The sequence below is a fragment of the Agrococcus sp. Ld7 genome, assembly GCF_045064095.1.
Taxonomy (GTDB): Bacteria; Actinomycetota; Actinomycetes; order Actinomycetales; family Microbacteriaceae; genus Agrococcus.
Map to the genome: position 1 here is coordinate 55,272 of NZ_JBISGY010000032.1, position 57,671 is coordinate 112,942.

The following is a 57,671-nucleotide window of genomic DNA, read 5'->3' on the forward strand; positions in this document are numbered from 1 at the left end:
CTCGAGATCGGCGTCTCGAGCCCCGAGCCCAAGCAGTCGAAGGGACTCGCCGCGGGCGAGGTCGGCTACCTGATCACCGGCGTCAAGGACGTGCGGCAGTCGAAGGTCGGCGACACCGTCACGACCGCGCGCAATGCCGCGACCGAGCCGCTGCAGGGCTACGCCGACCCGAAGCCCATGGTCTTCTCCGGCATCTACCCGATCGACGGCGGCGACTACCCGGTGCTGCGCGAGGCGCTCGACAAGCTGAAGCTCTCGGATGCGGCGCTCGTCTACGAGCCGGAGACATCCGTCGCCCTGGGCTTCGGCTTCCGCTGCGGATTCCTCGGCCTGCTGCACCTCGAGATCATCACGGAGCGACTGCGGCGCGAGTTCGACCTCGACCTCATCGCCACCGCGCCGAGCGTCGTCTACGAGGTGCAGACCGAGGATCGCACCATGCACACGGTGACGAACCCGAGCGAGTTCCCGGACGGGAAGATCAACTCGATTGTCGAGCCGATGGTGCGCGCCACGATCCTGGCGCCCAAGGATTACGTCGGCGCCATCATGGAGCTGTGCCAGTCGCGCCGCGGCACGCTCGGCGGCATGGAGTACCTCTCGGAGGACCGCGTCGAGCTGCGCTACCGGCTGCCGCTGGGCGAGATCGTCTTCGACTTCTTCGACCAGCTGAAGTCGAAGACGCAGGGCTACGCCTCGCTCGACTACGAGGTCGACGGCGAGGAGGAGGGCGACCTGGTGAAGGTCGACATCTTGCTGCAGGGCGAGCAGGTCGACGCGTTCAGCGCCATCGTGCACCGCGACAAGGCCTACGCCTACGGCGTGCTCATGGCGGGCAAGCTGCGCGAGCTCATCCCGCGGCAGCAGTTCGAGGTCCCGATCCAGGCCGCCGTCGGTGCGCGCATCATCGCCCGCGAGACCATCCGCGCGATCCGCAAGGACGTGCTCGCCAAGTGCTACGGCGGCGACATCACCCGCAAGCGCAAGCTGCTGGAGAAGCAGAAGGAGGGCAAGAAGCGCATGAAGATGGTCGGCCGCGTTGAGGTGCCCCAGGAGGCGTTCATCGCCGCGCTCTCGAGCGGTGAGACGAAGAAGGACGCGAAATGACCATCCCCATCCGCGATCGCGCGACCAACTACGGCTCGGTCGGCGTGACGGCACACTTCGACTTCCACCGCTTCCCGCCCAAGGGCTTCGAGGTCGTGCAGCTGCGCAGCCGCATCGGCCACGGCCGCCCGCGCTACGACGCGGCCGTCGCGGCGCTGCGCACCTGGAAGGTCCAGCGGCTCGCCGGCATCGAGGTCGATGTGGTCGGCACCGAGGCGGGCAGCACCTACCGCCCGGTCGGATTCGAGGGCACGGAGGCGACCCGCGCGGCCAGCACCGAGCCCCAGCAGGACTTCGGTCCCGACGGCGAGCCCTTCCTGCAGCCGGGCGACTCGATCGATCAGCGCGTGCGCTTCATGGGGATCCAGATCCATGCGCCCATGCGCGTGATCGCCGTCGAGGAGGAGGCCTCCAGCCACGGTGTCATCCTCGGCTCCCTGGACGGCCACCCGGAGTCCGGCGAGGAGCGCTTCACGATCGAGATCGCGGACGACGAGACCGTCTTCATGCACTTCCGCGCCATTGTGCGGAATGCGAAGTGGTGGGTGAAGCTCGGCGCTCCGGTCGCGAAGGCGATGCGCAGCAAGTACCACGACCGCTACCTGACGGTGCTGCGGTCCATCGACGTCCGCTGACCGTGGGGCGGCTGCCCGAGGGAGAGACGGCACCGGCCGACGGCACGCTGCCTGCGGGCACCGCCGTCGACGCGCCGTTCGGCGCCTACATCCACGTGCCGTTCTGCTCGGTGCGCTGCGGCTACTGCGACTTCAACACCTACACCGCCGATGAGCTGCGCGGCGCGACGAGGGCCGGCTACCCGTCGGATGTCGCCGCCGAGATCGTGCTCGCCCGACGGGTGCTCCGCGAGCTCGGACCGCTGCGCCCGATGCAGACGGTGTTCTTCGGCGGCGGCACACCGACGCTGCTGCCAGCCGGCGATCTGGTGCACATGCTGCAGGGCGTGACGGATGCTTTCGGTCTCGCAGCCGGTGCGGAGGTCACCACCGAGGCGAACCCCGACTCGATCGACGCGGCCGGCCTGCGGCAGCTGCGCGATGGCGGCGTCACCCGCGTCTCCTTCGGCATGCAGTCGGCGAAGCCCCATGTGCTCGCGGCGCTCGATCGCACGCACGACCCTGAGCGCGTGCCGCTCGTGGTCGACTGGGCACGGGAGGCGGGGCTCGAGGTGAGCCTCGACCTCATCTACGGGGCACCGGGGGAGTCGCTCGACGACTGGCAGGCCTCGCTCGACGCCGCGATCGCGATGCAGCCCGACCACGTCTCGGCCTACGCCCTGATCGTCGAGGACGGGACGGCACTGGCGCGCCGCATCCGCCGCGGCGAGCTCACAACGCCCGACGACGACCTGCAGGCGGCGATGTACGAGGCGGCGGATGCAACGCTCAGCGCGGCCGGCTACGCATGGTACGAGGTCTCCAACTGGGCGCGGGATGCCCGCGTCGCGCGGCACAACCTCGCCTACTGGCGCGGCCACGACTGGTGGGGCTTCGGGCCGGGTGCCCACAGCCACGTCGGCGGCGTGCGCTGGTGGAACGTCAAGCATCCCGCGGCGTACCGCGACCGACTGCTCGCGGGCGCGTCCCCGTCGCTCGCGCGTGAGGTGCTGGACGACGAGACCCGCCGCGTCGAGCGCGTGCTGCTGGAGTCGCGGATCGCGGAGGGCCTGCCGATCGACCTGCTCGAACCGGAGGGACGCGTTGCGGTCGCCGGGCTCGTCGCTGAGGGGCTCGCAGACGGCAGAGCCGCCCTCGCCGGCCGGGTGATCCCGACGCTGCGAGGGCGGCTCCTGGCCGACGCGGTGGTGCGTCGGCTGCTGCCGTGAGGCCGCGCTACTTCACGAGCCGCCAGTTGAACGGGTAGCGGTAGGAGCCGCCGCCGTTCACGCGCATGCCACCGATGATCGAGAAGATCGCCTGCAGCAGGCCCGGGATCCAGTAGAGGGCGCTGATGAACCCGAGCAGGCCGAACGTCGGGATGGCCAGCAGGATGCCCACGAACATGATGCCCACGGCGAGGATCGTCATGAAGATGCCGAAGTTCAGCGCTTCCTTGGACTCCTGGCGCGCGAAGGCGCTGCGGTCCTTATAGATGAGGAAGACGATGAGCGGCCCGATCCAGCCACCGAAGCCGCCGGTGATCACGGTCGACAGTCCCGAGAGGTGCCCCCACATGCCGGCGTTCTTCTCGTCGACGGGCGACATCGGTGCGGCAGCGCTGTACTGCGGCTGACCGGGTGCGCCGTACTGCGGCTGACCGGGCTGCCCCGGTGCGCCGTACTGCTGACCGGGCTGCCCCGGTGCGCCGTACTGCGACGGTCCCGGCTGGCCGGGAGCGCCGTACTGCGATGGACCGGGCTGGTTCTGCTGCGCGTGGGGAGGCTGACCGCCCAGCGGCTGGCCGGCGCCGCCCTGCCCCGGCGCCGCCGACTGCTGCCCTGACTGACCGTAGGTCGGAGCGCTGCTCGCCTGGCCGTAGCTGGGCGCGCCGTCGGACCCCGGCTGCTGGCTCTGCTGCCAGCTCTGGCTGCCCTCGCCAGCGCTGAAGGCGGGCTGCCCGGGAGCCTCCTGCTCGGGAGGCACGGGGGCGGAGGAGAACGACTGCGCGGGCTCACCGACGCCCGGGGCCGCTGGAGCGCTCGGGGTAGCGTGCTGCTCACCGGTGACGGCGAACCCGTCGGCGGACTGGTCTGCGGGATCGGTGCCCTCTGCACGAGGCGTATTCGGATCAGACATTGCGTGCCTTTCTTCGATCGTCGTCGCAAGGCGCCGGAGCGCGCCGCTCCTATCATTGTGCGCCTCTCCGCCTGAGGATCCCATGCCAGAGTTGCAGACGGGTAGGATTGGCAGTCAGGAGCAGAGAGTGCCAAGCGTGGGGCGTCCTATCGCCTGCAGCGGAGAGGAGCGCGGATGGTCTCGGATCGCGGTCTCGACGTGCTGCGCGCGATCGTCCAGGACTACGTCGCCCTGCGCGAGCCGGTCGGCTCGAAGTCGATCGTCGAGCGGCACGCCTTCGGCGTCTCCGCCGCCACCATCCGAAACGACATGGCGCTGCTCGAGGAGGAGGAGCTCATCGCGGCTCCGCACACCTCGTCCGGCCGCATCCCCACCGACAAGGGGTATCGGGTCTTCGTCGACCGGCTGCAGCGCATGCAGCCGCTGTCGCACGCGCAACGGGTGGCCATCACGCGCTTCCTCGCCGACTCCGTCGACCGCGAGGATGTGCTCGACCGCACCGCCCGACTGCTCTCGCAGCTCACGAATCAGGTCGCGCTCGTGCAGGTGCCGCTGCGCCGCCACGCGGTGGTGCGCCGCGTCGAGCTGGTCGCGGTGGTCGAGCATCGGCTGCTGGCTGTCCTGATCCTTGATTCCGGACGCGTCGAGCAGCGCGTCGTCGACGCGCAGCAGCGGATCGACCCGGAGCAGGCGACCGCCCTCGGCCGCGCACTCACCGAGACCGTCGGCGAGCACACGCCCGCCGAGGCGATCCGACGCCTTGCCTCGGTCGCGGCGACCGCCCCCGACGCGCTCAGGCCCGCGACCGGCGCCGTGGCGCAGGCGCTGGGCGAGATGCTGCAGACGGGTGGCGGCGACCGCATCGTGATGGCGGGAGCATCGCACCTCGTGCGCGAGGAGCGTGACTTCCAGGGCACGGTGACGCCCGTGTTCGACGCCATCGAGGAGCAGGTCACACTGCTGCGCCTGTTCGACGAGATGGGCCTCGAGGGTGAGGTCGCGACCCGCATCGGGCGTGAGCTGACGGGCCCGCTGGGGGAGGCCTCCGTGGTCGCCTCCACCTACAGCACGGACGGCATCGAGGGACATATCGGCGTGCTGGGACCGACCCGCATGGACTATGCAGGAAACATGGCCGCGGTGCGCGCTGTTGCGCGCTACCTCACGCGGCTGCTGAGCGAGGACTGAGTGACAGACCACTACGAGACCCTCGGCGTCGCGCGCGACGCCGGCCAGGACGAGATCAAGAAGGCCTACCGCAAGCTCGCTCGTGAGCTGCATCCGGATGTGAATCCGAGCGCGGAGGCCTCGGATCGCTTCAAGGACGTCACGCACGCCTACGACGTGCTGGGCGATGCGCAGTCGCGCGCGGAGTACGACCGCGGGCCCACCGCGGGTGCGGGCTCATTCGGCTTCGGCGACATCTTCGAGCAGTTCTTCGGCGGCGGAGGTCGCACGAGCGGCCCTCGCTCGCGCAAGCAGCCCGGCCAGGACAGCCTGCTGCGCGTCGACCTCGACCTGGCCGACGTGATCTTCGGCGTGCATCGCGAGCTGCGCGTGCAGACCGCGGTGCTCTGCGGTACCTGCGACGGCGCGGCGACAGCTCCCGGCACGAGCCCCGAGCGCTGCCTGCAGTGCGGCGGCTCCGGCCATGTGCAGCGCCAGGTGCGCTCGTTGCTCGGCAACGTCGTCACCAGCCAGCCGTGCGTCGTCTGCCAGGGCTTCGGCAGCGTCATCCCGCAGCCGTGCCACACCTGCGCCGGCCACGGCCGGGTGCGCGCGGAGCGGACCATCCCGGTCGACATCCCCGCAGGCGTCGACACGGGCCTGCGCATCCAGATGCCCGGTCAGGGCGAGGTCGGCGAGGGTGGCGGGCCGGCCGGCACGCTCTACCTCGAGATCAACGTGCGTCACCACGAGGTGTTCAGCCGCGACGGTGATGACCTGCTCGGCACGATCGAGGTGTCCATGCCCGACGCAGCGCTCGGCACGCGCGCGACGCTCGATGGCATCGACGGCTCGATCGACGTCGAGGTGCGCGCCGGCACGCAGTCGGGCGATGTGATCTCGATCGCGGATCGCGGTGTGACGCGGCTGCGGGGCGCGGGTCGCGGCGACCTCAAGCTCGGCGTGCAGGTGCTGACACCGACGAAGACCGACCGCCGCACCGAGGAGCTGCTGCGCGAGCTGCGCGAGCGCACCAAGGCGCCCGGCCCTCAGCTGTCGCAGCACCGTCAGGGGCTCTTCGCCAAGATGCGCGACCGCTTCCGGATCTGATGGCGCACTGCTACTGGCACGACGCGCTGTCGGGCGCGGCGGCAGGCGACCTCGTGACGCTCACGGGCGACGAGGCGCATCACGCGGCCGTCGTGTCGCGGATGCGGCGCGGCGAGCGCGTGCTCGTCAGCGACGGCAGGGGAGTGCTCGCCGAGGGCGTGATCGACCGTGCCGAGCGCGATGGCGTCGACGTGGTGCTGCAGCGCATCGAGCACGTCGACGCGCCGAGCCCGCGGATCGGCCTCGCGCAGGCGCTCGCGAAGGGAGACCGCGCCGAGCTCGCGGTGCAGGCGGCGACCGAGCTCGGCGTCGATGCGCTGGTGCCGTGGCAGGCGCGCCGCAGCGTCGTGCAGTGGAAGGGCGAACGGGGAGAGAAGTCGCTCGAGCGCTGGCGCAAGGTCGTGCGGGAGGCGGGCAAGCAGGCGATCCGGCCGCACCTGCCGCAGGTCGCTCCGGTCGTCGACACCGCCGGGCTCGCGCTGCTCGCCGGCGCGTGGCAGCTGATGGTGCTGGACCCGGCCGCGCCGCGCTCGATCGCCGAGGTCGCGATCGAGCGCGACGTGCTGCTGGTCGTCGGTCCCGAGGGCGGCATCGATCCCGCCGAGCTCGAGACGCTCGACGCCGCCGGCGCGGCCCGCGTGCGCATGGGCGACCACGTGCTGCGCACGTCGACCGCGGGGCCGGCTGGCCTCGCGGCGCTCTCGCTGCGACTCGGCCGCTGGTGAGCGGCACGAAGGTAGGCTGATCGCATGGCCGAGCCGACACTGTTCGAGAAGATCGTCGCACGCGAGATCCCTGCGGAGATCGTGCTCGAGAACGACCGCATCATCGCGTTCACCGACATCAATCCGCAGGCACCGATGCATGTGCTGGTGGTGCCGAAGACCGCCGCGTACCGCGACGTGGTCGAGCTCGCTGCAGGCGACCCCGACCTCCTCGCCGAGATCGTGCAGGCGGCGCGGGCCATAGCGCGGGAGCGCGCCGAGGGCGACTTCCGCCTCGTGTTCAACACCGGCGAGCTCGCCGGACAGACCGTGTTCCACGCGCACGCACACGTGCTCGCAGGAACGCTCGGAGAGGGTTCGCTTGCCTGACGACACGCAGTCGATCGAGATCGACGGCATCGAGATGGTGCGGCTGCTGGGCCCGCAGGATCGGCTGCTGACGCGGCTGGAGCGCGAGCACCCCGATGTGCACGTCGCGGTGCGCGGCAATCTCGTCACGCTCACCGGCCCCGAGCCCGCGGTCGAGGTCGCGACACGGCTCGTGCAGGAGCTCGTCGACCTCGTGCGGCAGGGCACCGACCTCACCGACAGCGAGGTGGGCGTGGGGTCGCGCATCCTGCGGCAGGACTCCACCCGCAGCCTCGCCGACGCGATCGGCGAGGTCATCCTCACCTCCAGGGGCAAGTCGATCCGCGCGAAGACCGAGGGCCAGCGCGACTACGTCGAGGCCATCGACGCGCACACGATCGTGTTCGGCATCGGCCCGGCCTGCACCGGCAAGACCTACCTTGCGATGGCGAAGGCCGTGCAGGCCCTGCACCGCAAGGAGGTCAGCCGCATCATCCTCACGCGTCCCGCTGTGGAGGCGGGCGAGCGGCTGGGCTTCCTGCCCGGCACCCTCACCGACAAGATCGACCCCTACCTGCGGCCCCTGTTCGATGCGCTCAACGAGATGATGGACCCGGAGCTGCTGCCGAAGCTGCTCGCGACGGGTGTCGTCGAGGTCGCACCGCTCGCCTACATGCGCGGCCGCACGCTCAACGACTCGTTCATCGTGCTCGACGAGGCGCAGAACACGAGCCCGGAGCAGATGAAGATGTTCCTCACGCGCCTCGGGTTCGGCTCGAGGATGGTCGTCACGGGGGATGCGACGCAGGTCGACCTGCCGGCCGGCACGTCCGGCCTGCAGGTCGCGAAGCAGGTGCTGCACAGCCTTGACGACATCCACTTCGCGACGCTGACGAGCGCCGACGTGGTTCGGCACACGCTCGTCGGCGCCATCGTGGACGCCTACACCGAGCACGACCAGCGGCAGATGGCGCGCACCGCCCGCGCGACCCAGCAGCATCGCAACCGCGGAAGGCGCAACTGATGTCGATCGACCTGCTGAACGAATCGGGCACCGCGGTCGACGAGGCCCAGCTGCTGCGGCTGGTCGCCTTCGACCTGCAGGAGCTCTTCGTCCACCCGCACGCCGAGGTGTCGATCGCGCTCGTCGACGTCGCGACCATGGAGCAGCTGCACGTGCAGTGGATGGACGAGGCCGGCCCCACCGACGTGCTGTCGTTCCCGATGGATGAGCTGCGACCGGGATCCCCGGGGCGCGCGACGCCCGCGGGACTGCTGGGCGACATCGTGCTGTGCCCGGAGGTCGCGCAGGAGCAGGCGGCCGAAGCCGGCCACGACCTGATGACGGAGCTCCGCCTGCTCACCACGCACGGTCTGCTGCACCTGCTCGGCTTCGACCACGCCGAGCCGGCGGATCGCGACGAGATGTTCGCGCTGCAGGACAAGCTGCTGGCGGCGTTCGAGGCCCGCGACAGCGGCACGCCCGGCCTCGTCGGCTGATGTTCGCGACCGTCCTCTTCCTCGTCGCAGCGCTGCTGGTCGCCTTCGGCGCTTGGCTCGCCGCATGCGACGCCGCGCTCGGCGTCGTCTCCAGGGCCGAGCTGCAGGAGGCCGCCAAGCACGCCCGTCGCAGCAGCGCGATGCGCGCCATCGCCGACGACCTCTCCGCGCACGTGATGACGCTGCAGTTCGGCCGCATCATGTTCGAGACGGTCGCGGCGGTGCTCATTACGCTCGCCGTCGATTCGCTCGTCGTGCAGTGGTGGATCACGCTGCTCATCGCCGGCGGCGCGATGATCGTGATCTCCTTCGTGCTCGTCGGCTCGAGCCCTCGCGCGGTCGGCCGCGCCCACGCTGTGGGGCTGCTGCGCGCATCCGCCGGCTTCATCCGCTTCTGGCGCGTGCTGACCGGCCCGATCGCGTCGCTCGTCGTCACGGTGGGCGACAAGGTCACGCCCGGCCGGCAGCGCGAGACCGCGTTCGGCACCGAGCAGCAGCTGCTGTCGATGGTCGACGCGGCCGCGGAGAGCGCCGTGCTCGAGGATGACGATCGCGAGCTGATCCACTCGATCTTCGAGTTCAACGAGACGCTCGTGCGCGAGGTGATGGTGCCGCGGCCGGACATGATCGTCGTCGAGAGCGACGCGACCGCCAAGGATGCGCTGCGCATGTTCCTCGACAACGGACTCTCGCGCATGCCGGTGGTGGGGGAGTCGACCGACGAGATCGACGGCATCCTCTACCTTCGCGACGTGGTGCGCAGCAACACCTGGCGGCCCGATGCCGACGAGACCGCTGCCGATCTCGCGCGGCCCGCGATCCTTGTGCCGGAGTCGAAGAAGGCCGATGACACGCTCGCGCTCATGCAGGCGGAGCGGATGCACGTGGCGATGGTCGTCGACGAGTACGGCGGCATCGCGGGCCTCGTGACGCTGGAGGACCTCGTGGAGGAGCTCGTGGGCGAGATCCACGACGAGCATGACCGCGGCAGGGCCGAAGCGGTCGACGCCGGAGACGGCACCTGGCACGTCTCCGCTCGACTGCAGATCGATGAGCTCGGCGACCTCTTCGGGCTCGATCTCGACGACGAGGACGTCGACACGGTCGGCGGGCTCGTGCAGAAGGAGCTCGGCCGCATCGCGGAGGTGGGCGACGTCGTGGAGACGGACGGGCTGCACATCGAGGTGCGATCGATCGACGGTCGCGGCCGCAACGCAGGGGAGATGGGCGTGTGGCGCACCTCCGAACCCGACGAGCAGAGAGCACCCGAGGGGGCAGCATGACCGACGACCAGCGCGAGACGACCGGGCGCGAGGAGCGCGGGGCCGATCGCACCGATGCGGAGCCCGCCCAGGCTGAGCCCGCGGAGCCGGTCGACACGGGCCGTGCCGCGCAGATCGCCGCCGCCCACCGCAGCGGCTTCGTCACCTTCGTCGGCCGCCCCAACGCTGGCAAGTCGACGCTCATGAACGCGATCGTGGGCGAGAAGATCGCCATCACCTCGTCGAAGCCGCAGACGACGCGGCACGCGATCCGCGGCGTCGTACACCGCGAGGGCGCGCAGCTCGTGATCGTCGACACCCCCGGCATGCACAAGCCGCGCACGCTGCTCGGCCAGCGCCTCAACTCGGTCGTGAAGACCACGCTCGGCGACGTGGACGTGATCTGCCTGTGCATCCCCGCGAACGAGGCGCTCGGCGTCGGCGATCGCTACATCGACCAGCAGCTCGAAGGCTTCCCGCGCGCGAGGAAGATCGCCGTGGTGACGAAGACCGACCTCGCCTCGAAGGAGGCGGTGGCGAAGCAGCTCCTCGCCGTCTCCGAGCTGCGGGAGTGGGATGCGATCGTGCCGCTCTCCTCGGTCAGGGGGACGCAGCTCGACGTGCTGGTCGAGCAGCTCGTGGCCCTGCTGCCGTACGGCCCGCCGCTGTACGAGGCCGAGACCACCACGGAGGAGTCGCTCAGCGTGCGCATCGCCGAGCTCGTGCGCGAGGCAGCGCTCGAAGGCGTGCGCGACGAGCTGCCGCACTCGATCATGGTGACGATCGACGACATCGTCGCGCGCGAGGATCGCGAGCTCACCGACGTCTACGCGAACCTGTGGGTCGAGCGCGACAGCCAGAAGGGCATCATCATCGGCAAGGGCGGTTCGCGCCTGCGCCAGGTGGGCGCGGATGCCCGCGCCGAGATCGAGCGCGTGCTCGGCACGCAGGTGCACCTCGACCTGCGGGTGAAGGTCGCGAAGGAGTGGCAGGGCGACCCGAAGCAGCTGGGCCGCTTCGGCTTCTAGCCGCGGCGCTGCCTGCCGACTGCAGCGAACCGACTGGTGCTGCCGTGCCCGACCGGTGCTGGCGCGCCAGCCCTGCTCGGGCGGAACCGCACCAGTCGACCGGTAGCGGGCCGCGCGCAGTGCCGAGCAGCGGATGCGGCAGCGGATCGCCCGCGACGCTCGGCAGCGCGCTGCGCCGCCGTACCGAGCAGCGGATGCCGCCCCGGCCCGCACCGTGCGATCAGCCTCGCGCTCCGCGACCGTTCCGAGCAGCGGATGATTCGGCGGAACGTCGCGAATCGAGGCTGCATCGTCCTCTGCTGAGCGATCGTCCTCGATCTGCGACACCGCGCCTCCACCCAGCGGATGATTCCAGCCCGCTGCGCCGCCCCACGCCGTCGCTTCGCCGTAGCCTGATCCCATGCCGACGACCGTGACCGCGGAGGCCGAGCCAGCCTCGGCCGCGCCGTCGAGGCAGCCGTGGATCGACCGGGCCACGCTGAAGGCCGACGCGGTGCTCATCGCGGTGACGCTGACCGTGCTGGCGATCCCGACGCTGCTGCTGATGATCGTCATGGTCGATGGCGGTCAGTGGGCGCTGTCGCTCGTCGTCACGGCGGCGATCGTGGCAGCGATCCTCGTGCGCCGCACGCATCCGGTGCTCGCACTCGCCGGGCTCACGCTCGTCGCCGCGGGTCACGTCGCACTGCACCTGTGGATGTTCCCGGTGTGGTTCGGCGCGCTCGTGGTGCTCTACTCGGTCGGTCGATTCTGCCGCTGGCCGGGACGGCTCATCGGCTTCGGTCTCGCATTCGTCGCCTCGCTGCTGGCGGCCTACTGGTTCGTAATAGAGATCTCGACGAGCTCCGGCGGACTGCTGACCTCGGTTGCGGTGCTCTGGATCCCGCCGATGCTGCTGTTCAGCCTCGCAATCCTCACCGGCTGGGGCGTCGCGGCGGTGGATCGCAGCACCGAGGCGAGCGAGGTCGCGCAGGTCTCGCTGCGCCGCGCCGACCACGAGGAGGAGCGCGCGGCGCTCGCGCGGGACATGCACGACGTCGTCGCCCACTCGCTCGCGGTCGTGATCGCGCAGGCGAACGGCGCTCGCTACACGCAGGATCCCGCGGCCAAGGATGCATCGCTCGAGTCGATCGCAGGCACGGCCAAGGAGGCGCTGGGCGACGTGCGGCTGCTGCTCGGTCAGCTGCGGCACACCGAGGCGCCGGATCCGATCGCGTCGATGGCCGGTGTCGATGCGCTGATCGCGCGAATGCGCGAGAGCGGCCTCGACGTGCGGCTCGAGCGGGTGGCCGCCGACGTGGCGCTGCCGCGCACGGCCGACATCGCGGCGTACCGGATCCTGCAGGAGGCGCTGACGAATGCGCTGCGGCACGGCGATCGCAGCCAGCCCGTACACGTGCGACTGCGTGGCGTGACGCTCGCACCCGGCGCCGATGGCATCGTCGTCGACGTGCACAACCGCCTGCAGACGGAGCCGGGTGCCGCGGGCCACGGCGTGCGCGGCATGCATGAGCGCGCCCGACTCGCGGGCGGAGAGGCCTGGACGGGCATCGAGCAGGGGTGGTTCCGCGTGCGCGCAGCGTTCCCGGTGGGCGTGCGATGATCCGGGTGCTCATCGTCGATGACCAGGCGCTGTTCCGCGGCGGCATCCGGATGCTCGTGGAGTCGCAGCCGGACATGGCGTGCGTCGGCGAGGCCGCCGACGGGGCGCAGGGGGTGCGGATCGCCGCGGAGACGCAGCCCGACGTCGTCCTCATGGACGTGCGGATGCCCGTGCTCGACGGCATCGGCGCGACCGCGCGCATCGTCGCCGCGCGCCCGCAGAGCCGCGTCGTGGTGCTCACGACCTTCGATCTCGACGAGGCTGCGGCGCGCGCGATCCGCGCGGGCGCATCCGGGTTCATCCTGAAGGATGCGGAGCCCGAGCTCGTGCTCGCGTCGATCCGCACGGTCCACGCGGGCAACGAGGTCGTCGCCGCCAGTGCCACCAGGGCGCTGTTCAAGGCGTTCGGCGCCCAGCGCCGGCAGGCGCCGAGCACGTTCGGCGGGCTCACCGAGCGGGAGCGGCAGATCTTCGGCCTGGCGGCGAAGGGCCTCTCCAACACCGAGATCGCCCGCAGCGAGTTCGTGTCGGAGGCGACGGTGAAGACGCACATCTCGCGCATCCTCACGAAGCTCGGCCTGCGCGACCGCGTGCAGCTGGTCGTGTTCGCGTACGAGCACGGCCTCACGGGCGAGACGCTCGCCTGACGTCCGCAGCGCAGAGATGTCGCGATCGGTCGTTCAGACGGGCGGATGCGCGCAGATGGCGACAGCTCTGCGGCGCGGCCGGGGCCGCGGTGGCGTGGTGAGCGCGGGGCCGCGGTGGCGTGGTGAGCGCGCGGAGCGCGGCTCCTAGGCTGGCTGCATGGCAGAGGAGTGGCGGCCCGACGTGCTCGGGGCCGGGTTCGAGCAGCTGACGCTGCCGCTCGGCACCGATGACGAGGGCGCGGTCGTCGCAACGCTCGTGAGGAGCATGCCGCCGTGGCGGCTGCGGCCGCGACCGCTGCACGATGTCGACGTGCTCTACGTGCACGGCTGGACCGACTACTTCTTCCAGGCCTCCCTCGCGGCGTTCTGGGACACCAGAGGTGCGCGATTCTTCGCGCTGGACCTGCGGAAGTACGGCAGGAGCCTGCGCGAGGGGCAGACGAACGGCTTCATCACCCATCTCGAGGCCTACGACGAGGACATCGCCGCCGCACTCGCCGAGATCCGTCGCGACGCGCCCGGGCGCCGCCTCGTGCTGCTCGGGCACTCGACGGGCGGCCTGACGCTCAGCCTGTGGGCGGATCGGCATCCCGGCGAGGCAGCGGCGGTCATCCTGAACAGCCCGTGGCTGGAGTTCCAGTTCAGTGCCGCCGCACGCGCCGCGATCAGCCCGGTGGTGGGCATCCGGGCCAAGCGGCACCCGTTCACTGCCGCGCCACAGCTCGACTTCGGCTACTACGCCCGCGCCCTCGAGGAGGTCGCCGATCCCAACGACCCCGTCACGATCAACCTCGAATGGCGGCCCGAGCTGAGCTGGCCGGTGCGCACCGCCTGGCTCGATGCCATCCTCACCGGCCACAACCGGGTCGCTGACGGGCTCGACATCGATGCGCCGGTGTGCGTGCTCCTGTCGGCCCGCAGTGCACCGCCGCTGCGCTGGTCTGCGGACCTGACCAACGTCGATTCGGTGCTCGTCGTCGACGACATCGCGCGCGCATCGCTGAAGCTCGGCGCCTCCGTGACGATCGAACGCATCGACGGCGCGCTGCACGACGTCTTCCTCTCTCGCAGGATCCCGCGCGTGGATGCCTATCGCAGGCTCGACCGCTGGGCGCGCGGATGCCTCGCGCCGCGCATCTGAGCACGCCAGTCGTGCGCCGACCGCTCGGGAGCGCAGTCGGTCGCCGCGGATCATCCCAGCGGATGACGCAAGGTCGACCCTGGGCGTGACGACGCCGCGCGGTGGCGGCCGAAGACTGGAAGCATGCACCAGCACGCACTCCGGCTCCACGCCGTCACGAAGCGCTTCGGCCTCGGCGACGCATCCGTCACCGCCCTCGACAGCCTCGACCTCGAGATCGCGCCAGGGACGCTCACCGCGATCATGGGCCAGTCCGGCTCCGGCAAGTCGACCCTGCTGCACCTGGCTGCCGGCCTCGACGCGCCCACCTCGGGCGACGTCGTCATCGGCGGCACGTCGGTCGTCGGGCTCGACGACGACGCGCTCACGGCGCTGCGCCGCCAGCAGGTCGGCGTCGTCTTCCAGTCCTTCAACCTCGTTCCCAGCCTCACGGCGATCGAGAACGTGCAGCTCCCCGCGCTGCTCGCGGGCGTCGCGCCCGACGGGAAGCGCATCCAGGACCTGCTCGACGACCTCGGAGTCGCCGGGCTCGGTGCGCGGCGTCCGCACGAGCTCTCGGGCGGCCAGCAGCAGCGCTTCGCGATCGCGCGCGCGCTCGCGCATCGACCGTCCATCGTGCTGGCCGACGAGCCGACCGGCGCGCTCGACAGCGCGACGTCGCTCGAGGTGCAGGAGATCCTCGTTGCGCAGGCCGCCGCGGGCCAGGCGATCGTCGTCGTCACGCACGACCCCGTGGTCGCCGCGCGCGCCGAGCGGGTCGTGCTGCTTCGGGATGGTCGCATCGACGACGATCTGCCGGCGACCGACGCCGCGACGATCGCGCAGCGGATGCTGCAGCGCACGGGCGACGCAAGCACCGCATCTGCCGGGCCCCGGATCGCGGGCCAGGCTGACGCACGCGGGTCGGCGGGCACGCACGGCGCGACGGGCGGCATTCGATGACCGCGACCGCCGCCGCGACCGCCGCCGCGACCGCCGCGCCCGCGGCTGCAGGCCCGGCCCGCACCGCCGGAACCTCTTCCCGCACGGGGGCCGTCCTGGCGTTCGCTGTCGCAGCGCTGGCCTCCGCGTTCGGTACGGCGCTGTCGACGCTCATGGAGCACGCGGCGCTCGCGCTCTACGGCGAGCGGATGGTCGCCGAGAGCGAGACGGCGCGCCTGCTGCTCGCGCTCGCAGGCACCCTGCTCATCGGCGTCTCGGTCGTCGTCGCCGCCATCGTCGTGCGGCAGGCGCTCACCGGAGCCGTCGAGGACCTGCGCGGTGAGATCGCGCTGCGGCGCCTGCTGGGCGCGACGGCGCGATCCGAGCGGCGGCGGATGCTCGGCCGCTTCGCCGCCGTCGGAGTCGGCGGCGCGGTGCTCGGCTGGGTCGTGGGCGTGCTCGCGGCGATCCCCGTCGAGGCGCTGCTGACGCTGCCGGAGGAAGGACTCGAACTCACCGGCATGCCGCCGGTCATGCCGGCGGCGCTCGTGCCCGCCGCCGCGGTCGCCCTCGCGGCGATCGTCGCCGCCTGGCTCGCGACCCGCACGGTGCTCGCCGTGACGCCGCTCGAGGCGCTGCGCGGCTCCGCTATCGACGTCGAGACGGCCGGTCCGCGCAGCCGCAGGCTCGGTGCACGTGCCGCGCTCGCGCTCGGCACACTGCTGCTCGTCGCAGCCGTGCTGCTCGGGGCGATCACGCCGTTCGCGGTGCTGGTGGGCTTCGCCGGCGGCGTCGTGCTCGTCATCGGCATCGTCGGCATCGCACCGGCCGTCGCGCCGCCGCTCGTCGCCCTGGCCGGCCGCGCGATGGGCCGCTCGGTGCCCGCGCGGGTCGCGGCCGGCACGCTCGCAACGCATCCGGGTCGCACGGCATCGCTCGTGCTCGCGCTCTTCGTGGGCACGGCGATCGTCGTGATGATGGTCACCGCCGGCGCCTCGCTCACGACCGCGGTGAGCACGATCGAGCGCGACCCGGTGTTTCGCGCGGAGCTCGAGGCGCTCTTCTCGGGCGTCACGACGGTCATCACCGCGATCGTCGCCTTCTCAGCGGTGCTCGGGGTGCTCGGCTTCGTCGCGTCGATGCTGCTGTCGGTGCGCCGGCGCACGCGCGAGATCGGGCTGCTGCGCATGCTCGGCCTCCGGCGTGCGCAGACCCTGCAGATGCTGCTCGCAGAGGCGGGCGCGGTCACCCTCGTCGCGGTCGCGACCGGCTTCGGCGTCGGCGTGCTGCTCGGCTGGATCGGCGTGCAGTCGACCGTCGGATCGGTGTTCGGCGTCGTCTCGACGGCGCCGACGATCCCGTGGCAGCTGCCTGTCGCGCTGCTCGTCGCCGGGCTCGCGGTCGCCGTCGCCGCCAGCTGGCCTGCGGGGCGACGCGCCGCGCGCATCGCGCCGCTGGCGGCGGTCGCGGACGACTGACCGCCCCGTGCGTCGGCGTCCGGGAGCACGGGCGGTGTACGCTGGGCAGATGCAGAACGTGCTGCTCCTTCGTCGCCGCGACGAGGCCTGACACCCGGGCTTCCTCGTCGCGGAGGCCGTCCTGCCCGGACTTCAGGAGCGAGCGACAGGAGCAACGATGAAGAACATGCAGCAGCCGAGCGGGATGCCGGCGCACCGCTACACCCCGTACCACGAGCAGATCTCGGTCGACCTCCCCGATCGCACGTGGCCGTCGAAGCGCATTGAGCGCGCGCCGCGCTGGTGCGCGGTCGACCTGCGCGACGGCAACCAGGCGCTCATCGATCCGATGACGCCCGACCGCAAGCTGGCGATGTTCGAGCTGCTGGTGCAGATGGGGTACAAGGAGATCGAGGTCGGCTTCCCGTCGGCGAGCCAGACCGACTTCGACTTCGTGCGGAAGCTGATCGATGAGCGGCTCATCCCCGACGACGTCACGATCCAGGTGCTGACGCAGTGCCGCGACCACCTCATCCGCCGCACCTTCGAGTCGATCGAGGGCGCCAGCCAGGCGATCGTGCACATCTACAACTCCACGAGCGTGCTGCAGCGCGACGTGGTCTTCCGCTCCGACCGCGAGGGCGTCAAGCAGATCGCCGTCGACGGCGCGAAGCTGTGCCTCGAGCTGGAGGGCATGCTGGAGCAGACGAAGGTCTTCTACGAGTACAGCCCGGAGTCGTACACGGGCACGGAGCTCGACTACGCGGTCGAGGTCTGCAACGCGGTCATCGAGACGCTCGACGCGCGCCCCGAGCGGCCCGTCATCATCAACCTGCCGGCGACCGTCGAGATGGCGACGCCGAACGTCTACGCCGACTCGATCGAGTGGATGCACCGCAACCTCGCGCGCCGCGAGTCGGTCATCCTCTCGCTGCACCCGCACAACGACCGCGGCACGGGCGTCGCCGCTGCAGAGCTCGGCTACCTGGCCGGCGCAGACCGCATCGAGGGCTGCCTGTTCGGCAACGGCGAGCGCACCGGCAACGTCGACCTCGTCGCGCTCGGGCTGAACCTGCTGACGCAGGGGATCGACCCCGAGATCGACTTCTCCGACCTCGACCACGTGCGTCGCGTCGCCGAGCACTGCAACCAGCTGAAGGTGCACGAGCGCAGCCCGTGGGCCGGCGACCTGGTCTACACGGCCTTCTCGGGCTCGCACCAGGATGCGATCAAGAAGGGCTTCGAGCGGATGGCCGCCGACGCCGACGCGCAGGGCAAGAGCATCGATGAGATCACGTGGGCGGTGCCGTACCTGCCGATCGACCCGAAGGACGTCGGCCGCAGCTACGAGGCTGTCATCCGCGTGAACTCGCAGTCGGGCAAGGGCGGTGTCGCCTACCTGCTGAAGTCGGACCACGGCCTCGACCTGCCGCGGCGGCTGCAGATCGAGTTCTCGAACATCGTGCAGGCCCGCACGGACAGCGAGGGCGGCGAGGTCTCGAGCGACGAGATCTGGAACATCTTCGGTGACGAGTACCTGCCCAGCGAGCCGCACAACGACGCTGCGCAGTGGGGCCGCTTCGAGCTGGTCGGCTTCTCGACGACGTCGTCGAACGAGGGCGAGGCGCAGCTCACGGCGCGCCTGCGCGACGGCGAGTTCGTGCGCGAGGTCGCGGCCACCGGCAACGGGCCGATCGACGCGATGCTGACGATGCTGCGCACCGAGGGCGTGCAGGTGACGCTCACCGACTACGTCGAGCACACGATGAGCGCGGGCTCCGACGCGACCGCCGCCAGCTACATCGAGCTCGATGTCGACGGTGCGACGGTGTGGGGGGTGGGCCTGAACCCGAGCTCGACGTCCGCGTCGCTGCAGGCGATCATCTCCGGTGTGAACCGGGGACTGCGCATCCACGACCGTCGGGCGCTGCCGGTCAGCTGACCGTGCCCACCTATCGCGACGAAGGGGTCGTCCTCCGCACCCACCAGCTGGGGGAGGCCGACCGCATCGTCACGCTGCTGACGCGCGAGCACGGCAAGGTGCGTGCGGTCGCGCGCGGCGTGCGCCGCACCTCATCGCGGTTTGGGGGGAGGCTCGAGCCGTTCATGGTCGCCGATCTGCAGCTCGCGGTCGGGCGCAGCCTCGACATCGTCACGCAGGCGGTGACGCTCGGCTCCTACGCACCCGTGATCGTCTCCGACTATCGCGCGTACACGGCTGCCACCGCCATGGTCGAGACGGCCGACCGGCTGACGGACGAGGACGGCTCGAGGCAGCAGTACCTGCTCCTGGTGGGTGCGCTGCGCAGCCTCGCGCGCTCGGAGCACGACCCCTCGCTCACGCTCGACTCGTACCTGCTGCGTGCGCTGTCGATCGCGGGTTGGGCGCCGTCGTTCGGAGACTGCGCCGTCACGGGTGAGCCCGGCCCGCACCGCGCCTTCGTCCCGCAGCTGGGCGGCATGGTCGCCGACCATTCGGCGCCGCCGGGATCGCTGCGCATCGATGCGACCACGCTCGGGCTGCTCTCGGCGCTCCTCACGGGGGACTGGGCCGCGGCAGAGGCGAGCCACGAGGGCGTGCGCAACCGCGCATCCGGAGCCGTCTCCGCCTATGTGCAGTGGCACCTGGAGCGCGGCCTGCGCAGTCTCGAGCACGTCGATCGGGGTCAGCCGTGAGCGAGATCGAGCTGCGGCCGATCGACTGGACGGGGGAGCATCCGCCCAGGTACGACCGCGGCAGCGTGCCGGGGCACGTGGCCATCATCATGGATGGCAACGGGCGCTGGGCGAACCAGCGCGGCCTCACGCGCACCCAGGGGCACGCGGCCGGCGAAGCGGTGCTGCTCGACGTGGTCGCCGGGGCGGTGCAGGCGGGCGTGCAGCACCTGTCGGTCTACGCCTTCTCGACCGAGAACTGGAAGCGCAGCCCCGACGAGGTGCGGTTCCTGATGGGCTTCAACAAGGACGTGCTGCGCCGTCGCCGTGATCAGCTCGACGCCTGGGGCGTGCGCGTGCGGTGGGCGGGCAGGCGGCCGAGGCTCTGGCCGAGCGTGGTGCGCGAGCTCGAGGAGGCCGAGCGCCGCACGGCCTCGAACTCCACCATGACGCTGCAGATGTGCGTCAACTACGGCGGCACGCTGGAGATCACCGATGCCGTGCGCTCGATCGCGGCGGATGTCGCGGCGGGGCGCCTCAAGCCCTCCGGCGTCACCGACAAGCTCGTGCGCAGCCGAATGTACAACCCGGATGTTCCGGACGTCGACCTCTTCATCCGCTCGTCCGGCGAGCAGCGCATCTCGAACTTCCTGACCTACCAGGGCGCCTACGCCGAGATGGTCTTCCTCGACCGGCTGTGGCCGGACTTCACGAGGCGCGACCTCTGGCGCGCCCTCGACATCTACACCGGTCGCGACCGTCGCTTCGGCGGCGCGATCGACGCCCCGACCCCCTCCACGTAGGTCGCCCTCGTAGGTCGAGGAGGCGGCAACCCTCGTAGGTCGAGGAGGCGGCAACCCTCCTAGGTCGAGCGGCCGGCCCGCAGGTCGAGGAGGCGGCGGAGCCGCCGTCACGAGGCCGGAACTGGCGCCGCCTTCGATCTCGTGACGCGTGCGTGCTGCGCCCGCCCGCTCCTCGATCTGCGGGGTCTTCGTAGGTCGAGGAGGCGGCGGAGCCGCCGTCACGAGGCCGGATCGTGCGCCGTCTTCGATCTCGTGACGCGTGCGTGCTGCGCCCGCCCGCTCCTCGATCTGCGGGGTCTTCGTAGGTCGAGGAGGCGGCGGAGCCGCCGTCACGAGGCCGGATCGTGCGCTGCCTTCGATCTCGTGACGCGTGCGTGCTGCGCCCGCCCGCTCCTCGATCTGCGGGGTCTTCGTATGTCGAGGAGGCGGCGGAGCCGCCGTCACGGGGCTGGATCGTGCGCCGCCTTCGATCTCGTGACGCGTGCGTGCTGCGCCCGCCCGCTCCTCGATCTGCGGGGTCTTCGTAGGTCGAGGAGGCGGCGGAGCCGCCGTCACGAGGCCGGAACTGGCGCCGCCTTCGATCTCGTGATGCGTGCGTGCTGCGCCCGCCCGCTCCTCGATCTGCGGGGTCTTCGTATGTCGAGGAGGCGGCGGAGCCGCCGTCACGGGGCTGGATCGTGCGCCGTCTTCGATCTCGTGACGCGTGCGTGCTGCGCCCGCCCGCTCCTCGATCTACGGCGGGGTGACGCCGCTCGGTCGGCTGCGCACGCCAGTTCCTGGATCTACGGCGGAGTGCCGCTCCTGGATCTACGGAGTCAGGCGGTCGCGCCAGGGGTGGTCGTCGGCGAGCCGCTCGATCAGCCAGGCGCGCGCCTCGGCATCGAGGGCGGGCAGGGCATCGTCGAGCCACTCGACATCCGCGTGGTCGGCGGCCGCGTATGCCAGCACGATCTGCGGCTTCGCGAAGCGGATGTCGCCCTCAGCCACGAGCGCGTGCTCGAGCGGCATCGTCACCGCCGTGTCGCGGCGGAACCGCCAGGTCTCGGCGTCGCTCGGGTCGAGCAGCACCTCGAACTCCCACAGGCTGTAGGCGCTGCGACGCAGCCAGATGCTGGAGGTGCCGATGGGCAGCACATCGGAGTCGTGGGGGAGCAGCGGCTTCAGCGCGCCCTGGAACGCGCACCACAGCTGCCACTTGCCGCCCAGCCAGCCGCGCAGCAGGCTCAGCTCGCTGCGCGGGATGACGATGTCGATGTCGCCGTGCGGGCGGCGCTGCTGCAGCGCGTGGTCGATCGCCCAGCCTCCGCCGATCCACCAGGCACCGGAGTAGCCGTCGAGCAGCTCAGCCGCATCAGAGGGCCAGCGCTCAGCCCATGCGCCGTAGAGCTCGAGCTGCTCGTCACTCTGCAATGGGCCCTCCTCGCCACGACTGGGGGCGCGCGCGCCCAAGCCACGAGCCTAGCTCAGCGGGCGATGCCCGTGCAGTCCCCGCCCACTGCGCTCCGGGCCGCGAGCACCGGCTCGGCTCGGTAGAATCGAGGTTCATGTGCCGCATCCCAGCCAGGGGTGCACGGCCGATCGCAAGGAGCGCCCGTGGTCCAGAACCGTCTTGATGCCGTCATCAACCTCGCGAAGCGTCGGGGATTCGTGTTCCAGGCCGGCGAGATCTACGGAGGCTCCCGCTCCGCATGGGACTACGGTCCCCTCGGCGTGGCGCTCAAGGACAACATCAAGCGCCAGTGGTGGAAGACCTTCGTGCAGGGTCGCGACGACATGGTGGGTCTCGACTCGTCGATCATCCTGCCGACCGCGGTCTGGCACGCATCCGGGCACGTCGCGACGTTCACCGACCCGCTCGTCGAGTGCCTGCAGTGCCACAAGCGCCACCGCCAGGATCACCTGGAGGAGGCGTTCGAGGCCAAGAAGGGCCGCGCCGCCGCCTCGATGGAGGACATCACCTGCCCCGACTGCGGCACCACCGGCAAGTGGACCGAGCCGCAGATGTTCTCGGGCCTCATGAAGACCAACCTCGGCCCGGTCGACAACGAGGCGGGCCTGCACTACCTGCGCCCGGAGACCGCGCAGGGCATCTTCACCAACTTCCTGAACGTCGTGACCGTCTCGCGCAAGAAGCCGCCGTTCGGCATCGGCCAGGTCGGCAAGGCGTTCCGCAACGAGATCACGCCCGGCAACTTCATCTTCCGCACCCGCGAGTTCGAGCAGATGGAGATCGAGTTCTTCACGCACCCGGATGAGGCCGGCGAGTGGTTCGACACCTGGGTCGAGGCCTGCTGGGCCTGGTTCCTCGACCTCGGCATCGACGAGGGCAACATGCGCCGCTTCGACGTGCCGGATGAGGAGCGCGCCCACTACTCGGCGGGCACCATCGACTTCGAGTACCGGTTCGGCTTCCAGGGCTCCGAGTGGGGCGAGCTCATGGGCGTCGCGAACCGCACCGATTTCGACCTCTCCTCGCACTCCAGCGCCTCCGGCAAGGACCTCGTCTACTTCGACCAGGCCTCCGGCGCCAAGTACACGCCCTATGTCATCGAGCCGTCGTTCGGCCTCACGCGCAGCATGATGGCCTTCCTCGTCGACGCGTACGACGAGGAGGAGGTGCCGAACGCGAAGGGCGGCACCGACACCCGCACCGTGCTCCACCTCGACCCGCGCCTGGCGCCCGTCAAGGTCGCGGTGCTGCCGCTCAGCCGCAACGAGCAGCTCTCGCCGCTCGCCCGCGGGATCGCCGACCGCCTCCGCAAGCTCTGGGCGATCGAGTTCGACGACGCCGGCGCCATCGGCCGCCGCTACCGCCGTCAGGACGAGGTGGGCACGCCCTTCTGCGTCACCGTCGACTTCGACTCGCTCGAGGATGGCGCGGTGACGGTGCGCGAGCGCGACTCGATGCAGCAGACGCGCGTGAAGGTCGACGACCTCGAGGCGCACCTGGCGCAGGGACTCATCGGAGCGTGAGCATGGCGACGAGCACGAAGCCGGCGCTGTCGATCGGGCCCATCGCCCTCGACACGCCGGTCGTGCTCGCGCCCATGGCCGGCATCACCAACACCGCGTTCCGCAGGCTGTGCCGCGAGTACGGCGCTGGGCTCTACGTGAGCGAGATGATCACGACGCGCGCGCTGGTCGAGCGCACGCCCGAGACCATGCGGCTCATCAGCCACCACCCGTCGGAGTCGCTGCGCTCGGTGCAGCTCTACGGCGTCGACCCGAAGACCGTCGAGCAGGCGGTGGCGATCCTCGTGGACGAGAACCGCGCCGACCACATCGACCTGAACTTCGGCTGCCCGGTGCCGAAGGTCACGCGGCGCGGCGGCGGCTCTGCACTGCCGTGGAAGCGCGACCTGTTCGCCGCCATCGTCCAACGTGCCGTGCGGCGAGCGGGCGAGATCCCCGTCACGGTGAAGATGCGCAAGGGCATCGACGACGAGCATCTGACCTACCTCGACGCCGGGCGCATTGCCGAGGACGCCGGCGTCGCCGCCGTGGCGCTGCACGGGCGAACCGCGGCGCAGCACTACTCCGGCCAGGCCGACTGGGATGCGATCGCCCAGCTCAAGCAGCGCGTCACCTCGGTGCCGGTGCTCGGCAACGGCGACATCTGGCAGGCGGAGGATGCGCTGCGGATGCTGGAAGAGACGGGTGCCGACGGCGTCGTCGTCGGCCGCGGCTGCCTCGGGCGCCCGTGGCTGTTCGGCGACCTTGCCGCCGCCTTCGCGGGCAGCGACGAGCGGCACCGGCCGAACCTGGGGCAGGTCGCGGATGCGTTCCGTCGCCACGCCGAGCTGCTGGTCGAGTTCTTCGACGAGGAGGATCGCGCCTGCCGCGACATCCGCAAGCACGTCGCCTGGTACTTCAAGGGATACCCCATCGGTGGCGACGCGCGCCGTGCGCTCGCAGCCGTCGAATCGCTCGCGCAGCTCGACGACCTGCTGGGCGCGCTCGATCGCTCGTCGCCCTACAACGCCGAGGGCGTCGAGGGCCAGCGCGGCCGCGCGGGCAGCCCGCGCAAGCCCGCCCTGCCGGACGGCTGGCTCGAGAGCCCCGAGCTGAGCCCGGCGCAGCGCGAGGCGCTCATCGAGGACGAGAGCGACACCCGTGGCGGTTGACGCGCGCGGCTACACCGAGCACGACGCCGAGCGCCGGCTGCCGGAGGTGCACCGCTCCGCGCGCACCGACTTCGCGCGCGACCGCGCACGGCTGCTGCACTCGAGCGCCTTCCGCCGGCTCGGGCAGAAGACGCAGGTGCTCTCGCCCACCATGGGCTTCGACGACTCCCGCACGCGGCTCACCCACTCGCTCGAAGTCGCCCAGATCGGTCGCGAGCTCGCTGGCGAGCTCGACCTCGACCCGGACGTCGTCGACACCGCCTGCCTCGCCCACGACATCGGCCATCCGCCCTTCGGCCACAACGGCGAGAAGGGGCTGAACGAGTGGGCGCTCACGATCGGCGGCTTTGAGGGCAATGCGCAGACGCTGCGCGTCATCACCCGGCTGGAGCCGAAGGTCATCGATGCGCAGTCCTACGGCCTGAACCTCACGCGCGCGAGCGTCGACGCCGCCTGCAAGTACCCGTGGCCGGCGGCGACCGACGTGCACGACGCATCCGGTCGCATCAAGTTCGGCTTCTACGCCGACGACAGCGAGGCGTTCGAATGGATGCGCGACGGTGCGCCCGACGGCCGCCCCAGCATCGAGGCGCAGGTCATGGACCTCGCCGACGACATCGCCTACTCGGTGCACGATTTCGAGGATGCGGTGGTGGGCGGCTACGTCGACGTCGCCAAGCTCCAGAGCCGAGTCGGCCACGACGAGCTCGTCTCGATGATGCTGTCGTGGGTGGGGCCGGAGTTCACGCGCGACGAGCTGCTCGCCGCGTTCGATCGGCTCGACGACCTCGAGACCTGGCTGCGCTCGTTCGACGGCTCGCGCGCCGACCACGCGAAGCTCAAGAACCTCACCTCGAAGCTCATCGGGCGGTTCGCGAACGCCGCGACCGAGCGCACCCGAGCGTCGCACGAGGGGCCGCTCGTGCGCTTCGGCGGCACGGTGCGGGTGCCGCGCGAGGTGCGCGCCGAGATCGCGGTGCTGAAGGGCACGGCGGCCAGCTTCATCCTGGCCGAGCGGCGTCAGCCCATCTACGCGAGCCAGCGCCGCGTGCTGCAGGAGCTCTGCGACGCGCTGCTGCGCATCGGACCGAGCGCCCTCGATCGTTCCTACGCCGACGACTGGGCCGCGGCGCCGGACGACGCCTCGCGCGCCCGCGTCGTGGTCGATCAGGTCTCCACGCTCACCGACCGGGCCGCGTTCACCTGGCACGAGCGATTCGTGGGGGAGTAGGGCGATGGCAGGGCGGATCCGGCGGAGCGATATCGACGAGCTGCGCGCTCGCATCTCGATCGTCGATGTCGTCGGCGAGCACGTGACGCTGAAGTCGGCGGGTGTCGGCAGCATGAAGGGGCTGTGCCCCTTCCACGACGAGCGCACCGCCTCGTTCCACGTGCGGCCCGCGGTGGGCCGCTACCACTGCTTCGGCTGCGGCGAGGATGGCGACGCCTTCCAGTTCGTGATGGCGATGGACCACACGTCGTTCGCCGAGACGGTCGAGCGGTTCGCATCGCAGCTCGGCTACACGCTGCACTACGAGGACGGCAAGCCGCAGGAGGAGACCAGCGGGCGCTTGCGCCTGCTGGAGGCGAGCCGCGCCGCCGAGGCCTACTTCCAGGCGCAGCTGCTCACCCCTGCCGCGCAGCTCGGCCAGCAGTTCCTGGGGGAGCGCGGCTTCGACCTCGCTGCCGCCCAGCGGTTCGGCATCGGCTTCGCACCCGCATCGTTCGACGCGCTCAAGCGGCACCTGCGGGGCCTCGGCTTCACGGACGCCGAGCAGCTCGGTGCGGGTCTGCTCAGCGAGGGCCAGCGCGGCAGCTACGACCGGTTCCGCGGGCGCCTGGTCTGGCCCATCCGCGACGTCGCCGGCGCCACCGTGGGCTTCGGTGCGCGCCGCCTCTCGGACGACGACAAGGGCCCGAAGTACCTGAACTCGCCCGAGACGCCGATCTTCCGCAAGAGCCAGGTGCTCTACGGCCTCGACCTCGCCAAGCGCGACATCGCGAAGGGGCACGAGGCGGTCGTGGTGGAGGGCTACACGGATGTGATGGCCTGCCATCTCGCGGGCGTCACCACGGCGGTCGCCACCTGCGGCACAGCGTTCGGCGTCGACCACATCAAGGTGCTGCGCCGCGTGCTCGGCGACGTGTCGACATCCGACACCCGCTCGCTCGGGCGCGTCATCTTCACCTTCGACCCGGATGAGGCCGGCCAGCAGGCTGCCGCGCGCACCTTCGCCGAGGAGCAGCGCTTCGCCGCGCAGACCTTCGTGGCGGTGCCGCCGGGCGGGCTCGACCCCTGCGACCTGCGGCTCGAGCGCGGCGATGACGCGGTGCGGAAGCTCGTGCAGCAGCGGCGCCCGCTGTTCGAGTTCATGCTGCGCCGGGTGGTGGCCGAGCACGACCTCGAGACCGTGGAGGGGCGCGTGGCCGCGATGCGGCGGGCCGCGCCCGTGCTGCAGTCGATCCGCGACCGGGCGCTGGCCGACGGCTACGTGCGCACGGTCGCCGGCTGGCTCGGGGTCTCGCCCGACGAGGTGCGCCGGGCCGTGCGCCAGGCCGGCCCGCGCCCGACGCCGGGCTCGGGCGGCGCTGGGGCCGAGCATCCGCCCGCCGACGTCGCGCTGCAGCAGCTCGAGCGGGATCCGGCGTCCCGTATGGAGCGCGACGCCATCGCCGCGCTGCTGCAGCAGCCGGCGGTGCTCGGCAAGGATCTGGCAGCGCGCGGCGCCTCGGCCTACGTCTCGAACCCGTCGCTCGCTGTGGTGCGCGACGGCGTGCTCGCGTCGCTCGACGCGATCGAGGCATCCGATTTCTCGGAGCGCGTCGCCCAGACCGTGCCGGCCGAGATCGTGCCGCTCGTGCGCACGCTGGCGATGGCGCCGATTCCGCAGTCGACGCAGGAGGGCGTGACCGCGTACGTGCGAGGCATCGTCTCCTCGCTCGTCGACCGCGACATCCTGCGCCGCAAGGCCGAGCTGCTCGGCAGCCTGCAGCGCATGGGCGCGACCGATCCCGAGGGTGCCAAGCGGCTGCAGGAGCAGCTGGTCGACCTAGAGCGGGAGCGGCGGACGCTGCGCTCCGAGTGACGCGAGCTACGGCAGCAGGAAGTTGATCTGCAGGTGCTCGAGGATGACCTCGTCGATGTGATCGACACCGCCTGCGCCCGCCGGGCACTCGGCGATGATCGAGCTGGTCGTGCCGCCCGACTGGAAGTTGCGAGCGAACCAGGCCTTGCCGCTGCCGTCATCGTTCTCCTGCGAGATCGAGAGCATCTCGACCGCGCTGCCCTGCGAAGCGGAGGCAGCGAGGTTGAAGTCGTCGGCGTCCCAATCGTCGGGGCTGGAGTTCGACAGCACCCCGAGGGTGAACGCTGAGCTCTCCTCCTCGTCAGCGACGTCGGTGTCCTGCTCGCCCTGGAAGGCCCAGAACGAGCATCCGGTGGCTGTCTCGATGACGCTGATCGTCGGCCCGGCGGGGAAGGTCGAATCCGGCTGCGCCTGGAAGCCGTCGGCCGTCAGGAAGCTCGTCTCCCAGCCGGCGAGCGTGCCGCGCGGGAGCTCGGTGCCGATCTCGACGAGTGCGGGCAGATCGCTCGTGGGGGCGCTGGACGGTTCGCTGCTGGGCTGCGCCTCCGGCGTCTCCGCCGGCGCTTCGGAGACGGGCGGCTGCGTCGGCTCGGCGGGTGCACTGCTCGGCAGCGGCGGCGGCACGAAGCACGCGCTGAGCGAGAGCGCGGCGCCGACGGTGAGCAGCACCAGCGGCAGGGGGGTGGTTCGACGTGGCGGTGACATGCGGTGCTCCCGATCGTGCGTGCAGGCGGCTCTTGGCACCGTAGCGCGCGAGTCTGGAGGGCTGGTGCGGATGCGCGACCGGGAGCCGGGCCGCGATGTGGCCGCTGGCCCGGAGTGATGCTACGATTGCTGTCGCTCCCGCAGCGATCCTCGATAGCTCAATTGGCAGAGCAGCCGGCTGTTAACCGGCAGGTTGATGGTTCGAGTCCATCTCGGGGAGCGACAAGGCCCCGCGCACCGCGCGGGGCCTTCCTCGTTCCCCGCCCGTAGGTCGAGGAGCGCCCGCCGCAGGCGGCCGCGTCACGAGACCGGATCCCCGTAGGTCGAGGAGCGTCCGCCGAAGGCGGCCGCGTCACGAGACCGGAACCCGTCACGCCTCCAGGTCGTCGACCCCCGGCAGCCAGCTCAGCCCCGGCACGCCCCACTTGTTGCGCTTGATCGCCTTCTGCACGCCCTTGGTGCCGAACGCATCCAGCCGGTCGGTGTAGAGCATGCCCTCCAGGTGGTCGAACTCGTGCTGCAGGATGCGCGCCAGCCATCCCGCGGCCTCGAGCTCGTAGTGCTCGCCGTGCTCATCCTGCGCCCGCAGGAGCGCGCGCCCACTCCGCAGCAGGCCGAACCGCTCGCCCGGCACGGAGAGGCACCCCTCCTCGTCGTCCTCGTCTGGGATGCCCACCGGTGGCGGCGAGATCCAGAGCTCCGGATTGACCGCGACGCCTCGCGAGTTCGTGCCGTCCTCATCCGTCCAGTCGAAGACGAACAGGCGCTTGCCCACGCCCACCTGCGGCGCTGCAAGACCGACGCCGGGTGCCGCCTCCATCGTCTCGAACATGTCGGCGACGAGCGTGGTGAGGGCGGCGTCGAAATCGACGACCGACCCTGCGGGCTGGTGGAGGACGGGCTCACCCGTGATGCAGATGGGCAGAACGGTCATGTCCTCCACAATATCGAGCGCGTTGCGCAGTACGGTCGTCAGGTGCTGTTCACCGCGCTCGACGACCTTGCGGCTGAGATCTCGCTCACCCCTCTGCAGGCGCTCGGGATCCCGGTCGCGATCGTCGGCGCCATCTTCCTCTCGGTGGGCACCCAATTCCAGCATCGTGGCGTCGGTGATTTCAAGGGCGGCGACCAGCGGGGCGCAAAGCTGGGCGGGACTGCCCTCGCGCGGCTGCTGAAGAATCCGGCCTGGGTCGTTGGCACGCTGCTGCTCGGCCTCGCGATCGTGCTGCAGCTCGGAGCGCTCGCGCTCGCGCCGCTCATCGTCGTGCAGCCGCTCGGCGCGGTCGCCCTCGTGGTCACCGCGATCCTCAACTCCAGGCTTGCCGGCATCAAGCTCGACCGCCTCACCATCCGCGCGATCGTCACGTGCCTGGTCGGGATCGGTCTGTTCGTGACCGTCGCCGCGATCTTCGCGATCGAGCGGCCGATCCAGGATCGACAGCTGCTCACCGTGCTGTCGCTGCTGGTCGTCGCGCTCGTCGGGCTCGGCATCGGATGGTGGACCTGGCGCGCCCGCGCGAACGCGATCTTCTACATCGTCGCGGCCGGTGTGCTCTACGGCTTCGTCGTCACGCTCTCGAAGATCGTCATCAACCGCATCATCTCGAGCAACTTCGACTGGCTCACGATCGTCTGCGGTGTCGCATTGCTCGTGGCCATGCTCATCGGCAGCTACGCGGTGCAGCTCGCGCACGCATCCGGCCCGCCCGACCTCGTCATCGCCGGGCTCACCGTCGTCGACCCGCTCGTCGCGGTGCTCATCGGCGTGACCGTGCTCGGCGAGGCCGCAGCCACCCCGCCGTGGGCCATCATGGCGTTCGCCGCCGCAGGGGCGCTCGCCGTCTGGGGAGTGCTCCAGCTCGCCCGGCACCATCCACAGATCCGCACGCCGTTGGCGCCCGAGGAGCAGAATGACTGATCGCCCCCTTCGCATCCTGATCGCGACCGACACCTTCGCGCCCGACGTCAACGGTGCCGCGAAGTTCACCACCCGTCTGGCGGCGCGGCTCACCGCGCGCGGGCACGAGGTGCACGTCGTGGCGTCGGCGTTGGCACGAGGTCGACAGGGCACGCGGATCGAGGAGCACGAGGGACAGCGGTTCTCGGTGCATCGCCTGCGCTCGATGCTCTACCCCGGCCACGAGTGGCTGCGCTTCGCCGAGCCATGGCGGATGTTCCGCAACGCGGCGTCGCTGCTCGACGCGCTGAGGCCCGATGTCGTGCACTTCCAGTCGCACATCATCCTGGGTCGTGCCTTCTCGACCGAGGCGAAGAAGCGCGGCATCCGCGTGATCGGCACCAACCATCTGATGTTCGAGAACCTCATGGACCACTCGAACGTGCCGCAGTTCCTGCAGGAGCAGACGGTCGACCGGTTGTGGAGGGATGCCGCGACCGTGCTGGGCCGCTGCGACGTCGTCACGACGCCCACGCGTCGCAGCGCCGACTACCTGGAGCTGAAGACGGGGCTGCGCGGGGTGCACGCGATCTCGTGCGGGTTGCCCGGCGACGAATACAGCCCGCACCCCGAGCGGCAGCACGGCCGCATCGTCTTCGTCGGCCGCGTCACGAGCGAGAAGCGGCTCGACACGCTCGTGCGCGCTGTGGCGCTGCTGCCCGACGATCTGCCATGGCAGCTCGACATCGTCGGCGGCGGCGACCAGATCGACGAGCTCGGCAGGCTCGCGCGCGAGCTGCACATCGCCGACCGCGTCACGCTCACCGGCTACGTCTCCGACCAGGAGCTGCGCGATCGCCTGCGGTCTGCAGAGGTGTTCGCGATGCCCTCGACGGCCGAGCTGCAGTCGATCGCGACCATGGAGGCGATGGCGACCGGGCTGCCGGTCGTCGCCGCGGATGCCGTCGCGCTGCCGCACCTGGTCAGGGACGGCGTCAACGGATGGCTCTTCAGACCCGACGACGAGACCGACATGGCCGAGAAGCTCGAGCGCATCCTGCGCCTGAGCGACGAGGACTACGCGACCTATCAGCGGCACAGCCTGCAGATGGTCGCGCCGCACGACATCGAGGCGACGATCACGGCCTTCGAACGGCTGTACCGCGGCGAGGACATCCTTGACCCCGACACCCGAGTCGAGATCGCCGACTAGGCTCGTGTGCCGGGCCGCACGGCCCACGGGGCGGTAGCTCAGCTGGTCAGAGCAGGGGACTCATAATCCCTCGGTCACGGGTTCAAGTCCCGTCCGCCCTACTGCGCACCAGGATGCTCGGGCGACCTGCACGCGCGGCGGGTGCGCGCTTCCCGGCGGCGCCGTTGCGTACCGAACTGCAACCGCGAGTCCGGGTCAGCCAGCGGTTGCTTCCTAGGTCTTCCGGGTCGTCACACCTACGGAGTAGCTGCCGGTGGCCGCGGCATCCTTGTGCCGCACTCCCAGCCAGTAGTCGCCGGGCAGCAGCTTTCGGACGATCCGCGCGTTCGCGCCACGGCCCCTGTCGTCGTCCCACGCCAGGACGGCTCCTGGATCGTTCGGCCCGTACAGCGACAGCACCGTATCGCTCGGACCCTGGGTCGTCATGATGTGCGTCGCGGCCTTCTGGACCTGGAACACGTAGGTATCGACCTCGCCTCCGTTGGTGAGATCCGAGTCCACCCTCGGCCCGTTGGGCACCACCTCCTGCAGCCCGACCTGCTGCTGCGGATACTGGCGGGACATGTACTCCTTGTCGAGCGCCGACAGGGTCGTGTTCCAGCCGATCGCGTACGAGCCGACCGTGAGACTGTCGGGCACCGCGTACTGCATGATCGACGTCGAATCGAACTGGCTGTGATTCGTCGTGGCCTCATCGAAGACGTGGAAGAGGTTCCAGTCGACGTCGGCCTTCGACCACCCCTGCTGTGCGTAGTGGGCGTAGACGGCCGGTTTGTCCCAGGGTATGGATGCCGCTGGGTTCTGATGCTCGTGGATCATGCCCAGCGCGTGCCCGAACTCGTGCCGGACCACACGCTGATACTCGCGCAGCGACGTGTTCGGCTCGAGCCAGCCGTAGTTCATCGTGGCGGCCGATGCGGGTACGGTCAGTGCATCCGTGCCCACCGTCGACCACGAGAAGCCCTTCTCCGCGAAGGAGACGCGGATCTCGGACGCACCGGACGACACGAACTTCAGCTTCAGGTTCGCCTCGCTCTCCCACTCGTGCGCGATCGATTCCACCTTCGCCTGCACCGCCGGATCGCCGTCGAGGAACCTCACGCGAAGGGTGCGGCCGTTGTCCCACAGCTTCACCGTCCAGAACACCGCGCGTGCGGTCAGCGTGCCTGGGAGCGCGAGGGCGACTGCGCCGCCGCCGAACCCGGCCACCACCTCGCTCATGGGCATCACGCGGACGTTCCCCACGCGCTCGCCGGCAGCCAGCTGGTCGCCGTCGACGCTGGGCTTGGCCTGCATGCCGCCCAGCCCCGGAATGAACGGCGTGCAGATCTTGTACGAACGAGCCATGGGAACACCTCTTCTTCGTTAAGTCCTGATGCGCACCGATCGCACTGCGACGTTCGGCGAGTTGAGGACGAGCGTCTCGAGGGGCCCCGCCGCGAGCGCGAGATCGTCTGCGGCGCCGGCCGGGCCGGATCGGATCACGGCCACCAGGAGCACTACCCGATTCTTGGCCAGGCCGGTGAGGTCGACCGTGAAGGTCACCACACCGGAGTGGGTGTCCGTCAGGGTCTCGCCCGCGTCGAGGGTGCGCATCGCGTTGGCGACGGCGGGTTCGGCGAACCGCCAGCCACCGGTGAGATTGACGGATGCCGGAGCCGCCCCCGAGTTCAGGAGCGTGTTCACCGCGGCCGTCCACGGCACGTTGCCGGGAGCCCAGTTCGCCGAGTTGTTCCAGGTCGAGCGGGTGGCGATCGGCCTCGGGTCGACCCACCGGAGCAGGGTCACGCGCACCTGGCCACCCGGACGCGGATCGAGCCCGCGATGGTGGACGACCACCTCGACCTTGCACGACCGAGGCGGGAGCACGGACGACGCCGCGGCGCGGCTGCCCTCCCCGAGCACCTGGCGGCCGAGTTCCCGGCGGGATTCGAGCAGGTCGGCCTCGGTCGGACGCCCCGTGCCCCAGGGCTCGGCCGTCGCGTTGGCACCGGCCATATGCGCCGCCCAGAACGCCGCGTCGATGCCGACGTTCGTGGCTGCGGCCGGCACCGGCAGCGGCGCGGGCAGCGGAGGCACGAGCGGTGCGCCCGGAATGCTGCGCAGCACCTCGTTGAAATACGTGTCCCACGCACCGCCCACGCGCACGCGCGGGTCCCCGGTGGACGCGCGCAGCGCTGCGCGGAAACGCCGCAGGCCGTCGGCGCTGGAGCGCTGCCGGCTCCACGGCAGGTTCCCAGGCACCGGGATCGCCCTGGCCGGAACGCGCGGGCGCACATCGGGGCTCCCGTGCCACGACCGTGTGGTGCGGTTGTCGGCGGCGATCATCGACGCCGGCGTGCGGTAGCGCAAGTCGTCGTCGTGCACGCGCACATAGGTGAGGTCCTGCACATCGGCGACATCGAGGCGCAGCTCCCACAAGCCGCGCGAGGCGATGGCGGCACGCAGCAGCCGCAGCCCACCGTGGCTGAAGATCGTCAGGTCCTCGACGGCCGCTTCGGGAAGGCCGTTCACCCGGGTCTCCCACGCCCAGGTGGGCGCCTGGCCGGCGGTGATGGTGCGGATGCCGCGCCAGACGCCCACGGTCGTGCCGACCCACACCTCCTCCGGGTGCGCGGGGTCGCAGGCGATCGCGGTGACCGGTGCCGGCACCTGAGCCCGCAGGCCGGTCGCATGCCAGGTCGAGGTGCCGTCGTACCACCAGAGCGTGTCGATCGCGGCATTGTCCTTCGAGCCGACGGTCCCGAGGTAGACGGCGCCGCGCGTGCCGCGCATCGGCGTCTCCTCGTTGACGGCGATGTCGGTCCACATCTCCGCCTGGCGGATCGGGCCCGTGGGCTGCTTGCGATCCTTCTTGCCGGTCGTCCCGCGCTTGAGCACCTCCTCGGGCGGGGTCACCCAGGTGCCGGGGTTCCCAAGCGCCTCGGTGCCGGCAGTCCGCGAGTAGCGGAGCACGTGATCGTCTGCCAGCACCCAGACGACGTGCGGACCCTGCCAGCGGCAGGCGAGGATGGAATCCCCGATGCTGTCGGTGGCCTCGTCCCACGGCCCCGGGCCCGCGAGAGGATCGGTGGCGCTGGGCAAGGTGAACCAGCTCTGGCCGAAGTCGTCGGTGTACCAGAGCCGATGTGTGCCGAGGACGATCTGCCGGACGTCGACATTGACACCGGGCGGCGGGACGGTCCTGACGAACGAGATCCCGGCTCCGGAGGAGTAGAACGCCGACCAGCTGTCCTCGTTGGGTCCCCGCTGCTGGAGAGACAGCGGTGGCGGGGGCGGAGACAGCCTCGTCAGCGGAGATCCGCCCACCATGCTGTTGTCCGACGATGTCCAGTCGCCGCGGACGTACTGGTAGATCCAGCGGTCGGGTTTGACCGGATCGAGCACGACGCCGCCGCCGTCGGCGAGCGCCACCGAGTCCCACACGCCGCTCGACATCCGCTTGATCACACCGTTGTCCTGCAGTCCCGCAACGAGGAATCCTTCGCAGCTGGGGTGGCTGACGGTGAAGTTCGACTGGGCCGTGGCCAGTCCCGTGTTGCAGGCGACGAAGCCGACCTGCGCGGTGGGTCGATCGGACCGGAACATCCCACCGTCGCATCCCGCCCACAGGCGGTTGCCCGGCGCGCTGAAGCGGATGTCGTGCACGTCGGCGTGCATCCCGATGCCGACAACATTCGGTGGTGGCACGGGCGGGCCCGCCGGGCCGTAGCTGAGATTCCCGCCCTGCAGCGAGACGTCGCCCCAGACGACGGCGCCGTCGAAGTTTCCGACGGAGGTGTCGACCAGCGGCGTGCCGTCCGGCGCACGGGCTTCGAGCCAGCTCCCGGCCAGGAACACGCGATCCGGGTTGGCGGGTTCGACGGCCATCGCGATGTCGTAGTCGCCCTGGGTCTTGAGGACATTGGGCACATTCGTGACCGCCGCTGCGGTGGGCAGTGCCGCTGAGGCCGGCGAGGCGACGCGGTACAGGCGAGGCTTGGCCCCGGCTTGGTCGAGGAACACCCACACCTGGGTGGCGGGCGACGACGCCGCAAGCACCGCCCGCCCCGGCTGGGCGCCGGGCGTATCCACCTTGCGGAAGTCGCCGGTGCCGCCATCCTGGACCCAGAGGCCGAAGTGGTCGCCGCTGCCCACCCAGAGCCAGACCCGCGCAGGGCGCGCGCCGCTCGCGGGAGTCCACAGCACGTCCGTGCACTCCGACCCCACCGTGATCGAGGAGGTGAACCGCACTCGCTCCCAATGCGTGTTCGCCGGCAGGGGACTCGGCCGGCGGAACAGCCCGACGGTGGTCGCGGCGACGACTCCGCTACCGCCCGGTTCGAGGGCGATCCTGCTCACCGCCTCGCCGACGAGGTTCGCGGCCTCGCGCGCCCACGGGTTGGTGGGGGTCGCGTGACCGGGGTCGCCCGGTCCTGTGGCGATCAGGATGCCGATGCCGCCGAGCGACCGTCCGGGACGACCGCCGACCATCTTCGCCGCGTAGTGGTACGGCTCCCCGGTGCCGACGAAGACCTGGTCGGTGGCTTCGGTGCCTGATCGCAGCGCGACGGCGCCGATGGCGTTGCGCGTCGCCGGCCGGGTGACCTCCCCGACCTGGGTGGCGGCGAGGCCGCCCGCTGAGCGCCACGTGGTCCCGGCGTCGGGGGAGTACCAGACTCCACCGACGGCCGCGCCGGCGTAGACGCGCTGGCCGTCGTCGCTCACAGCGAAGGCGTTCACGCGACCCGCGACCCTGGGCCGCCCGTTACCGAGTCCCGCCAGGATCGTCGCCGGCCCGAGGGCGATCCACAGGTTCTGGCGACCGCTTGCCGGGGCCGCAAGTCCGCCCGCGACGCGCATCCCGGGGATCGGCGTGCGCGCTGCGCGAGATGCTGCCACCGGGTCGAAGTCGGCGCGACGCGGCCCCAGGAACGCTCGCCTTCCGCGGGAGTCGTCGGGGAGGGTGGCCGCCTCCGGCCAGGCGTAGCGGGTCATCCCGGTGCCTCCTGTTCGGGGGGAGCGACGCGGATCCAGCCCTCGCGGAACTCGGCGGGGGTGTCAGGCAGCAGTGCGGATTGGGTGGCCGCGAGGATCGCGTCCGTTCTCCAGCTGCCCGGAGTATCGCGCCACAGGAAGTTCTGGTCGTTGCCGAAGACCGAGATCTTCGGCAGCCGCACCTGGGCATCGGCATCCAGATCCGTCTCGACGAGCACGGGACCGGTGCGCAGCGAGGGCGCGATGGCGGCGAGTCCCGGCCCGACCCAGTTGCGCGCGAGCTCGACTGCGCGCCGCGGCAGCACCCCCGAGGTGAGGTTCGCCTCGCCCACCGGGTGCATCAGCAGCGTCAGCGTGACCGTCTGCCCGATGTGGAGCTGGAGGGTGTCGGCGTCGTCGGTGCCGGCGATGTACGGGTGTGTGAGCGGATCGGACGGTGGCATTCCGCTCGCCTCGCCGTACAGTCCCAGCTGCCCGCGGCTGCGGCCCGCATCGGCCGCTGCTCCTGAAATCGCCTTGTCGACCAGGCGGAACCGGGAGTAGGCATCGTCGACGAAGAAGCCGAGGATGCCGTCGTCGCTTCTGGTCACCTCGCCGACTCGCACGCTGAACGCGTACGCGGCGGCGGCCGAGGCGGCTGCATCCCATGCGGCCGCGGTCGCGGCATCCGAGAGATCGACGTCATCCGGGGGCTGCAGCTCCAGCCTGAGCTGCGCGCGCACCACCGCGATGGGGCGCCCGACCAGCCCGGCGACGTGCTCCGTGCCGAGAGACGCCAGCGCGTCGATGTTCCACAGGGTCGTGTCGATCGCCCGCAGCATCGCCGACAGGGCCGATTCGCTCGCAGTCCCGGAGGCCCGCCCTGCCGCGTCCGCGGCGATCAGCCCGTTGGCGAGGAGCGCCAGCGATTGCTGTGCCACGGGAAGCTCGTAGCCGGGCCCGGCATCGGCCGGTCCCAGCCTGCCGGGGGCGATCTCCCACATCACGCCCCCGTCGACGGGCTCGTGCAGCAGCTCGCCGATCGGCGATCCGTCCGGCGCGAACACCTCGAGGCTCTCGTCGAGGTGGTCGGGCATCAGGAATCCCGCGACGGGCGAGACCTGGAGCGAGGGCTCGATCTCGTCGACCCTCGCCTCCGTCCCCTCGACGCCGGGCGCCGTGGCCGCATCGACCAGCCGGAACTGCCAGCGTGCAGGGCGGAGCAGGCGGGGTGGCGCCACCATGACGCCCGGGGCAGCCGGGTCGGCGAGGCGGCTGGGGATGCGGACATCGCCGACGGGCACGTCGCGCGTGCGGCCGTACGCATCCAGCAGGCGGGCGCGCTGCAGCGTGATCGTGCCCGCGAGCAGGCTGTGAGGAGCAGCGGTCGGTTTCGGCCTGCCCGGTGTGGTGGCCGTGCCGGAAGGCTGCACGAGACCGTCGGTCGAGTCGAAGCCGAGGAGCTGGTTGCGGAACCCGTCGAGGGCGACCGTCGCGAGGTCCAGGTGCTGCACCGCCGCGGCCAGGGATCGGAGTGCATCCTCGGTCGCGGCATCCGCTTCCCCTGCGTCACCCGCGTCCTCGGCGGCCAGCCAATCCGTGATGGCCGAGTGCAGCGTGGCGGCGCCGCCGGCCGACAGCACCGATCGGCCTTGCAGCGTGACCGTTCGGCCCGAGGCCGCTGCAGCGACGGGGTCGTCCGTCTCGAGATCGAGCTGATCGAGCCGCCACGCTTCGATGCTTCCGGGGTCAAGACCCGCCACCTCGATCTCCCACTCGAGCCAGAGCGGGATCCACGGCTGACTCCATGCGGTCACGCCGACGAGATCGGGGTCCGCGCCGGCGTAGAGCGAGAACCGGTGGAGCTCGTCCGCGACCATCGACTGCTGCAGACGCGCGCCCACCTCGACCGGTGCGGCCGCCAACGCCCGCCGCCGACGCGCCGTGCGCGTGCGAGGCATGGTCGGGTGGAAGGCCACCGTCGCGCCGTCGTAGCTGGCATCGAAGCCGAATCGCAGCACCGATTCCGCGACCAGGCGGCGCTCGATGACCGCCCGGCGGCTCGGGTCCGGGCTGATCGCGCGCGCGGTCCAACGGTCGTGGTACGGATCCAGCAGCACCGCCTCGCGGGCGATCGTGAGAGCCTCCAGGGGCACGGCGCCGCTGCCGAGCGACGAGATGAACCGACCGGGTTCCACCAGGCCGCTGATCTCGGTGATCACGTGCGTGGGCCATCGACACGTCAGCTGACCGTCGGCGGAGCCGCGGCCGTCGCCGCCGTGCCGCAGACTGCGTCGCAGCCCGCGGATTCCGACGAGCGGGTCGTCGGGGAAGGTGAAGCGCGTCGCCGGGCGATCGACGAGGCGCTCCTCGGTCGCCGTGAGGACGTCCCCGACCCTCGACCGCGCGATGCCGTGGATGGTGAGTTCGGTCGCCTTCACGAGGGTCGGCCTATCGAGGAACGAGACCAGGATCTGCGCTTCGACCGCGGACGCCGCCTGCGCTTCGCCCGGTCGTCGGGCCTGTTGCTCTCGGGTTGCCTCGGCGGCGGTCCTGCCGCCGAGATCGAGCCCGCCGGCACCGCCGGTCTGACGGCGCTGCAAATACCGGTCCGTGCCCGCGATCCCGCTGCTCAGCGTCGAGAAGCCGGCGGCGTGCTCGTGCTCCTCGATCTCGACGATCCCGTTGGGTGCGCCCAGCCGGCCGATCTTCTGCGCGGTGAACGCCGCAAGGAGGCGCTCAACATTGCGCCGGCGCGCCTCAGGCTGACCAGCCGCGACGAATGCCGCGATCACGTCGTCGTCGTGCTCGCCCAGCGAGACCGACAGCGCCGACGCATGCGGTCGGTGGTCGACGGGTACCGGTCCCGACACCGGGACGCCGAAGATCGACCCGTGCAGCATCGACGAGCGCAGATGCCACGGGAGCTTGATGCTCACCCGCTCTGCCGCCTCGGTCACGAACGCCGACGCGTACGGGGCGCTCAGCTCGGCGACCCGATCAGAACGCAGCACCCCGAACGCCGAACCCGCGGCGGCCGTCTGCGCCCGAGGGGTGCTCTGTGCGCTGACCCGCGGGCCCGCATCCTCCCAGCGGTCACGGGTCTTGAGGCCGAGGGCCTTCCGCAGCTCCTCCTCTGCCTTCCGATTCGCCTGTGCCGCCGATTCGTCGCCCCACTCGGAGAGCTGCCGCCAGCGCAGTCCGCTCAGCAGCTCGGACAGACTGTCGGAGTTGCGGGCGGCGTCCAGAGGATCGTGTTCGGGCGCTCGCCACCATCCCGTGACGACGTACGTCGCGCAGTCGCCGTCGACTCCCTCCGGCGCGAGTTCGGCGACATCGGCGAGCGGGTCGTGGAAGGCGAAGCGGTTCAGCACCGCGTCGTATACGCCCGCCCACGTGACGGCGCCGCCGGCGGTGCCGGTCAGCTGCTCGCTGGTGATGGTCACCCCCGTGCGATCCCGAGTCGGCGCCACGAGGTCGTCACGGTAGTCCTGCAGCGGCACCGCGGCCGCCTGGTCGGCGAGGAGCACCCAGCCGGTGACGCGCACGTCGGCGGATCTGCCCGGATGCAGGATGCGCAGCACGACCCAGCGGTCGGGCAGGGGGCGCAGGCCGAGCTTCGGCCGGCCAGGCTCCTGCGCGTCCAGACGACCGCGCAGCAGCGCATCGGGCATGGCCCAGTGCAGGTGCACACCGCTCGGCCGGGGGGTGCCGTCGGCGAACGCCTTCGGGAAGGCCGAGCCGGGCTCGCGTGCGGCTCCGGATTCGTCGAGGGTGAGCAGCATCGGCAGCCGCACCATCGGCTCGTCTCCACCCTCGGGGACGTACAGGGCCTGGAGGTCGACGGGAACGAGCAGCCGGTGCTCGCGCAGCATCCGATCGTCCCAACTGCCGATCTCGATCGGATGCAGCCTCACCCGGTCGGCGGCGAGGTAGCGCTTGGAGTAGATCGCCTCGCGGATCTCCCCGGCCCGCCTGCGCTCAGCCATTGTCGGAACCTCCGGCCGGTTCGCGGGCGTCGCCCTGCCTGAGGTGGGCCTGCAGCTCGGCCGACCACTTCGTCGCCGTCATCGTCACGGTGAACTCGTCCAGGTCATAGAACTTCTGCCCGTCGACCTCGTCGGGGTCGCCGAACACCTGCCGATACGGGAAGCGGAGCATCTGCAGCGCGTACTCGTTGGGCTCCAGGGTCGGTCCGGCGCCGGGAGCGCGCTGCCGCAGTCGTTCCGCGAGCTTGACCATGTCGATGACACCGGGAGCGCGGCTGCGGAACGGCACCGGCGCCGAGTTCGAGTCGTTGAGGGAGTTCTTCGGAGGCTTGCTCAGTCCGGTCGCGACGTCGCGCACCTGCACCCGGACCTCGCCGGCCGCATTCCCCGGGCGGACCCCGAACTGGATGCCCTGCCGAGGCTCCTCGATGTGGACGACTTCTGGCACACCGTCGATCAGCACGAGCAGCACCGCGGGCGCGAGGCGCTCAAGTCGCAGCACCTTCATGCGGTCGGGGTGCGTCTCGGCAACCGTGCTCAGGGCGTCGTCCGGCAGCACGTCGCGGCGATACGCGCGGACGTGGAGCGCCGGCCAGCCCGAAACGAGCTTCGAGCGCAGCAGGAACCCCGTCACGGTTCCACCGGGGCCGTCGAGCCACTCCTCGTCGGTCCGCCGCCGCTGCAGCCGCTCCGCCTGATCGACGTCGGCGCGGATCGCGGGATACATCGCCTCGAGCTGGGCGCGGTCGGCTGTCGTGATCGTGCCCACGCTGAGCACCCCCTGGGTCACCGCATCCGTCCACGCCCGATCGAGATAGAAGAAGCGGATCGACTCGAGCGGGAGCAGTCGCGCGTCGGGGACGAGGTAGCTGAACGGGACACCCTGCAGCAGGCGCAGGCCCGCCAGGAACCGGCGCAGCTCGCCCGGCGTGACATGCTCGCCGTCGTCGGGATCGCGGTCGGAGACCACTGCGGCGGCGCTGCTCAGGTAGGCCGAGACTTCGCTGAGCATTGTGGCACTGGCGAGATACTTCATCCGTCGTCCTCCTCGCCGAGCGCGTCCAGCAGATCATCGAGAGGATCCCGCGGCCTGGCTGCGGCCTGCCCTCGGCCGGGGCGGGCCCGTCCCCTCGTCGTCGGCATCGCGATGTCAACGAGCCGGCCCACCTCGGTGTCCACGGCCGAGCGCAGCGCCGCGGCGGCGGATTCGTCCAGTGTGTGAGCTCCCTGCTCGAACGCGACGGGCACATTGGTGGCGGTGAGCGCCGCGATGATCCCCACCGAGCTCGCGTGCTTTCGGACGACCGCGAGGTCGAGCCCGAGTCCGCCTGCGATGATCTCGTCCAAGTCGCCGTCCACCCGCAGCTCTCTGCCCGGATCGACCAGCGGACGCCGCGGGCCGATGGTGGCAGTCGGATCGACGGCCAGGTCGTTGAGCACCGAGACGGCGACGAAGCGGGCGAGGTCGTGCAGATCCAGCGTGCCCGCGAGCGACGGGACGTCGAGGTCGACGAGTCCGTCGACGACGGTGCGACCCCGCCCTGCGCCGAACTGCGCTGCACGGAAGCGGGTCAGCGCGCTCACCACCGACAGCTGGCTGAGCCCGAGCAGTCGTCCGATCTCGAAGGCCGCGGCGAGGCCGAGATCCTCTCGCCCGCCCGGGACGACGCGCTTGAGCTGGTCGGAGGCATGAGCAACCGGGAGCCGCGTCGTGCCTCCCGGTCCCGGCACGGGCGCGTCGCGCTCGGTGGGAAAGGGCACGAGCGGGCCGCGGTACCAGGCCTGCAGCGGATCGCCGCGGCGGGTCCGGTGACCGAGGCCGATGTGTCCGGTCTCCACCACCTCCGGCGGCTCGGCAGATGTCGGCGGATCCGCCGGATCGGGCTCGTCGACGGTGCCCAGCAGGCCGACGTCGAGCCCCAGCATGAGCGACTCGAACGTGTCGGCCCCCGCCGTGGTGAACGACCAGTGGGCGAGGACGGGGAAGCGGAACGTCGGCTCCTGGGCAACGATCGAGATCGGGAATCGGAAGCCCGTGCCCATGACGTCGCGCACCATCCGGGTCGCGTCGGGGTCGATCGCCGCCTTCGCGACCGACGCGGCGGTCGCGGTCGGGGACGTCGCCCACTGCGCGTCGACGCGGGCCTTCGTCGACGCCGCGCTGCCGTCAAGGTCGGTCGGAGACTGTGCGGCGCTCGCCGAGAAGATTCGAGCTGCCGCGGCCGCCGCCTGCGCGCCGGCGCCATCGCCCTGGGCTCCTGGTGCGGCGGATCCCGGGCTCGGGAACGCGATCCCCTCGAGATCGATGTTCCCGAGGACGATCGGGTCGGGTCCGGCGTGGAGCTCGCTGAGGACGGCCCAGTCCTGGGCGAGTTCGAAGCGGAAGCCGTCATCCACCGTCGGCACCGGCGGCGGCAGGATCCCGAGCTGTCCCTCCAGATTGACCAGGCACACGAGGTAGCGGACCGGCTTGTCGCCGGCGGTGTCGTACACGGGCAGTCGATTGGCGAGCACCACGGCCAGCCAGCCGTCGTCATCGCCGCCGGCGAGCTCGGTGTCGGTGACGTCGACCTCGCGGACGTGGCAGAGCAGCGGCAGGTCGGCCGCGCACGGGAACACCTTGTTCTTGACGGTCTCCGTGATCTCGAGATACAGGCCCTGCTCGACGTCGCGGTCTGTGGGAACGGGCAGGGTGACGCCGCTCGTGACGCAGGAGGCGACCGGTGTCGGCGTCGAGAGCGTCGCACCCTCGTTCTCAGCGATGACGACCAGGGCGAGCCACGGTGTCGTCGATGGCTCGGCGCCGCCCGCAGGATTGCGCTCCCACGGCAGCGTCCTCCGCTTGAGGACGATCTGAGGCAGCCGGTCGGAGAACGCCCCCTCGGCGTTCGCAGGGGGGAACGTCGACAGGATCTGCTCCACGGGCATCACATAGCGCGGCGAGGAGACGGTGACGTGCGTCTGCTCGTCCGCCACGGGGAAGGGCGTGCCGGAGTGGCGCGTGAGCAGGTTGTACGGCCCCGCGGTGACCGCAGGAAGTTTGGCGGAGTGCAGGATGAAGTGTCCTTTGGCCGGCGACATCAGGCTCGCCCTCCCTTGCGTCGGACGGGCGGGATCCGGCCGGCCAGCAGCTGGGCCTTCCTCCGCTGGCCGACCGTGCGCGTCGCGCCGGACCAGCTGAGCCGTGTGCGTCCCGACGATCCGGGCGCGAGCGGCCGCAGCGCCGCGTCCAGGCCGCGCTCGGCGAGGCCGGCCACGGCATCCGCCGCGGATCCCTGACCACCCATGACGCCGACCAGCGACCAGGCGAGCTCGGTGGCGATGGTCACCACGACCGCCGGATGGTCAGCATCCGGGACGATGTCGTACGCCAGCACACTCCGGTTCTCCGAGGTCATGAGGATCGGCGGCGCCTCCTGCCCGTCGGGTCCCGTCGCGCGGTCGGCGCCGTCGAGGCCCATCGCGAGGCCGCGCCCGCCGGTGGCGGGCGCTCCGAACGCCGTCGGATCGTCGAGGATGATGATGACACTGCGCACCGGGTCGCTGAAGCGCGTCGTCACGGTGCTGATGCCCTTGACGAGCTCGGCGATCACGACCCAGCCCGCCTCGACGCGCTCACGGTGGCGGCGGAGCGTCTCGCCGCTGGTGCGCACCAGGCAGCCCGGCGCCAGCGCCGCTGACCAGCCGACGTACGGCAGCTGCGATCCGGCGTGCCAGCCGAGGAGTCCGGGCGACGGCGCGTCCGTCGCCGCCCCGAGGCCGGTCGCGACGATGCGCTCCGCACCTCGGCCGATCTCCACCGATTCACCCGCAGCGAGCACCCGGTCGGTCTGGACAGCGCCACCTGCCTCGAGCACCACGACCCTGGCGGGGTCGCCGTTCGCCTCCAGCCGCGGCCGCTCCCCGTCCCCGGCATCCGCATAGGCGTTGGGAAGCTTCAGGATCACCGTCTCACCGGTCGACAGTGTCGCCCCAGCCGTTCCCCGCACCGTGCGGCGCCCGGCGGTCAGCGCCGCCGCGAACGCCGCGAGGTGCTCGGCTCCCGCACCCCCCGCGGTGCGGACGATCGCTGCCGGCGCGTGGGCCACCGCGGTGACGGGCACACGCGCAGCACCGATGACGGTCTTGCTGCGGTCGCTGGGCACCGCGGTGGCCTCCTGCACGACGAGTCGCGCCGCGATCGAACGGCTGCGCGACTCCTCCACCGATGCCAGGGTCGGCGGGGTGCGCCGCCACAGGCGCGCAGCGTCCTTGACGGTGGTCGTCCTGGACGGCAGCCGCCCCTGGTCGACCGTGGTGCCGGGGAGCAGGCCGATGGCCACGGGCGGGTCGATGAAGTGGTCGAAGATCTTGCCCTCTGGACGCGAGCGCGCCGTCGGGACCTCCGTGCGGACGGCGGTGTCGAGTCCTTCGCCCAGCGTGCCGACCCGCGGCGGCGCCTGCCGCTCACCGCGCAGCGCGGCCAGTCCCGCAGGCGAGACGGCCCCGGCCAGGAATCGACCGGCCAGGAGGAAGGCCTCGTCCACGGTCGCGGGCTGCGTCACCGCACCGGCGAGTGCGCGGCTCACGGCCCGGAATCCGTCGACCTGCGTCGCGCGGCGAGTGAACGGCAGCGGCTTGCGCTCGCGGATGTCGACCTGGTGGTAGGGGATGGGCGGACCGCCGGTGCTCGGCTTGGCCGGGGCGACCAGGTCGAGCTCGTGCAGCGCCTCGATCATCTCCGCCTTGGGCACGGGCCGGTTGTCGTCGGGGAGCGGAGGACCCCACACTCCGACAGGGAACGAGCCGAACGGGCGGGCGGACACCTGGAACGGGAACGCGACCCCGGCGCCGCCGCGACGCCACAGCAGTGTCACCAGCGGTCGCATCGACGCGGTGCCCATCGGAGCGACCCCGAGCGCCCGGCTCGGGTTGTGCGTCGTCGCGGCCGCACCGCCCGCGCTCACCTCGACGGTCGGAATGGTCGTGGTGAAGATGAGCCCGAACTCGGGGACCACCACGAACGGCCGCGCCGAGGAGCCGTCGGGCGTCGCCTGCTCGCCCTTCGCCGGCTGCGCGCCGGAGGCGACCATCGCCGCATGCGCCAGCGCCGCGCCGCCGGGCGCCGGGTCGAGGTACTTCGCGACGAAGTCGGCAGCGACGAGCAGGTTCTTTCCCGACTGCTCCGAGCTGCCGAACGGCACGGAGAGCTCGACGGGCCCGACCTCGAACGTCGCGACGCCATGGAAGTCGGGGCCCTCGACCTCGACCCGCGCGCCGAGCGAGATCGAGATGGTCACCTCACCGAAGAGCCAGAGGTCGATGGTGATGCCGGCGGAGATCCGCACGTAGGCGTTGACGAAGTAGCGGAACGGGTCGAAGTACACGATGCCGTGCGCACCGAAGCGCAGCTCCGCCCAGGCCGGGCCGAAGCGGGCGGAGGCGAGGAAGTCGCCGCCGGCCATGATCGCCTCGGACGTCAGCGCGAAGTACGCGCCGGCCTCGATGACGATCGCGCTGCCGATCGCCCACCGCAGCCCGAGCCGGGGCACGACGGGATAGCCGTCGCGGTGGAAGTCGGGGTGGTAGCCGCCGATCGTCAGGACGAACTCGCCCGCGTGCTCGCCCTTGAACCAGATCACGTAGGCGAACCCGCCCGTGAGACGGACGTCGGGGTACAGCAGCCAGGAGTTGTCGGTCAGTTGGGCCTGCACCCAGATGACGCCCTCGGAGCTCGAGAACCGCACGAGCAGGGCGAGCTCGATGGACACCAGGGCTGCCTGCGGCCTCGGCAGCGCCATCCGTGCCAGCCCGAGCAGATTGATGTCGAGTCCATCGCCGACCTGCACGGCCAGCACGGCGATGCCGTCCACGAGGGCGAAGCTGTTGAAGGAGATCCCCGCCGCGAACCAGAAGCTGCCCTTCTTCATCGGGAAGTACCGACCGAGCTCTCTGAGCTGCTCCATCGGCTCCTGCGGCTGGGCCGCGACATCCAGCGCTTCGATGAGCGGATAGCCGCCGAAGTCGCTGAGATCGGTCGGGACGAGCAGCTTGCGATTGATCCCGAATCCACCGCCGATTCCGGTGAGGAAGAACGCGGGCGGTCCGCCGATCGGCCCGTTGATGGCCCCGACGGCGAAGAACGAGACATACCTCTCGCCCGCTTCCTCGCCCTGTCCGAAGCCGCCGTAGATGGTGATCCCGTAGACGCCGAACCGGGCGAGCAGCATGCCGAGGTACTCGACGTTCGGCTCCGTGCCCGACTTGAGCAAGCCGCCCGCGAGCGTCAGCCCGGCGATCGACGAGTGCACCGCGATGCCCCCGAGGTCCACCTTCCAGCTGCTGAGCTCGAAGAAATCGCTGGTCGGGCCGACGAGATAGGTGATCTGCAGGTCGTCGACGGCGCACGTGAGGCCGAACATCGACATCGAGCCGTCCATGAGGACGCCGATGGAGGTGATCCGGTGGTTCGCCACGTCGACGCGGAGGCCGATCTGCTCGAGGTACAGCGGACCGAAGGCGCGACGGATGGCGAGCCACCACGGTCCCGGTGGATCGCCGGCGCGCAGGGTGACCTCGACGGGTCCTGCGCCGTGCTTCTGGACGGCGAGCGCCGGGGAGAACGCCGCCTGCGGGGGCGTCGGTCCGGTATCCCGCAGGATTCCCTGAGCCACCCCGTTGCTGCCGCCGCCCGTCGGCGTCAGCGCGAGGTTGGACAGCTGCAACTGTGCTCCGCCCCCGGTGATGCCCGACCCGTCGACCGCCGCGTACACGTGCAGGGCGACGGATTCGATCGTGACCACGGAGTCGACGAGCGGACCGCTGGCCGACCCGATGCGCAGCCCGACGCCGTTGACGGCGAGCGAAGGGGCGAAGGCATTGCCGGAGTCGAGGACGCCCAAGAAGAGGCCGCCCGCGCCCGGCGGGTTCGTGCTGATCCAGGTGTCGTCCGCCTCGAGCCACAGCGAGATGTCGCCGTCGAGCAGCTGCCAGCGCGGCTGCACGCCGAGTTGTACGCCGATCGCGCCGGAGGTCGGATCGGTGATCAGGCTGATCGTCAGACCGTCCGCGGGAAGGGCGAGCGTGAGCCCCGCGCCGCCCAGGTTCGAGACCAGGCGGATGATCCGAGGCAGCACCGTGTCCAGAGCGAACGGATCGTCGATGAGCTGGGTGCTGTCGGCCTCGTCGAGCAGCACTCCCGCGAGCAGCCCGCGCACGCTGGTGGTGCCGACGGGGGTCGCCAGGACCTGGGTCACGGCATCCGTCTCCAGCGCCACGGCCGCGAGCACATCCATGAGCACCTCAACCAGGCGCAGGGCGACCTCGCCGGGCTCGTCGCTCTCGGTAGCATCCAGCGTCGTGCCGGTGCTGGAGATCAGGCTGAAGCCGCCGCCCTCGAGCAGCCACCGCGCGGCGAAGCGCGTGTCGTCATCGGCGGCGAGGCCCACCACCACGCGGCGGGGATCGCCCGGATCCGGCGCGCCGGCCACCACGGTGAAGAAGGGTTGCAGGACGACGCTGCCGGTGTCGATCGGGAAGGGCCCGACGGTCACGGACAGGTCGCGGATGCCCGCGGCATCGATGCTCAGGGTTCCGCTGACCGCCGAGATCCCCGGAACGCTCACGTCGTCGAGCGTCACGGCGACCGCCCCGACCGTCGGGGTCCACGTGAGCGTGACGTCGCCGATGCGCACGCGCAGCGTGCCGGGCGCGGGGGAGTCAGCGCTCACCGCCGTCGGCAGGTAGGCGTCCGCCGCGACCGCGAGGGCGTTGACCACGCTGCTCGTGAGACCCGCGGCGATGAGCTCCAGCTCGCCCACGGGGTTCGCCGCCCATGCCTGCAGCCGGGCGCGGTCGAACGCGCGCGGGGTCCCGGTCCGCAGCGCGAGAGCGTCGCCCACCTCGCGCACCACGTCGCCGACGGGGGACGGCAGCCCGGCCAGTTCGTCGAGCAGGAACGGCAGCGCTGCCTCGGCGACCGCGGACAGCGCACCGAGCCCGGCGAACGGCAGGAGCGAGATGTCCGCACCCACCGACGGACGCGCGAAGAGCTGGATGCCCGTGCCGGACAGCCGCAGGTGCACGGCCCTGCGTCCGTTCTCCACGCCAGGGTCCGCGACGCCGATGTGGAGGGCGAGGTCGATCGCCGGCGGGCCGCTCGTGGCGACGGCCATGCCCGCCGTGATCCCTGCGCGAAGCCGGGCTCCCGCGCCCGTCGGAGCCGTCCACGCGGTGGTGTCGACGGCGAGCTCCAGCCGGCCGCCGGTGCTGGCCGAGAGTGCGACGCCCGGGGCGAGTGCGAGTGAGCTGCCGGGGCTGCCGGTCACTCCGAGCAGCGGTCGCAGCGCGTCCAGGAGCCCCCGCAGTCGGGCCGGGTTGGCGCCAGGACCGTTCGGCCCGCGCAGCCATCCCGCCGGGTCTGCGATCAATCCCGCGATCGGCCGCAGCGGTCGGTACTGCTGCGCTGCGGTGCCGCCGAGCAGTCCGAGCGCTTCCAGCACCGCGTCGATGATCGGGCGAACGGTGTCGTCGAGGCGGCGCATCGATTCCAGCGCGACGTGGCCGCCGAGGCTGGGCGCGGCCGCCGCGAGCGCTCGCGCGAGCTGGTTCGCGTCGGGATCCGGCCAGAGCGGGATCACCTCTGCGCCCGCGACCTGTCCCGGGCGCGTCCACAGCAGACGGGCCCGCAGGGGCGAGATGCCCAGTTCGAGCTGCAGCCCGCCCGCCGTCTCCGACGGCGCGCTCTGCCCGATCCGCAGGCTGCCGGTCACACCGGCCGGGTCGACGGCCAGGTGCAGGCCCCACCCGAATCTGCCGCTCGCATCGGTTCCTGCCGAGATCGTCAGGGTACGGGCCGCGAGGTCCACGCTGCCGGCGGCGGGCCCGAGGAGCGCGCTCAATCCGGCGATCAGCGCCGATCCGTCGCTCGCCAGACGGGCGCGCACCAGTCCGCCGGGATTGCGAAGCAGCTGATCGACGGCGTCGGGAGCGATGCCCCCGGTCGGCGAGATCACGCCGAGCGCGGCGAGCAGGTCGTCGAGGGCCTCCGCCGCCGTGTCGCCGACATCGCCCAGCCGCGACGCGAGCACAGCCAGCAGCGTCCGGGCCTCCGGCGAGACCGCGGACTGCCCGGGCCCAGCCCCGAGCACGAGCGCCTCCCACGACTGCCCGAAGACACGGGCGTCGTGGAGGGTGACGGTGGCGGTGCCGGCCGACACGTCGTCCAGCGGGATCGACACGTCCGCCGACACGGCGCGCAGTTCGAGGTCGGCGCCGCTCACGAGCCAGCTCGTGCGATCCGAGATTGCCAGCCGGATCCGGAGATGGCGCGCGGTGTCGACCGCGGGGGTGGCGACGGCGATGCGAGCCAGCTGCAGCCGGGCGTCACCGCTGATGCGCAGCGATCCGGACGCGGCCTCCGGAACGGAGATGCACACGCCTGCCGCAACGTCGCCGGATGTCGCCAGCGGAATGCGTGCCCGCGCCTGCGCGCGGTCGGCGAGCGCGGCGCACACGATCGCGGTGATGGCCTGCGACACGCGCATGTCGCTCACCTCGCCGAACACGGCGAAGACGTCCAGTCCTGCTCGTGGCGCGGGTGGGGCGATCTCGGGCGGCCGCAGGTCCGATCCGGGATCGGCGACCGGTGCGAGCTGCAGGAGCGAAGCGACGAGTGCGCGCCCGAGGGCGAGGTCGTCGTCGTCGGGTTCGGACGGATCGAGGGCGGGGAGGAGGCGATCGAGCAGCCGCAGTGCGTCGGCGGTGGGTTGGTTCGAGAGCGCTGCGAGCGAGATCGGCGTGAGCGGGGTCCCGAGCGTGACCAGGGCGGTGACCGACGTCTCGGATTCGGCGACCAGGCGAGCGGCGTGGCCTGCCCCAGCGACGGCGACGACGGCGATGTCGGTCGAGACCGTCACGAGCGACTGCACCAGGCGGCGCAGCCGGGCGGCCTGTTCCGGCGTGCCGTCCGACAACGACCCGGTCGTGCGGCAGTCGGCGCGACCGCCGAGCTCGACGAACCACTCTCCGGTACCGGGAGCGGGAAGCGCGAACATCTCGGGTGTGAGCCCTGCACCTGTGAGATCCACCCGCTGCCCGACCGGCGCGTCCGGCCACGCACCCGGACCGAGGGCGAGGTGCACGACGACCGCGGGGGTCCGCTCCAGCAGATCGGGAAGGTCCAGTTCGCCCAGCAGCTGACCGGATGCCGCGCCTTCGCGCAGCACGGTCACCCCGCTCGGCGCCGATTCGGGCGCCGTGATCCGGCCGTCGGTGCGCTGCCAGCGCTCGATCAGTGCGCTGAGTCCGCTCTCGAGCGGCCGGCCCGTCACGAGACCGCGGAGCGCGGCATCCAGCGTCGCCTCGCCTTCAAGGGCGCGGGCCAGCGCGACGGGGCTCAGCGGCGGCTCGCCCGGACGCCAGTTGCGCACGGCATCCGATGCGGTGGTGTACCGCGGTGCCGGGCCATCTGGCGAGAACCACACGGCGGGCGCGGGCAGCCCCGATCCCACCGGGAGCCGGTACGGGTCGTCGGGATGCCCGGATCCGCGCAGTGCGCCGCGGGTCCCCGCGCCGCCCTCGAGCAGGTCCGCGACGAGGTCGAGGACCTGCGGTCCGAGTTCGCTCGCGAGCATCGACGGCGTCCAGGCACGCAGAGCGGCAGCGGGATCGTCGATCAGCTCGCCGAGCGCGAGTCGCGGGACCGGAGTCCGGGCGCCGCCGGACGCTAGCGCCACGGTCGACCAGCCGAGGAGGCGCACCAGTTCGGCGAGGACTCCGCCCACGAACTCCCCGAGGTGACCGAGGAGCCGCTCGACGGCGCTCCATCCCTCGGGAGGCAGCGACACCGTCCCGTCCGGCCCGATCACGGGCATCACCACGGGGAGCCGCTCCACGCCGAATCGGACCGCAAGGTCGGGGGCCACGAGGTCGGCGCTCAAGCCGTGTGCGGGCGTCCACCCCAGTCGCAGTCCTACTCGGGCCGCCTCGACGCTCGACGCGTCGCCGATGCCGAGCCGCACCCTGTCGGGAGTCACGCCGGACTCGTGCGCGGTGAGCTGCGCAGACACGGACGGCAGCAGGCTTGCCGTGCGGTCGGCGAAGTCGACCTCGGCCAGGGTGATCGAGAACGACGTGTCGACCACCGTGCAGCCAGCGCCGAGCGTGTCGACACTCATGCTCAGCCCGAGCCCGAAGGAGGCGACGTCCCCGGCCATGCTGATCTCGAAGTCCAGTGGCCCGATGAGGCCGACCCGCCAGGGGTCATCGACCGCACCGGTGCCCGAGATCACCCCTGTCGCCGCGGAGCCGTCGGCCACGGCATCCCGCACCGCGAGGAGGACCGCGCCGACGCCGCTCTGGCTGCCCAGGAGCGATCTCCAGTACGTCGTGACCGCCGCGAGAGGGTCGCTCATGAGCCCGCCCAGGGTGATCGGCGCCACGCCTGTCGGCGGATCGAGGCCCAGGAGCAGCTTGACGACGTCGTCAGCGGGGCTGAGATTGGCGAGCAGGTCGTTCAGCACGTCGCTCGCGGCGTTGCCGGCGGCATCCATCACGGCATCGGGCGAGGTGAGGTCGAGCGTGGGGTAGTGCTGGCCGCCCAGTTCGACGCCGTCGGCGGCGAGGACGAAGACGAGCCGACGGTCGGCGTCGAGCCCGAACCCCACCCGGAGGGTGTCGGCGTGGACGAGCGCCGGCGAGGTCACATGCAGGATGGGTGCAGCGGCCGTGCCGGAGGCGGCCCAGATCCCGAACGAGGGGAGCGCACGGACCGAGGCGGTGACGAGATCGATGCTGCACAGGTCGAGCCGCGCCTCGCATCGGGCGTCGGCGCCTCCGAGCCCGAGCGACAGGGTTGGGGTCAGCCGGGCATTGCCGGTGGGTCCCGTGTCGAGACGGAGGCCGAACGCGAGGGTCGCCGATCCCAGGTCGAAGCCCACCGTCTCGCCGGTCCTGGTCCCGCCGAGCAGATCGGCGAGGTACTCCAGCCACGCGGTGCGGGCGGCCGGCGTCGTCATGATCGTGCGGACCCAGCCCGCCAGCGCCGTGATCCCCGAGGAGCGGAGCTCCGCCAGCGGGAAGTCGGGGACGGCATCGCCGGAGGTCAGCCCGAGCAGCCCCGCGACGGCACCGAGGACGGGATGGATGCCTCCCGCAGCGTCCGCCTGCGCCTGGACCAGCGCGAGGACGAGGTCGAGGACCGCGTCATCCAGCTCGTCCAGGCTGTCCGCCGCGAAGCTGAGGTCACGGGGGGTCGTCGCCCCGGGCAGCAGCAGGCGCTGGATGTCCAGGCCGAAGCTCGCGTCGCCGTCGCTCGCGCTCGTCGGCATCGACAGGTTGACGCCGATCGCGCCGATGCTGGGCTCGGCGGCCGTGCCGGTGGGAGCGGATCCCGGCGGAGTGATCGTCACCGAGGCGGAGAGGGTGATCCGGGCTCCGGGCTGACCGAGCCAGAGGTGATCCGTGACCGGTGTGCTCCCCGCCTTGCTCACCACGAACAGCGGAATGGATGCGCGGACGTGAGCCTCCGGGGTGCCGGTCGTCGTGAACTCCACGCCGAGACCCAGCTTGATCGAGCTTTCGCTCGAATCGATGATGAGCGAGACGTCGACGTTCGGGTCTTCGAGCCCGAAGACCGGCAGCCAGACGGACCCGTCCGGTGCGGTCTCGCGCTCCTCGCCACCGAGCGCGGCGTCCACGAAGCTGATCAGGGCGTTGCGCTGATACTCCTTCGCGAGGATCTGCGTGAGGTAGGCCTGCGGGTTGCCGAACCAGTCCGAGTTGGCGGCGCCTGACTCGGTGAAGATCCCCAGGGCTTTGCCCAGGTCGCCGGCGACCGAGAGGTCCTGGGCCGCGAGCGTCATCGCACTGCCCGCGCCTTCGTGAGCAGACCGCTGGAGCTGCCGAATCGGTGACGCGACATCGGCACGACTGCGATGCCGTCAGGACCGGCGACCATCTCCGCCGGCACCAGGAGATTCCCCCGGGCGTCCTTGCCGACCGCGCCGGCCATGCCGCTCACCAGTCCGAGAACGCACTGCCACGCGTACGCGACGAGACTCTCGCCCCACGCCTCCACGATGATCGCGGGCCCCTGAGGCCGGGCCTGCGTGGCCGCGATGACGCCGGCCGGGGCATCCCGGCTCCCGGTCGCAAACGTGACTTGAACGCGCTCCGGCCCGGTCTGGTCGCACCGCACCGGAATGACCACAGTGATCAGCCCGTCGTCGGTGAGCAGCTCGAGACCCACGAGTCCGACCGCGAGCTGCGTCCCACCCCTCACCCAGACGATCTCGCTGCGCTTCGTCGGCCGGAAGAGCCCGGCCGCGCGCTTGGCTGCGGCGCTCATCAGCTCAGCCGCCTCCCGGGGCGATGCGAACACCGGGCGGGCGACCTCGCCGGACTTCATCGACGAGACGTCGGGACCACCCCGTGCGGCGTGCTGGCTCTGGACGAGTCGGAGGAATTCGGGCGCGATGCTCCCGGGATCCGTGGGTACATCGCTGCGCATCGCCATTGCTGGTTCTTCCGACAAGATTCGGAGTTGAGAGCATTACGAGTGAGAGTGACCGCGAGAAGGGTCATCAGATCTCGGGTCCCGTCGGGACTCCCGATGGCCTCTCTTGTCAGCCGCAGACGACTGTCATAGTCCTCGGGAACCTCGGGGCTGTCAAGCGGTCCCAATGCACGTGGCAGGTCGCCCGATGGCGGCTTGACACCGCCCGCACCGGGGAGGACTATGACCGCCATCGGGGACTGTCAGAGAGGGCAGGGCGATGACTTCATGGACTGACGTCACAGGATCGTCGACGACCACGAAGCTGGCACGGCCGACCCCCACGCGGCGCGCGACGACGGCGCTCGTCCTGAGCATCTTCGCTCTCGGCCTGGGAGGCGTTTCGGCGGTGGGCTGGGCGCAGGCATCCGCCGAGCGCGACAGCATCGAGAGTCGTCTGGTGTGCTTGGAGCTTCCCGGCCCGAACGACTGCCAGCAGGACGAGGAGTAGACGCGTCCGCACGACAAGGCCGTCGAGCGGCATCGCGTCACAGTGCTGCGCCGTCCTCGTTGCCGGGGTCCGCGGCTGCAACGTCGACGCACACGACGCCCGTGTTCCCGTCCTGGTCGGCGATCACCGTGAGCCCGGGCGCGCTGCGCCCGTCGATGACCGTCGCGCCCGCGGCGAGCGCGGCGGCGATCCGCTGCGCAGCCACCTCCGGGGCCACGTAGACCTCGACGTGGAAGCGCTGGTGCGACGCGGCGTCGACCTCGCCGAACCACAGGTTCGGCACCCGACCGGTGGCGTCGCGGATCTCGTCGCTGGGGGAGCCGTGCCCCTGCGATTCCGCGGCACCCGTGAGCAGCGCCGCCCATACCGGCGCGATGGTCGCCGAATCGGTCGTGTCGAGGCCGAGCTCGATGACGCTGACCGCGGTCGGATCGGCAACCAGCCTATGCTCGCGGGCGAGAGCGGTGATCCGCTGCGCGAGATCCAGATCTTGCTGCGTCACCCATTCGACGACGTGCTCGGTGCCCTCGGCGTCTCGGTAGATGGCGTCGTCGCTGCTCAGCTTGAGATCGACGCAGCTGCTGCCGATCGATGCGCGCGGGAAGTGCCCGAGCGAGCTGCTCGCGTCAGCGACCGCTGCGACGAAGCGGGCACCCGACGCGAAATCGTCGATCAGATAGCGGGCATGAAGCCCCTGCGCGAGCTTGCGCCAGTCGGCCAGATCGGCTGCGGCGATCGCCTCGCCATCGAGCATGTCCATCGGCGCATTGCCCCTCTGTCAGGTGAGGGCCCACGCTGGCAGATCCGGGCGGTCAGCACAATGCCGCACATGCATCGGTGTCAGTGCTCGACATCCGCTGGCACCTCGGCACGCCGGGTCGTGAGCCGCGCGAGGCCGTAGGCGGCGAGGCCGACCGCGAGCAGGATGCTGCCGAAGAGCCACACGTGCGGAGCCTGCTGGGTGAGCAGCAGGATGCAGGAGGCCACGCCGAGCACCGGCACCCAGGTCCACACGCGGAAGTGGTCGCGCTCGGCGCGGTCGCGGCGCAGCACCAGGACCGCGACATTCGTCGACAGGAAGACGAACAGCAGCAGCAGCACGACGGTCTCGGCGAGGGTCGCGAGATCGCCCACGAGGGTCAGTCCCATCGCCACCGCCGTGGTGGCCACGATCGCGACCCACGGCGTGCGACGCTTCGGCAGCACTCGGCTCAGCACCGGCGGCAGCAGCCGCTGCTCGGCCATGCCGTAGGCGAGCCGGCTCGCCATGATCATGGTCAGCAGCGCTCCGTTCGCGACGGCGACGAGCGCGATGAGGCTGAACACCCAGCCCGGCACCGGCACGCCGGTGGCGTCGAACACATCCAGCAGCGGCGCGGACGAGCCCGCGAGGTCGCCTGGCGGCAGCGCGATCGCGCTCGCGAGACCGACCAACAGGTAGATCACGCCAGCGACGAGCATCGACCCGATCAGCGCACGCGGGTAGACCTTGCGGGGATTGCGAATCTCCTCCGCGACGTTGGCCGAGGTCTCGAAGCCCACGAACGAGTAGTAGGCGATGATCGTGGCGGCGAGGGTCGCGAGCGCCGGGTTCGCGCCGTCGGGGAACTGCGTGACGCGTGCCACATCTCCGCCTCCGGCCCCGAGCATCACCGCAACGGCAACCACGATGATCACGAGACCGCTCAGCTCGATAATCGTCATCACAACGTTGCCGCCGAGCGACTCGCGGATGCCCCGAGCGTTCAGCGCCGCCACGAGCAGCAGGAAGATCGGCGCCGCGATCGCGGTGGGGACGTCGATGAACGCCGCGAGGTAGTCGCCCGCGAACGCGATCGACAGCCCCGCCGCGCTCACCACTCCGGCGGCGAGCATCGAGAAGCCGACGAGGTACGACACGATCGGGCTGCGGAAGGCGCGCTGCGCGAACACAGCGGCGCCACCCGCCCGCGGATACTTCGTCACGAGCTCCGCATACGAGCCGGCTGTGAGGAGCGCGAGGAACAGCGCGAGCAGCAGCGGCAGCCACAGCACCCCGCCGACCTCGCCCGCGATCTCACCGGTGAGCGCATAGACGCCGGCTCCGAGCACGTCCCCGAGGATGAAGAGAAACAGGAGCGGGCCGGTGATGCCGCGCTTGAGCTTGGTCTCGACGCCGTCTCCGCGCGCTGCTGTCACGTCTGCTGCCATGCGAAACAGGCTAAATCCCGAGTCGCTGGGGAAATGCCGAGAATCGTTGCGGCGCAAGCTACCCGTGGGCGGCGGGTACGCTCGCGAGCGTGGCCCCCGCAACGCCGTTCCTCGCGATCGATCTCGAGCGCATGCAGGCGAACATCGCCCGCGCCGCGGACGCGGCGAACGCGCGCGGCATCGCGCTGCGACCGCACGCGAAGACCCACAAGTCGATCGAGATCGGGCGCATGCAGGTGGCTGCCGGTGCGCATGGGCTGACCGTCGCGACCGTGGGCGAGGCCGAGGTCTTCGCGGCGGCAGGTCTCGACGACCTGTTCATCGCCTACCCGCTGTGGCTCGACCCCGAGAAGGCGGCGCGGCTCAGCACGCTCGCGGCCCGCGGCGCCGCGATCTCGATCGGCGTCGACTCGGTCGACGGTGTCGAGCGTCTGGTGCACGCCGGGCTTGCCGGCCGGATTTCGGTGCGCGTCGAGGTCGACGCCGGCCATCACCGATCCGGATGCGGGCCGGCAAGCGCGGGGGTGGTGGCGGCGGCAGCGATGCGTGCGGGCGTCGACGTCGAGGGCGTGTTCGCGTTCCCCGGCCACGCCTACGCGCCGCAGGCAGGGGAGCAGGCCGCCCGTGATGAGGCCGCGGCGCTCACCATCGCGGTCGAGTCGATGCGCACGGCGGGGATCTCCCCGCAGGTGATCTCGGGCGGGTCGACGCCCAGCTTCTCGGCCTCGCTCGATGTGCCATCGCCCGTGACCGAGCTGCGGCCGGGCGTGACGATCTTCGGCGACGCGCAGCAGTGGGAGCTGGGTTCGATCGAACCCGGTGACATCGCACTGTCGTGCCATGCGACCGTGGTGTCGCACGCGGGCGGGCGGGTCGTGCTGGATGCGGGATCGAAGGTGCTGGGACCGGATCGCGCGCCGTGGGCGACCGGTCACGGGCGGCTGCTCGACCACCCTGAGGCGCGGATCGTGCAGCTGAGCGAGCACCACGCGATCGTGGAGCTGCACGCGGACGCCGCACTGCCGCCGCTCGGCAGCGTCATCCGCGTGGTGCCGAATCACGTCTGCATTGCCGTCAACATGGTCGACGAGCTGCTCGTCTACGACCGCGACGGGGACGCCGAGCCCTCGGCCAGGTGGAGCGTCGCCGCGCGCGGCCGCAATCACTGAGGCGTGTCAGCCGCGCAGGCGAGCGATCGTTGCGGCCAGCTGCAGGATGCCGTCTCCGGTCTCGGGCTCGCCGTCAGCGCCCAGCGCCAGCAGCGGCACGCTCGTGGCACCTGCCTCGCCGAGCGCTCTC

41 protein-coding genes and 2 tRNA genes (2 of these 43 cut by a window edge) are annotated in these 57,671 nt (G+C 71.2%); 29 read left to right on the forward strand and 14 right to left on the reverse strand.

Features of this window, described 5'->3' with window-relative positions:
- The 3 genes in view from lepA to hemW are tightly spaced (at most 2 nt apart) and all read left to right on the forward strand, a layout consistent with a single transcriptional unit that may run on beyond the window.
- Window positions 1-1,107 carry the 3' portion of a translation elongation factor 4 gene (gene lepA, locus ACJJVL_RS09405; RefSeq protein WP_405218375.1) on the forward strand. Its footprint begins 744 nt before the window's first position, so only the last 1,107 of its 1,851 coding nucleotides appear in the window; the start codon falls outside the window, past its left edge; the stop codon is at window positions 1,105-1,107.
- Window positions 1,104-1,742 (forward strand): DUF1990 family protein, encoded by a 639-nt coding sequence (locus ACJJVL_RS09410; RefSeq protein WP_405218376.1) that lies wholly within the window; start codon window positions 1,104-1,106, stop codon window positions 1,740-1,742. The genes lepA and ACJJVL_RS09410 overlap by 4 nt, the downstream gene beginning before the upstream one ends.
- A gap of 2 nt (window positions 1,743-1,744) precedes the next feature.
- A complete protein-coding gene (gene hemW, locus ACJJVL_RS09415; protein WP_405218378.1) occupies window positions 1,745-2,950 on the forward strand; it encodes a radical SAM family heme chaperone HemW in 1,206 nt (401 codons plus the stop codon).
- Between the two features lie 7 nt (window positions 2,951-2,957).
- Here hemW and ACJJVL_RS09420 read toward each other — a convergent pair whose 3' ends face one another.
- Complete coding sequence (locus tag ACJJVL_RS09420; RefSeq protein ID WP_405218379.1) at window positions 2,958-3,860, reverse strand: DUF4870 domain-containing protein; 903 nt, start codon at window positions 3,858-3,860, stop codon at window positions 2,958-2,960.
- A 174-nt stretch (window positions 3,861-4,034) separates the two neighbouring features.
- Between ACJJVL_RS09420 and hrcA the strand changes: the two genes are divergently transcribed.
- From hrcA to ACJJVL_RS09500, 16 genes are all read left to right on the forward strand, one after another.
- Complete coding sequence (hrcA, locus tag ACJJVL_RS09425; protein ID WP_405218380.1) at window positions 4,035-5,048, forward strand: heat-inducible transcriptional repressor HrcA; 1,014 nt, start codon at window positions 4,035-4,037, stop codon at window positions 5,046-5,048.
- The gene (locus ACJJVL_RS09430) at window positions 5,049-6,137 is read left to right on the forward strand and encodes a DnaJ C-terminal domain-containing protein (RefSeq protein WP_405218382.1); all 1,089 of its coding nucleotides are present in this window, start codon (window positions 5,049-5,051) and stop codon (window positions 6,135-6,137) included.
- A complete protein-coding gene (locus ACJJVL_RS09435) occupies window positions 6,137-6,862 on the forward strand; it encodes a 16S rRNA (uracil(1498)-N(3))-methyltransferase (protein WP_405218384.1) in 726 nt (241 codons plus the stop codon). Before ACJJVL_RS09430 ends, ACJJVL_RS09435 begins: the two co-directional genes overlap by 1 nt.
- A gap of 24 nt (window positions 6,863-6,886) precedes the next feature.
- Window positions 6,887-7,231, forward strand: coding sequence for an HIT domain-containing protein (locus tag ACJJVL_RS09440; protein WP_405218385.1), 345 nt, complete (start codon window positions 6,887-6,889; stop codon window positions 7,229-7,231).
- Window positions 7,232-7,265: 34 nt separating this feature from the next.
- A complete protein-coding gene (locus ACJJVL_RS09445; protein ID WP_405218467.1) occupies window positions 7,266-8,234 on the forward strand; it encodes a PhoH family protein in 969 nt (322 codons plus the stop codon).
- A complete protein-coding gene (gene ybeY, locus ACJJVL_RS09450; RefSeq protein WP_405218386.1) occupies window positions 8,234-8,710 on the forward strand; it encodes an rRNA maturation RNase YbeY in 477 nt (158 codons plus the stop codon). Before ACJJVL_RS09445 ends, ybeY begins: the two co-directional genes overlap by 1 nt.
- Window positions 8,710-9,993, forward strand: coding sequence for a hemolysin family protein (locus ACJJVL_RS09455; protein WP_405218388.1), 1,284 nt, complete (start codon window positions 8,710-8,712; stop codon window positions 9,991-9,993). Before ybeY ends, ACJJVL_RS09455 begins: the two co-directional genes overlap by 1 nt.
- Complete coding sequence (era, locus tag ACJJVL_RS09460; protein WP_405218390.1) at window positions 9,990-11,000, forward strand: GTPase Era; 1,011 nt, start codon at window positions 9,990-9,992, stop codon at window positions 10,998-11,000. Before ACJJVL_RS09455 ends, era begins: the two co-directional genes overlap by 4 nt.
- Window positions 11,001-11,400: 400 nt before the next feature.
- A complete protein-coding gene (locus ACJJVL_RS09465; RefSeq protein ID WP_405218391.1) occupies window positions 11,401-12,603 on the forward strand; it encodes a sensor histidine kinase in 1,203 nt (400 codons plus the stop codon).
- Window positions 12,600-13,250: a response regulator gene (locus ACJJVL_RS09470; protein WP_405218392.1), complete on the forward strand. Its 651-nt coding sequence runs from the start codon at window positions 12,600-12,602 to the stop codon at window positions 13,248-13,250. Before ACJJVL_RS09465 ends, ACJJVL_RS09470 begins: the two co-directional genes overlap by 4 nt.
- 157 nt (window positions 13,251-13,407) lie before the next feature.
- Window positions 13,408-14,391: an alpha/beta hydrolase gene (locus tag ACJJVL_RS09475; protein WP_405218394.1), complete on the forward strand. Its 984-nt coding sequence runs from the start codon at window positions 13,408-13,410 to the stop codon at window positions 14,389-14,391.
- A 123-nt stretch (window positions 14,392-14,514) separates the two neighbouring features.
- On the forward strand, window positions 14,515-15,333 hold the full coding sequence (locus tag ACJJVL_RS09480; RefSeq protein ID WP_405218395.1) for an ABC transporter ATP-binding protein: 819 nt from the start codon (window positions 14,515-14,517) through the stop codon (window positions 15,331-15,333).
- Window positions 15,330-16,790, forward strand: a complete 1,461-nt coding sequence (locus ACJJVL_RS09485; RefSeq protein ID WP_405218397.1) for an FtsX-like permease family protein — start codon at window positions 15,330-15,332, stop codon at window positions 16,788-16,790. The genes ACJJVL_RS09480 and ACJJVL_RS09485 overlap by 4 nt, the downstream gene beginning before the upstream one ends.
- A gap of 157 nt (window positions 16,791-16,947) precedes the next feature.
- The gene (gene leuA, locus ACJJVL_RS09490; protein ID WP_405218398.1) at window positions 16,948-18,711 is read left to right on the forward strand and encodes a 2-isopropylmalate synthase; all 1,764 of its coding nucleotides are present in this window, start codon (window positions 16,948-16,950) and stop codon (window positions 18,709-18,711) included.
- A gap of 2 nt (window positions 18,712-18,713) precedes the next feature.
- Window positions 18,714-19,445, forward strand: coding sequence for a DNA repair protein RecO (gene recO / locus ACJJVL_RS09495; protein ID WP_405218400.1), 732 nt, complete (start codon window positions 18,714-18,716; stop codon window positions 19,443-19,445).
- Complete coding sequence (locus ACJJVL_RS09500) at window positions 19,442-20,227, forward strand: isoprenyl transferase (RefSeq protein ID WP_405218402.1); 786 nt, start codon at window positions 19,442-19,444, stop codon at window positions 20,225-20,227. The genes recO and ACJJVL_RS09500 overlap by 4 nt, the downstream gene beginning before the upstream one ends.
- Before the next feature lie 807 nt (window positions 20,228-21,034).
- On the opposite strand, the gene ACJJVL_RS09505 is transcribed toward ACJJVL_RS09500, so the two are convergent.
- A complete protein-coding gene (locus ACJJVL_RS09505) occupies window positions 21,035-21,637 on the reverse strand; it encodes a nucleotidyltransferase domain-containing protein (protein ID WP_405218404.1) in 603 nt (200 codons plus the stop codon).
- A 183-nt stretch (window positions 21,638-21,820) separates the two neighbouring features.
- Between ACJJVL_RS09505 and ACJJVL_RS09510 the strand changes: the two genes are divergently transcribed.
- Genes ACJJVL_RS09510 through dnaG form a run of 4 tightly spaced genes read left to right on the forward strand, consistent with a single transcriptional unit; the run spans window position 21,821 to window position 27,437 of the window.
- Window positions 21,821-23,200, forward strand: a complete 1,380-nt coding sequence (locus tag ACJJVL_RS09510) for a glycine--tRNA ligase (protein WP_405218406.1) — start codon at window positions 21,821-21,823, stop codon at window positions 23,198-23,200.
- Between the two features lie 2 nt (window positions 23,201-23,202).
- Window positions 23,203-24,351: a tRNA dihydrouridine synthase DusB gene (gene dusB / locus ACJJVL_RS09515; protein ID WP_405218408.1), complete on the forward strand. Its 1,149-nt coding sequence runs from the start codon at window positions 23,203-23,205 to the stop codon at window positions 24,349-24,351.
- Complete coding sequence (locus ACJJVL_RS09520; protein WP_405218410.1) at window positions 24,341-25,582, forward strand: deoxyguanosinetriphosphate triphosphohydrolase; 1,242 nt, start codon at window positions 24,341-24,343, stop codon at window positions 25,580-25,582. The genes dusB and ACJJVL_RS09520 overlap by 11 nt, the downstream gene beginning before the upstream one ends.
- A 4-nt stretch (window positions 25,583-25,586) precedes the next feature.
- Window positions 25,587-27,437, forward strand: a complete 1,851-nt coding sequence (gene dnaG / locus ACJJVL_RS09525) for a DNA primase (protein ID WP_405218411.1) — start codon at window positions 25,587-25,589, stop codon at window positions 27,435-27,437.
- A 6-nt stretch (window positions 27,438-27,443) separates the two neighbouring features.
- On the opposite strand, the gene ACJJVL_RS09530 is transcribed toward dnaG, so the two are convergent.
- The gene (locus ACJJVL_RS09530) at window positions 27,444-28,142 is read right to left on the reverse strand and encodes a hypothetical protein (RefSeq protein WP_405218412.1); all 699 of its coding nucleotides are present in this window, start codon (window positions 28,140-28,142) and stop codon (window positions 27,444-27,446) included.
- 147 nt (window positions 28,143-28,289) lie between these two features.
- Here ACJJVL_RS09530 and ACJJVL_RS09535 point away from each other — a divergent pair.
- Window positions 28,290-28,362, forward strand: a tRNA-Asn gene (locus tag ACJJVL_RS09535).
- Between the two features lie 150 nt (window positions 28,363-28,512).
- Here ACJJVL_RS09535 and def read toward each other — a convergent pair.
- Window positions 28,513-29,076, reverse strand: a complete 564-nt coding sequence (def, locus tag ACJJVL_RS09540) for a peptide deformylase (RefSeq protein ID WP_405218413.1) — start codon at window positions 29,074-29,076, stop codon at window positions 28,513-28,515.
- A gap of 42 nt (window positions 29,077-29,118) precedes the next feature.
- Between def and ACJJVL_RS09545 the strand changes: the two genes are divergently transcribed.
- The 3 genes from ACJJVL_RS09545 (at window position 29,119) to ACJJVL_RS09555 (ending at window position 31,353) form a co-directional block, all read left to right on the forward strand.
- Window positions 29,119-30,060 (forward strand): DMT family transporter, encoded by a 942-nt coding sequence (locus ACJJVL_RS09545; protein WP_405218414.1) that lies wholly within the window; start codon window positions 29,119-29,121, stop codon window positions 30,058-30,060.
- Window positions 30,053-31,252, forward strand: coding sequence for a glycosyltransferase (locus ACJJVL_RS09550; protein WP_405218416.1), 1,200 nt, complete (start codon window positions 30,053-30,055; stop codon window positions 31,250-31,252). The genes ACJJVL_RS09545 and ACJJVL_RS09550 overlap by 8 nt, the downstream gene beginning before the upstream one ends.
- Before the next feature lie 27 nt (window positions 31,253-31,279).
- Window positions 31,280-31,353, forward strand: a tRNA-Ile gene (locus ACJJVL_RS09555).
- A gap of 112 nt (window positions 31,354-31,465) precedes the next feature.
- Here ACJJVL_RS09555 and ACJJVL_RS09560 read toward each other — a convergent pair.
- Genes ACJJVL_RS09560 through ACJJVL_RS09590 form a run of 7 tightly spaced genes read right to left on the reverse strand, consistent with a single transcriptional unit; the run spans window position 31,466 to window position 53,524 of the window.
- Window positions 31,466-32,599, reverse strand: a complete 1,134-nt coding sequence (locus ACJJVL_RS09560; RefSeq protein WP_405218418.1) for a M12 family metallopeptidase — start codon at window positions 32,597-32,599, stop codon at window positions 31,466-31,468.
- A gap of 18 nt (window positions 32,600-32,617) precedes the next feature.
- Window positions 32,618-36,229: a hypothetical protein gene (locus tag ACJJVL_RS09565; protein ID WP_405218420.1), complete on the reverse strand. Its 3,612-nt coding sequence runs from the start codon at window positions 36,227-36,229 to the stop codon at window positions 32,618-32,620.
- Window positions 36,226-40,197, reverse strand: coding sequence for a hypothetical protein (locus ACJJVL_RS09570; RefSeq protein WP_405218422.1), 3,972 nt, complete (start codon window positions 40,195-40,197; stop codon window positions 36,226-36,228). The genes ACJJVL_RS09565 and ACJJVL_RS09570 overlap by 4 nt, the downstream gene beginning before the upstream one ends.
- Window positions 40,190-41,233, reverse strand: a complete 1,044-nt coding sequence (locus ACJJVL_RS09575) for a hypothetical protein (protein WP_405218424.1) — start codon at window positions 41,231-41,233, stop codon at window positions 40,190-40,192. Before ACJJVL_RS09575 ends, ACJJVL_RS09570 begins: the two co-directional genes overlap by 8 nt.
- On the reverse strand, window positions 41,230-43,278 hold the full coding sequence (locus tag ACJJVL_RS09580) for a hypothetical protein (protein ID WP_405218426.1): 2,049 nt from the start codon (window positions 43,276-43,278) through the stop codon (window positions 41,230-41,232). Before ACJJVL_RS09580 ends, ACJJVL_RS09575 begins: the two co-directional genes overlap by 4 nt.
- Window positions 43,278-53,039: a DUF6603 domain-containing protein gene (locus ACJJVL_RS09585; RefSeq protein ID WP_405218427.1), complete on the reverse strand. Its 9,762-nt coding sequence runs from the start codon at window positions 53,037-53,039 to the stop codon at window positions 43,278-43,280. Before ACJJVL_RS09585 ends, ACJJVL_RS09580 begins: the two co-directional genes overlap by 1 nt.
- Window positions 53,036-53,524, reverse strand: coding sequence for a hypothetical protein (locus ACJJVL_RS09590; protein WP_405218428.1), 489 nt, complete (start codon window positions 53,522-53,524; stop codon window positions 53,036-53,038). The genes ACJJVL_RS09585 and ACJJVL_RS09590 overlap by 4 nt, the downstream gene beginning before the upstream one ends.
- Before the next feature lie 427 nt (window positions 53,525-53,951).
- On the opposite strand from ACJJVL_RS09590, the gene ACJJVL_RS09595 reads away from it, so the two are divergent.
- Window positions 53,952-54,182 (forward strand): hypothetical protein, encoded by a 231-nt coding sequence (locus tag ACJJVL_RS09595; RefSeq protein ID WP_405218429.1) that lies wholly within the window; start codon window positions 53,952-53,954, stop codon window positions 54,180-54,182.
- A gap of 37 nt (window positions 54,183-54,219) precedes the next feature.
- On the opposite strand, the gene ACJJVL_RS09600 is transcribed toward ACJJVL_RS09595, so the two are convergent.
- Both ACJJVL_RS09600 and ACJJVL_RS09605 read right to left on the reverse strand, forming a co-directional pair.
- The gene (locus ACJJVL_RS09600) at window positions 54,220-54,942 is read right to left on the reverse strand and encodes a 4a-hydroxytetrahydrobiopterin dehydratase (protein ID WP_405218430.1); all 723 of its coding nucleotides are present in this window, start codon (window positions 54,940-54,942) and stop codon (window positions 54,220-54,222) included.
- Window positions 54,943-55,022: 80 nt separating this feature from the next.
- A complete protein-coding gene (locus tag ACJJVL_RS09605) occupies window positions 55,023-56,372 on the reverse strand; it encodes an APC family permease (RefSeq protein WP_405218431.1) in 1,350 nt (449 codons plus the stop codon).
- A gap of 89 nt (window positions 56,373-56,461) precedes the next feature.
- Here ACJJVL_RS09605 and ACJJVL_RS09610 point away from each other — a divergent pair, with 89 nt between their 5' ends.
- Window positions 56,462-57,541, forward strand: coding sequence for an alanine racemase (locus ACJJVL_RS09610; protein WP_405218432.1), 1,080 nt, complete (start codon window positions 56,462-56,464; stop codon window positions 57,539-57,541).
- A gap of 6 nt (window positions 57,542-57,547) precedes the next feature.
- Here the strand turns inward: ACJJVL_RS09610 and ACJJVL_RS09615 are convergent, their stop codons facing one another.
- Window positions 57,548-57,671, reverse strand: the 3' portion of a protein-coding gene (locus ACJJVL_RS09615) for an LLM class flavin-dependent oxidoreductase (protein WP_405218433.1). The gene runs 701 nt beyond the window's last position; 124 of the gene's 825 nt are visible here — the last part of the coding sequence; its start codon lies off the right edge, out of view; it ends in the stop codon at window positions 57,548-57,550.

Coding starts and splice junctions, on each gene's coding strand:
- ACJJVL_RS09410 (WP_405218376.1), top strand. CDS start 1,104: ATGACCATCCCCATCCGCGATCGCGCGACCAACTACGGCTCGGTCGGC.
- ACJJVL_RS09420 (WP_405218379.1), bottom strand. CDS start 3,860: ATGTCTGATCCGAATACGCCTCGTGCAGAGGGCACCGATCCCGCAGAC.
- hrcA (WP_405218380.1), top strand. CDS start 4,035: ATGGTCTCGGATCGCGGTCTCGACGTGCTGCGCGCGATCGTCCAGGAC.
- ACJJVL_RS09435 (WP_405218384.1), top strand. CDS start 6,137: ATGGCGCACTGCTACTGGCACGACGCGCTGTCGGGCGCGGCGGCAGGC.
- ACJJVL_RS09440 (WP_405218385.1), top strand. CDS start 6,887: ATGGCCGAGCCGACACTGTTCGAGAAGATCGTCGCACGCGAGATCCCT.
- ACJJVL_RS09445 (WP_405218467.1), top strand. CDS start 7,266: ATGGTGCGGCTGCTGGGCCCGCAGGATCGGCTGCTGACGCGGCTGGAG.
- ybeY (WP_405218386.1), top strand. CDS start 8,234: ATGTCGATCGACCTGCTGAACGAATCGGGCACCGCGGTCGACGAGGCC.
- ACJJVL_RS09455 (WP_405218388.1), top strand. CDS start 8,710: ATGTTCGCGACCGTCCTCTTCCTCGTCGCAGCGCTGCTGGTCGCCTTC.
- era (WP_405218390.1), top strand. CDS start 9,990: ATGACCGACGACCAGCGCGAGACGACCGGGCGCGAGGAGCGCGGGGCC.
- ACJJVL_RS09465 (WP_405218391.1), top strand. CDS start 11,401: ATGCCGACGACCGTGACCGCGGAGGCCGAGCCAGCCTCGGCCGCGCCG.
- ACJJVL_RS09470 (WP_405218392.1), top strand. CDS start 12,600: ATGATCCGGGTGCTCATCGTCGATGACCAGGCGCTGTTCCGCGGCGGC.
- ACJJVL_RS09475 (WP_405218394.1), top strand. CDS start 13,408: ATGGCAGAGGAGTGGCGGCCCGACGTGCTCGGGGCCGGGTTCGAGCAG.
- ACJJVL_RS09480 (WP_405218395.1), top strand. CDS start 14,515: ATGCACCAGCACGCACTCCGGCTCCACGCCGTCACGAAGCGCTTCGGC.
- ACJJVL_RS09485 (WP_405218397.1), top strand. CDS start 15,330: ATGACCGCGACCGCCGCCGCGACCGCCGCCGCGACCGCCGCGCCCGCG.
- leuA (WP_405218398.1), top strand. CDS start 16,948: ATGAAGAACATGCAGCAGCCGAGCGGGATGCCGGCGCACCGCTACACC.
- dusB (WP_405218408.1), top strand. CDS start 23,203: ATGGCGACGAGCACGAAGCCGGCGCTGTCGATCGGGCCCATCGCCCTC.
- dnaG (WP_405218411.1), top strand. CDS start 25,587: ATGGCAGGGCGGATCCGGCGGAGCGATATCGACGAGCTGCGCGCTCGC.
- ACJJVL_RS09530 (WP_405218412.1), bottom strand. CDS start 28,142: ATGTCACCGCCACGTCGAACCACCCCCCTGCCGCTGGTGCTGCTCACC.
- def (WP_405218413.1), bottom strand. CDS start 29,076: ATGACCGTTCTGCCCATCTGCATCACGGGTGAGCCCGTCCTCCACCAG.
- ACJJVL_RS09550 (WP_405218416.1), top strand. CDS start 30,053: ATGACTGATCGCCCCCTTCGCATCCTGATCGCGACCGACACCTTCGCG.
- ACJJVL_RS09560 (WP_405218418.1), bottom strand. CDS start 32,599: ATGGCTCGTTCGTACAAGATCTGCACGCCGTTCATTCCGGGGCTGGGC.
- ACJJVL_RS09565 (WP_405218420.1), bottom strand. CDS start 36,229: ATGACCCGCTACGCCTGGCCGGAGGCGGCCACCCTCCCCGACGACTCC.
- ACJJVL_RS09570 (WP_405218422.1), bottom strand. CDS start 40,197: ATGGCTGAGCGCAGGCGGGCCGGGGAGATCCGCGAGGCGATCTACTCC.
- ACJJVL_RS09575 (WP_405218424.1), bottom strand. CDS start 41,233: ATGAAGTATCTCGCCAGTGCCACAATGCTCAGCGAAGTCTCGGCCTAC.
- ACJJVL_RS09580 (WP_405218426.1), bottom strand. CDS start 43,278: ATGTCGCCGGCCAAAGGACACTTCATCCTGCACTCCGCCAAACTTCCT.
- ACJJVL_RS09585 (WP_405218427.1), bottom strand. CDS start 53,039: ATGACGCTCGCGGCCCAGGACCTCTCGGTCGCCGGCGACCTGGGCAAA.
- ACJJVL_RS09590 (WP_405218428.1), bottom strand. CDS start 53,524: ATGAGCGCCGCAGCCAAGCGCGCGGCCGGGCTCTTCCGGCCGACGAAG.
- ACJJVL_RS09595 (WP_405218429.1), top strand. CDS start 53,952: ATGACTTCATGGACTGACGTCACAGGATCGTCGACGACCACGAAGCTG.
- ACJJVL_RS09600 (WP_405218430.1), bottom strand. CDS start 54,942: ATGGACATGCTCGATGGCGAGGCGATCGCCGCAGCCGATCTGGCCGAC.
- ACJJVL_RS09605 (WP_405218431.1), bottom strand. CDS start 56,372: ATGGCAGCAGACGTGACAGCAGCGCGCGGAGACGGCGTCGAGACCAAG.